Origin of the sequence: uncultured Desulfovibrio sp., from assembly GCF_902477725.1 — a bacterium.
GTDB lineage: Bacteria > Desulfobacterota > Desulfovibrionia > Desulfovibrionales > Desulfovibrionaceae > Desulfovibrio.
Window position 1 is genome coordinate 230,687 of the sequence record NZ_CABSIF010000001.1, and the last position, 57,671, is coordinate 288,357.

51 protein-coding genes (2 of these 51 running past the window's edge) are annotated in these 57,671 nt (G+C 58.9%); 30 read left to right on the plus strand and 21 right to left on the minus strand.

Going from position 1 to position 57,671, the window contains the following annotated elements; translation table 11 throughout:
• The 5 genes from RDK48_RS00935 to RDK48_RS00955 form a co-directional block, all read right to left on the minus strand.
• A protein-coding gene (locus RDK48_RS00935) for a hypothetical protein (protein WP_298996173.1) crosses the window boundary here: on the minus strand, positions 1-88 show its 5' end (the start). 350 nt of this gene lie to the left of the window's left edge; only the first 88 of its 438 coding nucleotides appear in the window; it begins with the start codon at positions 86-88; the stop codon falls past the left edge of the window.
• A gap of 192 nt (positions 89-280) precedes the next feature.
• Positions 281-769, minus strand: a complete 489-nt coding sequence (locus RDK48_RS00940) for a hypothetical protein (RefSeq protein ID WP_192112657.1) — start codon at positions 767-769, stop codon at positions 281-283.
• Between the two features lie 17 nt (positions 770-786).
• Positions 787-1,227 carry a hypothetical protein gene (locus tag RDK48_RS00945; RefSeq protein ID WP_233483385.1) on the minus strand — a complete coding sequence of 147 codons (441 nt, stop codon included), beginning with the start codon at positions 1,225-1,227 and terminating at the stop codon, positions 787-789.
• 140 nt (positions 1,228-1,367) lie between these two features.
• Positions 1,368-3,161 (minus strand): RHS repeat domain-containing protein, encoded by a 1,794-nt coding sequence (locus RDK48_RS00950; RefSeq protein ID WP_298996176.1) that lies wholly within the window; start codon positions 3,159-3,161, stop codon positions 1,368-1,370.
• A gap of 536 nt (positions 3,162-3,697) precedes the next feature.
• A complete protein-coding gene (locus RDK48_RS00955; RefSeq protein ID WP_308587764.1) occupies positions 3,698-5,470 on the minus strand; it encodes a methyl-accepting chemotaxis protein in 1,773 nt (590 codons plus the stop codon).
• Between the two features lie 204 nt (positions 5,471-5,674).
• On the opposite strand from RDK48_RS00955, the gene RDK48_RS00960 reads away from it, so the two are divergent.
• The 4 genes from RDK48_RS00960 to RDK48_RS00975 all read left to right on the plus strand — a co-directional run bounded on the left by RDK48_RS00960 (position 5,675) and on the right by RDK48_RS00975 (position 9,243).
• Positions 5,675-6,076 (plus strand): hypothetical protein, encoded by a 402-nt coding sequence (locus RDK48_RS00960; RefSeq protein ID WP_298996180.1) that lies wholly within the window; start codon positions 5,675-5,677, stop codon positions 6,074-6,076.
• Positions 6,077-6,191: 115 nt separating this feature from the next.
• Positions 6,192-6,575, plus strand: a complete 384-nt coding sequence (locus tag RDK48_RS00965; RefSeq protein WP_298996182.1) for an EF-hand domain-containing protein — start codon at positions 6,192-6,194, stop codon at positions 6,573-6,575.
• Between the two features lie 331 nt (positions 6,576-6,906).
• The gene (locus RDK48_RS00970) at positions 6,907-8,973 is read left to right on the plus strand and encodes a YgiQ family radical SAM protein (RefSeq protein ID WP_298996278.1); all 2,067 of its coding nucleotides are present in this window, start codon (positions 6,907-6,909) and stop codon (positions 8,971-8,973) included.
• Between the two features lie 33 nt (positions 8,974-9,006).
• On the plus strand, positions 9,007-9,243 hold the full coding sequence (locus tag RDK48_RS00975; protein ID WP_022657521.1) for a SlyX family protein: 237 nt from the start codon (positions 9,007-9,009) through the stop codon (positions 9,241-9,243).
• A gap of 191 nt (positions 9,244-9,434) precedes the next feature.
• Here RDK48_RS00975 and RDK48_RS00980 read toward each other — a convergent pair whose 3' ends face one another.
• From RDK48_RS00980 to aprB, 6 genes are all read right to left on the minus strand, one after another.
• Positions 9,435-10,154 (minus strand): hypothetical protein, encoded by a 720-nt coding sequence (locus RDK48_RS00980; protein WP_298996184.1) that lies wholly within the window; start codon positions 10,152-10,154, stop codon positions 9,435-9,437.
• Between the two features lie 103 nt (positions 10,155-10,257).
• The gene (gene qmoC / locus RDK48_RS00985; protein ID WP_298996186.1) at positions 10,258-11,439 is read right to left on the minus strand and encodes a quinone-interacting membrane-bound oxidoreductase complex subunit QmoC; all 1,182 of its coding nucleotides are present in this window, start codon (positions 11,437-11,439) and stop codon (positions 10,258-10,260) included.
• Positions 11,440-11,452: 13 nt separating this feature from the next.
• A complete protein-coding gene (locus RDK48_RS00990) occupies positions 11,453-13,717 on the minus strand; it encodes an FAD-dependent oxidoreductase (RefSeq protein ID WP_298996188.1) in 2,265 nt (754 codons plus the stop codon).
• 5 nt (positions 13,718-13,722) lie between these two features.
• Positions 13,723-14,958: a CoB--CoM heterodisulfide reductase iron-sulfur subunit A family protein gene (locus tag RDK48_RS00995; protein ID WP_298996191.1), complete on the minus strand. Its 1,236-nt coding sequence runs from the start codon at positions 14,956-14,958 to the stop codon at positions 13,723-13,725.
• Between the two features lie 366 nt (positions 14,959-15,324).
• On the minus strand, positions 15,325-17,313 hold the full coding sequence (gene aprA / locus RDK48_RS01000; protein WP_298996193.1) for an adenylyl-sulfate reductase subunit alpha: 1,989 nt from the start codon (positions 17,311-17,313) through the stop codon (positions 15,325-15,327).
• 37 nt (positions 17,314-17,350) lie between these two features.
• Positions 17,351-17,839, minus strand: coding sequence for an adenylyl-sulfate reductase subunit beta (aprB, locus tag RDK48_RS01005; RefSeq protein WP_022658830.1), 489 nt, complete (start codon positions 17,837-17,839; stop codon positions 17,351-17,353).
• Positions 17,840-18,331: 492 nt separating this feature from the next.
• On the opposite strand from aprB, the gene RDK48_RS01010 reads away from it, so the two are divergent.
• Positions 18,332-20,131, plus strand: coding sequence for a 3-phosphoshikimate 1-carboxyvinyltransferase (locus tag RDK48_RS01010; RefSeq protein ID WP_298996195.1), 1,800 nt, complete (start codon positions 18,332-18,334; stop codon positions 20,129-20,131).
• A 302-nt stretch (positions 20,132-20,433) separates the two neighbouring features.
• Here RDK48_RS01010 and RDK48_RS01015 read toward each other — a convergent pair whose 3' ends face one another.
• On the minus strand, positions 20,434-20,871 hold the full coding sequence (locus RDK48_RS01015) for an MbtF (protein WP_298996197.1): 438 nt from the start codon (positions 20,869-20,871) through the stop codon (positions 20,434-20,436).
• A gap of 88 nt (positions 20,872-20,959) precedes the next feature.
• Between RDK48_RS01015 and RDK48_RS01020 the strand changes: the two genes are divergently transcribed.
• From RDK48_RS01020 to RDK48_RS01075, 12 genes are all read left to right on the plus strand, one after another.
• Positions 20,960-22,150, plus strand: coding sequence for a pyridoxal phosphate-dependent aminotransferase (locus RDK48_RS01020; protein ID WP_298996199.1), 1,191 nt, complete (start codon positions 20,960-20,962; stop codon positions 22,148-22,150).
• Positions 22,151-22,200: 50 nt separating this feature from the next.
• Positions 22,201-22,620, plus strand: a complete 420-nt coding sequence (locus RDK48_RS01025; protein ID WP_298996201.1) for a rhodanese-like domain-containing protein — start codon at positions 22,201-22,203, stop codon at positions 22,618-22,620.
• 249 nt (positions 22,621-22,869) lie between these two features.
• Entirely contained in the window at positions 22,870-24,360 is a 1,491-nt protein-coding gene (locus RDK48_RS01030) for a flagellar hook protein FlgE (RefSeq protein WP_298996203.1), read from the plus strand.
• Positions 24,361-24,616: 256 nt separating this feature from the next.
• Positions 24,617-25,498 carry a shikimate dehydrogenase gene (locus RDK48_RS01035; RefSeq protein WP_298996205.1) on the plus strand — a complete coding sequence of 294 codons (882 nt, stop codon included), beginning with the start codon at positions 24,617-24,619 and terminating at the stop codon, positions 25,496-25,498.
• A gap of 24 nt (positions 25,499-25,522) precedes the next feature.
• On the plus strand, positions 25,523-25,975 hold the full coding sequence (gene aroQ, locus RDK48_RS01040) for a type II 3-dehydroquinate dehydratase (RefSeq protein WP_298996207.1): 453 nt from the start codon (positions 25,523-25,525) through the stop codon (positions 25,973-25,975).
• A gap of 119 nt (positions 25,976-26,094) precedes the next feature.
• Positions 26,095-26,676: a 4Fe-4S dicluster domain-containing protein gene (locus tag RDK48_RS01045; protein WP_298996209.1), complete on the plus strand. Its 582-nt coding sequence runs from the start codon at positions 26,095-26,097 to the stop codon at positions 26,674-26,676.
• Positions 26,673-27,605 (plus strand): CoB--CoM heterodisulfide reductase iron-sulfur subunit B family protein, encoded by a 933-nt coding sequence (locus RDK48_RS01050; RefSeq protein ID WP_298996212.1) that lies wholly within the window; start codon positions 26,673-26,675, stop codon positions 27,603-27,605. Before RDK48_RS01045 ends, RDK48_RS01050 begins: the two co-directional genes overlap by 4 nt.
• The gene (locus RDK48_RS01055) at positions 27,605-29,566 is read left to right on the plus strand and encodes a CoB--CoM heterodisulfide reductase iron-sulfur subunit A family protein (RefSeq protein WP_298996214.1); all 1,962 of its coding nucleotides are present in this window, start codon (positions 27,605-27,607) and stop codon (positions 29,564-29,566) included. Before RDK48_RS01050 ends, RDK48_RS01055 begins: the two co-directional genes overlap by 1 nt.
• The gene (locus RDK48_RS01060) at positions 29,554-31,002 is read left to right on the plus strand and encodes a hydrogenase iron-sulfur subunit (protein ID WP_022658841.1); all 1,449 of its coding nucleotides are present in this window, start codon (positions 29,554-29,556) and stop codon (positions 31,000-31,002) included. Before RDK48_RS01055 ends, RDK48_RS01060 begins: the two co-directional genes overlap by 13 nt.
• Complete coding sequence (locus RDK48_RS01065) at positions 30,999-32,084, plus strand: 4Fe-4S dicluster domain-containing protein (RefSeq protein ID WP_298996217.1); 1,086 nt, start codon at positions 30,999-31,001, stop codon at positions 32,082-32,084. Before RDK48_RS01060 ends, RDK48_RS01065 begins: the two co-directional genes overlap by 4 nt.
• Before the next feature lie 179 nt (positions 32,085-32,263).
• Positions 32,264-33,124 (plus strand): FAD/NAD(P)-binding protein, encoded by an 861-nt coding sequence (locus RDK48_RS01070; protein ID WP_192112813.1) that lies wholly within the window; start codon positions 32,264-32,266, stop codon positions 33,122-33,124.
• A 230-nt stretch (positions 33,125-33,354) separates the two neighbouring features.
• Positions 33,355-33,894, plus strand: a complete 540-nt coding sequence (locus RDK48_RS01075) for a hypothetical protein (RefSeq protein WP_298996219.1) — start codon at positions 33,355-33,357, stop codon at positions 33,892-33,894.
• Between the two features lie 132 nt (positions 33,895-34,026).
• Here the strand turns inward: RDK48_RS01075 and RDK48_RS01080 are convergent, their stop codons facing one another.
• Positions 34,027-34,962 carry an AEC family transporter gene (locus RDK48_RS01080; RefSeq protein ID WP_298996221.1) on the minus strand — a complete coding sequence of 312 codons (936 nt, stop codon included), beginning with the start codon at positions 34,960-34,962 and terminating at the stop codon, positions 34,027-34,029.
• A gap of 117 nt (positions 34,963-35,079) precedes the next feature.
• Positions 35,080-36,765, minus strand: coding sequence for a dihydroxy-acid dehydratase (gene ilvD / locus RDK48_RS01085; RefSeq protein WP_298996222.1), 1,686 nt, complete (start codon positions 36,763-36,765; stop codon positions 35,080-35,082).
• A 231-nt stretch (positions 36,766-36,996) separates the two neighbouring features.
• Between ilvD and RDK48_RS01090 the strand changes: the two genes are divergently transcribed.
• Positions 36,997-38,544 (plus strand): lipopolysaccharide biosynthesis protein, encoded by a 1,548-nt coding sequence (locus RDK48_RS01090; RefSeq protein ID WP_298996224.1) that lies wholly within the window; start codon positions 36,997-36,999, stop codon positions 38,542-38,544.
• A 93-nt stretch (positions 38,545-38,637) separates the two neighbouring features.
• Here the strand turns inward: RDK48_RS01090 and proB are convergent, their stop codons facing one another.
• The 4 genes from proB to rplU all read right to left on the minus strand — a co-directional run bounded on the left by proB (position 38,638) and on the right by rplU (position 41,967).
• Positions 38,638-39,882 (minus strand): glutamate 5-kinase, encoded by a 1,245-nt coding sequence (proB, locus tag RDK48_RS01095; protein WP_298996227.1) that lies wholly within the window; start codon positions 39,880-39,882, stop codon positions 38,638-38,640.
• Positions 39,883-39,899: 17 nt separating this feature from the next.
• The gene (obgE, locus tag RDK48_RS01100) at positions 39,900-41,000 is read right to left on the minus strand and encodes a GTPase ObgE (protein WP_298996229.1); all 1,101 of its coding nucleotides are present in this window, start codon (positions 40,998-41,000) and stop codon (positions 39,900-39,902) included.
• Positions 41,001-41,256: 256 nt separating this feature from the next.
• Positions 41,257-41,526 (minus strand): 50S ribosomal protein L27, encoded by a 270-nt coding sequence (gene rpmA, locus RDK48_RS01105; RefSeq protein WP_022658851.1) that lies wholly within the window; start codon positions 41,524-41,526, stop codon positions 41,257-41,259.
• A gap of 132 nt (positions 41,527-41,658) precedes the next feature.
• The gene (gene rplU, locus RDK48_RS01110; protein ID WP_027180826.1) at positions 41,659-41,967 is read right to left on the minus strand and encodes a 50S ribosomal protein L21; all 309 of its coding nucleotides are present in this window, start codon (positions 41,965-41,967) and stop codon (positions 41,659-41,661) included.
• A 235-nt stretch (positions 41,968-42,202) separates the two neighbouring features.
• On the opposite strand from rplU, the gene RDK48_RS01115 reads away from it, so the two are divergent.
• The 8 genes from RDK48_RS01115 (at position 42,203) to RDK48_RS01150 (ending at position 48,879) form a co-directional block, all read left to right on the plus strand.
• Entirely contained in the window at positions 42,203-43,837 is a 1,635-nt protein-coding gene (locus RDK48_RS01115; protein ID WP_298996233.1) for a class I SAM-dependent RNA methyltransferase, read from the plus strand.
• A gap of 168 nt (positions 43,838-44,005) precedes the next feature.
• A complete protein-coding gene (locus RDK48_RS01120) occupies positions 44,006-44,398 on the plus strand; it encodes an AtpZ/AtpI family protein (protein ID WP_298996235.1) in 393 nt (130 codons plus the stop codon).
• Positions 44,364-44,804, plus strand: coding sequence for a hypothetical protein (locus tag RDK48_RS01125; protein ID WP_298996237.1), 441 nt, complete (start codon positions 44,364-44,366; stop codon positions 44,802-44,804). Before RDK48_RS01120 ends, RDK48_RS01125 begins: the two co-directional genes overlap by 35 nt.
• Before the next feature lie 158 nt (positions 44,805-44,962).
• A complete protein-coding gene (gene atpB / locus RDK48_RS01130) occupies positions 44,963-45,667 on the plus strand; it encodes a F0F1 ATP synthase subunit A (RefSeq protein ID WP_298996239.1) in 705 nt (234 codons plus the stop codon).
• A 126-nt stretch (positions 45,668-45,793) separates the two neighbouring features.
• Positions 45,794-46,117 carry an ATP synthase F0 subunit C gene (gene atpE, locus RDK48_RS01135; RefSeq protein WP_022658856.1) on the plus strand — a complete coding sequence of 108 codons (324 nt, stop codon included), beginning with the start codon at positions 45,794-45,796 and terminating at the stop codon, positions 46,115-46,117.
• A gap of 676 nt (positions 46,118-46,793) precedes the next feature.
• Positions 46,794-47,435: a redox-sensing transcriptional repressor Rex gene (locus tag RDK48_RS01140; RefSeq protein WP_022658857.1), complete on the plus strand. Its 642-nt coding sequence runs from the start codon at positions 46,794-46,796 to the stop codon at positions 47,433-47,435.
• Positions 47,436-47,441: 6 nt separating this feature from the next.
• Entirely contained in the window at positions 47,442-48,242 is an 801-nt protein-coding gene (locus RDK48_RS01145; protein WP_298996242.1) for an adenosylcobinamide-GDP ribazoletransferase, read from the plus strand.
• Between the two features lie 58 nt (positions 48,243-48,300).
• Positions 48,301-48,879, plus strand: coding sequence for a nitroreductase family protein (locus RDK48_RS01150; RefSeq protein ID WP_298996244.1), 579 nt, complete (start codon positions 48,301-48,303; stop codon positions 48,877-48,879).
• A gap of 83 nt (positions 48,880-48,962) precedes the next feature.
• Here RDK48_RS01150 and RDK48_RS01155 read toward each other — a convergent pair whose 3' ends face one another.
• From RDK48_RS01155 to RDK48_RS01165, 3 genes are all read right to left on the minus strand, one after another.
• Complete coding sequence (locus RDK48_RS01155) at positions 48,963-50,156, minus strand: glycosyltransferase family 2 protein (protein ID WP_298996246.1); 1,194 nt, start codon at positions 50,154-50,156, stop codon at positions 48,963-48,965.
• Between the two features lie 17 nt (positions 50,157-50,173).
• The gene (locus RDK48_RS01160; RefSeq protein WP_298996248.1) at positions 50,174-51,808 is read right to left on the minus strand and encodes a cobyrinate a,c-diamide synthase; all 1,635 of its coding nucleotides are present in this window, start codon (positions 51,806-51,808) and stop codon (positions 50,174-50,176) included.
• Between the two features lie 263 nt (positions 51,809-52,071).
• Positions 52,072-53,349: an IMP cyclohydrolase gene (locus RDK48_RS01165; RefSeq protein ID WP_298996250.1), complete on the minus strand. Its 1,278-nt coding sequence runs from the start codon at positions 53,347-53,349 to the stop codon at positions 52,072-52,074.
• Positions 53,350-53,794: 445 nt separating this feature from the next.
• Here RDK48_RS01165 and RDK48_RS01170 point away from each other — a divergent pair, with 445 nt between their 5' ends.
• The 4 genes from RDK48_RS01170 to RDK48_RS01185 form a co-directional block, all read left to right on the plus strand.
• Positions 53,795-54,160: a hypothetical protein gene (locus RDK48_RS01170; protein ID WP_298996252.1), complete on the plus strand. Its 366-nt coding sequence runs from the start codon at positions 53,795-53,797 to the stop codon at positions 54,158-54,160.
• A 202-nt stretch (positions 54,161-54,362) separates the two neighbouring features.
• The gene (locus RDK48_RS01175) at positions 54,363-55,640 is read left to right on the plus strand and encodes an adenylosuccinate synthase (protein ID WP_298996281.1); all 1,278 of its coding nucleotides are present in this window, start codon (positions 54,363-54,365) and stop codon (positions 55,638-55,640) included.
• 23 nt (positions 55,641-55,663) lie between these two features.
• Positions 55,664-56,569, plus strand: a complete 906-nt coding sequence (locus tag RDK48_RS01180) for a DNA polymerase III subunit delta' (protein ID WP_298996254.1) — start codon at positions 55,664-55,666, stop codon at positions 56,567-56,569.
• 135 nt (positions 56,570-56,704) lie between these two features.
• Positions 56,705-57,671, plus strand: the beginning of a protein-coding gene (locus tag RDK48_RS01185) for a diguanylate cyclase domain-containing protein (RefSeq protein ID WP_298996256.1). 1,862 nt of this gene lie beyond the right edge of the window; the window shows 967 of its 2,829 coding nt (coding positions 1-967); its start codon is at positions 56,705-56,707; the stop codon falls past the right edge of the window.

Consider the following 57,671-nt stretch of genomic DNA (forward strand, 5'->3'; position numbering starts at 1 on the left):
TTTGTGCTGCGTCTGCTGCATTTGGGCAAAAAACGCCGAGACACAGCATGCTTGTGAGCACGCAAATAAGCATTTTGCGGATGCACATTTTTTTATTCCTACGTTGATTTTGCAAACTGCGCCCGGCGAAACACTGTTCACCGGGCGCATGCATGAATAACTTTTAAATGCGGATTGCGGCCAGCTTTGAACACGCGAGAGAAGGCATGCCCAGCACAATCACGCTGATTTCAGCCTGAGAGCACATGGCGCGACGTGACCCATTAATAAGCGCCGCGAATCAGTACACAGGGGCGCGGAAATTAGGCCCAGGAGAATCTTCTACTTTGCTGATACACATACTGCCATTTGTTTTTTCCACATACACTACAATATATGGGGAGTATTCCTTCCTCATACTAACAGAAACAAGCCTGAGATTATCACTCACATCTATTGACCCACCGATCTTAAAATCTTCTAACTGCTCTTTTACAACGTCTTGCCCCTTTATATAATAATCAGCGCCATTGCCGCCGACCCCTCTATTATAGTCAAACTGAACGCGCTTGGCTGTACATCTGCACACGTATTTAAATATGTCTTGATCAAAAACAGGTAGCTTCTCAAACAACGGCTGAGGTTGTTTAACAAACGACAGTGATTGCTTAAGATACCACTTATAAAAATCACGAACAAATGACTCCACATCTTGCGCGTGCGCAGATTGTAGGCATGGCTGAAGCAGGCTTATGACAAGGGATATGCAGACTAAAAGAAATTTTTTCATATGTATTTTCCTGCAACTTAATATGGGTAAGCGTCTGATACAGACGCAATTTTAAAACCAGAGTCAACTTTTTTTACATATGCAATTACAGCACGCTCAAAGTTTTCCCCCTTAAACGTGACAGGGACAACAAAAACATCATCTGTCATTTTGAGTGTATCTTTCACTACGATACGGCAATCCTTAAATGCCATAGTGCTACTACCGTGTTGTATAAAATAGTATATATCAGAAGACGGCTTGGCTTTAAGATACTCAACAAGAGATTCCTCAACGTATTCCGGCAGTTTTTCCTCTTCAAGAATGTCTTTATTTTCATAATGCTTAATAAGATACCATTCATAAAATTCCTTAACAAATTCCTGCGGTGTTTGTGCTGCATCAGATTCCTTAGGGCAAAAAATCCCAAGACACAGCAGGCCTGCGAGCACACAAATAAATATTTTACGAATGCGCATGTTTTTATACCTCTATTGTTTGTTGCAATACCTGCCTCCGGTGGTGAATACGGGCACCGGAGGCAGGTATTGGGTGTTGTTATCGTTTTCGCATGACTAATGCGGAGCTACAAGCTGCTCACCTATATCACTTAGCTCATTTATGATCGCCGGTAAATAACATACGGCGCGTCAACCTCTTGATAGTCTGTGGCTGCGTATATGCTGTTTTGTCTAAAGTCTGATATCCATCGCTTTCCATCAAACATGGCAGCATGGCCATAGGGGTGTCTTTTAATAGCCTGAAAAATTACGACATCACCTTTTTGTGGCTTTTCACCCAGAGCCACTGTTCTAAAGCCTACGTCGCGCAAAATGGGCCCAAACCCACAAGCACCGTACTTCGGAGAAGAATTTAATGAGGTGTTCATTCTTAGCCCACCCGCCTCAATGGCCTGACGGACATACGTTCCACAATCACCAGTGGAATCTTTATGTGATTGTGTTTGCAAGTGCGCGATGGCCGCGTCGAGATCCCACTTGGGCAATGGTTTGTCATTCGGCAAAATTTCCTCCCTCCGCATCATGCCGTTGCGCGATATGGCAGACCGCTTAAGCTCTTCCCTCTCGCTCATGGCATTGCGACCAACATCGGCCCGATATTTAACCTCTCGGGATACTGGCGCTCTCAATTCCTGCCCAGAGGTAGAATAACCTGCTGCGCCGCCCCCCGCGTTGGTAAACTGACCACCGGCATTGCGTGGATGCTTACTCTCATCCCAGGCCAGCCCGCTGGCATCGTGCCTGTTGACCGGGTCATCCACGCAATAGTCGTACAGGTCGCCATCGCCGCGCGTGTCGTTTGCAGGGTCAAGCGACATAAATCTGCCAATGCGCGGATCATAGTCGCGCCAGTTAAATCGTATGAGGTGGGTGTCCCTGTCTTCCAGCCCGGCGCAAAACCCTATGGGCACATAGAGGCAAGGTAAGGAATCATAAACAATTCTGCCAAAACTGCTGCGCACCACCTCCTTGACCACCTTGCCGTCGGGCCCCACAAACAGGCGTGGCGTGCCCAGATGATCGCAGCAGCACGCCAGCACGAGTGACGACAGCGCCGATGCCGCCCCGGCAGGCGCGCTCCCGGTCATTGCCCCTCCCAGAGCGGACTTTTCCGGCTTGCCAGCATCAGAAGGGTTGCGGAACTGTTGGTATGCCGAGAGGCACTGGCACACTCTTTCTTTACGATTTGCTGCGCCAAACCAGTGCAACCAGCCGTCCGAGCCGTTGCGTTCATTTTCCGGAGCGGCATCAGCAGCCAAAACCGTTTTGCCCAAGGGGCGAATGACTATCCTGCTCAGGGTGCCGTCCGCATCATAGACATAGCCATACTCCAGCCGAAGTTCATGGTCGCGGAAGCCTGCGAGCCTTGCCTGATCGTTCCAGCGGTATTCGCCAGTAATGTCGTTGTGGCGGTACCGCCTGTAAAGCCTTGTGCCCTTGTAGGCGTAGCGCAGCTCGCAACCGTCATTGAGCTCGGCCCTGCCCAGCATGGTACTGCTGCCGTAGGTAAGGCGAAGGCCGCGCTTGCCTGCGATGCTGCTTACCGAACCGTATTTGTCATAGGCATAGCGGTTTTGCCCGTCGCTTTCCAACTGGCCTTTGTCATTATAGCTGTAGCGCGATTTTTCCATTGCGCTTGTTGATGCGGAAGGGCAGCCCTCATACCAGACCTTGCTGCGCACGCGCTGGCCAGAAGCACTGTATTTATATGTTTCCGCAATGGCAGCGTTGTTTTTTACCTCGGTCAGCCGGCCCTCGGCATCGTAGGCATACTCCAGCACATTTGAGGCCCCGTTAAACTGCTCTGTTTTGCGGGCAATGCGTCCATCCACATCATACTGATACTGGATTGCCAGGCCATTTTGTCTTCTCACCACTTGCGCGTCACGCATAAGAACCTCTTTGATTTTTGTTCATTCCAAGAATTTCACGCATGGATTTCCAAATCTGCGGGCTGCTAGATTGGTCACCACACTTCAAGTCGGGGGCCGAACAAAATAAATGCCACAAAAATTTTATTCTGTAAGACTGAAACATTTCAGTAAACTGGAGGTAAATTTTTTGCGCATGCAACACTAATAATATGTGATATTTCAGCTATTTAAATAGCGACACATGAGGGCAAAGAAAGTTGCAAATTTTCACTACATTTATAACTATATGATTTTATTTAATAAAAAAATGATTAAATTTTGCATTTTTTTACTTCATAAAACTTACAACTCTCTAATATAATACAATTTTTTGTAAAATAAAAAGTGATGCCTTTTTTAAGACATCACTTTTTGCCGCGCATGAATCGCTCGTGAATCTGCGCAATTTGGAGACAGAAGCTTCAGCCGCATGGGTAAGCGATAAGGCCCGGTATGAAGCATCTGGTAAAAATGTGCCTTGCCCACCGCCATAGGCGAGGCATTCGGCGTAGTTGCTACGCGCCAGACTTCATCTTTTGCACCAGGCCCTGCAAATCGCGCGTCTGCCCCGCCAACTGCTCCACAGCCTGGGCGGACTTGCTCATAATCGAAGCTGTATCGCGCGAAATACCATTGATTTCTTCAATACTGCGGGTGATTTCTTCCGATGTGGCAGACTGTTCTTCGCTGGCGGTGGCAATGGCGCGCACCTGATCGCTCGCGCCGTCAACCATGGTCACAATCTCCCGCAGCACCTCGCCGCAACGCCCGGCCAGTTCCGTTGTGCGCTCCACAGCGGCAAGGGCACGCTCCATATTTTCTATGTTGGCGCTGGTGCCGCTCTGGATTCCGCTGACAGCCTCGCCCACCTCGCGGGTGGCCCCCATGGTTTTTTCCGCCAGTTTGCGCACCTCGTCCGCCACCACGGCAAAGCCGCGCCCGGCGTCGCCAGCCCTCGCCGCCTCAATGGCAGCGTTCAAGGCCAGCAGGTTGGTCTGATCCGCAATATCTGAAATGACAGACATGATCTGCCCGATATTGCCCACCATGCCGCCCAGCGTATCCATGGAATTTTTCAGCTCGGCGGAGACGCGCCGCACCTCGCCCATGCCGTCCACCACCTGATGCATGACGCCGGAACCTTCATTGGCCCTGTTGTGCGCGACATCCGTGCTTTGCGCGGTACTGGCGGCATTCCGGGCAACCTCAAGCACGGTGGCGTTCATCTGCTCAATGGCTGTGGCGGCCTCGCCCACGCGGGCGGACTGGCGTTCCGCACCAAGGCTGGCCTGGCGCACCTGCGCAGATATATCCCCGGAAACGGACGAAATCCCCTCCACCGCGCGTTCAAGCTGCGCGGCGGCTTCCATCATGCCCTCCGCCCTGGCTCGTTCTGCCGCGGCCTTGGCGGCCTGAGCTTCTTCCGCAGCCTGCCGGGCACGGCGGCCTTCTTCCGCTGCCTCGGCGCTTTTGTGCTCGGTTTCGGCTATCTTGCCCTTGAGCGTGCCCACCATGCCCTCAATGCTGTCGCGCAGCGCGGCCATTTCCGCACTGTAACTGCCGCTGGCCCGGGCCTCGAGGTCTCCGCCAGCCACGGCGCGCGCAAAGCTGATCACCCGCCCCAGAGGCCGGGTTACAGACAGCAGCACCAGCAGGGCAATACCTGCGCCGCACACCACGCTGCCGCAAATGGAAATCAGCAGCAGGCGCTCTGTGCCGCGCGTTTGTTCGGCCAGTTCTCGCTGGCTGGATACCACGCGTTCCATGAACTGGGTTTCCAGCGCTTCCAGATTTTTTTCGGTAGTATGAACGTGATTCTTGTAGGTTGTGTAGTAGGCATTGGCCTGTGCGGCACTCATGCCGCCAGAACCGGAGGTTATATCTGAAGAAGTGCGACGCACCACGGCATCGTAAGCTGCAAATGCCTGTGCTGCCTCCTGCGCCAGGGCCTCGGCCTTGGCTCCGGCCTGAGGATTGCCCCGCAGGGCGGCCTCCAGCTTTCGCAGGGTCTCGCCCAGTTCAGACGCTATTTCACCCAGCTTGCCCAGATATCCTTTGAGCGCTTTGCTGTCGTCCATGTTCAGCAGGATGTCTTTTTCAGCCTTGCGGTAAAGCTGCATGTCCAGAGATGCTTCGTGCAGCAGATTGATGGTGGGTAGTTCATGCCTGCCCAGCATGCCCAGCGTCTCGCGCTGCGCGCGCAAGGCCAACATGGCCAAGCTGCCGGATATGGCAAAAATCAGCAGAATCACGCCAAAACCGCTTGCCAGTTTAACCCGAAGCGACATGCCCATAGTGTCCTCCACTATGTGGATAAATCGTGAGGGGATCTATTTTGATAGTCCTACCTACGCACCGCACCTGTCAATGACAGTTATGGCCCACGCCGCAAAATGCATGCATGGCGTTGCCTTCTTGCCTGAACTGTATCATTTTGAAGATCACGCACGGCTGCACAGCAGGCCGCGCCGAACCCCAGCAAGGAGAATCCCGTGAGCGCCAACATCAGCGAACAGGCCCTGACAAGCCTTATCAAATGGCTGCGCAACCGCCATGGCGAAGTTATGGCGGCGGAGGCGCAGGCCCTTGCCCGCCTTGACGCCGGGGATACCCCCGGCCATAATGAACATATGCGCCTCAAGGCCGAACTGCTTGCAGCCATGGCCGAAGACGCCAAGCCCCTGCTTGAGCCTCTGCCGGGCGAAACGCGCTTCAATTACGCACTCGCTCTAGAAGGCTTTTCGGCAAGTGCCAGAATGTCTTTGCGTCTGAACTCAATTTTTTATATGTCAGCCCTGCTCTACCCCGATGATCACAAGCCGGGACAGCCCGACAACCTCACTCTGTGCATTGACCGCATGGAAAAAATGGCCCTTGATTTCAGAACAGAATAATCCGGGTCTGAAATTTTGACCTTGCCGATAGCTGGCAAGGTTTTATCTTGAAAACAGCAAGGCCGCAGGCAGCACCCAAGCGCTGACGGCTCAATACCCCACAAGGAGATCCCCCATGAAGCTTCTGCACATAGCTCTCGCTGCCGTGCTCTGCCTTTGGGCCGCCTCTGCCCAAGCCAACCCCGCCGCAACCGATGCGCCCAAGGTTGATAAATTTGCCCTTATGGATACCAACAAGGACGGCAAGGTATCCTACGAGGAATTCAAGGCGTACTTCCCCAACATGCGCGAAGAAGCCTTTGCCGTTATTGACAAAAATGGCGATAAAGTTATTAACCGCGCTGAATGGGACGAATTTGTGTCCAACCATTCCTCCGGCCACATGGGCGGCAGCATGGGCAACATGATGGGCGGCCAGGGCGGCATGCCCGGCAACGACATGATGCCCACCCCCGGCAGCGCAGACATGCCCCTGGTGACGCCCCCCAATGGCAAATAAACGCCCCGCGCCATTTCCGCAGCCCTGGCGTCAGCACGGCGACCAGGGCTGCGCTGCCCCTGAGCGGCAGCCCGAAAGATCAAAAACGGCTGCCGTTCCGCTTTCTGCTGACGCGCCCAAGGGTGCGCCGCGCCGACAGGGCGCCAGAGCCTCCGCACACGCAGACAACAAGGCCGCGCCCACGCGCAAGCCGCCCTTTCCCGATCTGCTGCGAGAGAACGCGCAGCAACGCAAGGCTGTTGCCCCAGAATCACTGTGGGCGGACGCGCCGCAGGCAGACTCTGCCGGAGCGCAGCCCCAGGGCCGCTTGCGTCAGCCTCGTTTCGTGCCCATGAGCGCGGAAGAAATGCGCGCCCTTGGCTGGGATCAGCTTGATGTGCTGCTGATCAACGGCGATGCCTACGTTGACCATCCTTCGTTCGGCAACGTGCTGCTGGCCCGCTGGCTGATCCACCACGGTTTCCGTACCGGCATTGTGGCCCAGCCCGGCTGGGAAAATACTGACGATCTGCTCGTCATGGGCCGCCCGCGCCTGTTTGCCGGGGTGAGTGCCGGTGCGCTTGATTCTCTGCTGGCGCACTACACGGCCTTTCGCAAAAAACGCCACGACGATGCCTATACGCCCGGCGGCAAGGCGGGAGCGCGCCCCAACCGCGCGTGTCTGGTCTATGCCAACCTTGCCCGGCGAGCCTTTCCCGGCCTGCCCATCATTCTTGGCGGCATTGAGGCCAGCCTGCGCCGCGTTTCCCACTACGATTTCTGGACAGACTCCCTGCGCAAACCCATTCTTATGGATGCCAAGGCTGACCTGCTCATCTGGGGCATGGGCGAAAAGGCCATTATCGAATGCGCCCAACGCCTGGACAGGGGCGAAGATATTCGCGGCATCCCCGGCACGGCCTGGATGAACAAGCTGGACGCTTCCGGGCAGCCGACCAATCTGCCGCCGGCCCTTGAGGGTGAACCGTGGGTTGCCCTGCCCTCGCATGATGAAATTCTGGCGGACTCTTTCCAGTTGCTCAAACTGACGCAGGAACTGGAACGGCAGGTACACCGCCTTGACGCCTGGGCCTTTGAGCCAGTGGGCGACCGCGCCGTGGTGCTGGCCCGCCCGGCCCAGCCTCTCACCACCGAAGAAATGGACGACCTCTACACTCTGCCTTTCACCCGGCTGGCGCACCCGCGCTACCGGGAGGCTATCCCAGCGGCAGAGATGATGCGTACCAGCATCACAAGCCACAGGGGGTGCGGCGGGGGCTGTTCGTTCTGTTCTCTGGCTTTGCACCAGGGCAGGCGCATCAGTTCGCGCTCCGAGCAGTCCATCCTTGCCGAGGCGCGTCTGCTGGGGCAGCAGAACGTGGCTCGTGGCAAAGGCCCGGTGGCGATTTCAGATGTGGGCGGCCCCACCGCCAACATGTGGCAGGGGCACTGCGCGCTGGACAGCCGCACTGCGCAGAACGATGACTCGGCCAAGCCACGAGTCAAAAGCGCCTGCCGCCGCACCAGTTGCTGCTTTCCCAGTGTGTGCAAATCCTTCATCACGCCGCAGCGCAAACATGTGGAGCTGCTGCGCAAGGTGGCAGCCCTGCCGGAAGTTAAGCAGGCCCGCATAGCCAGCGGCGTGCGCGCCGACCTGGCCCTGCGCGATGCTGATGCCTTGGCGGCCTACACCGGCGAATTCACGGGCGGGCAGCTCAAGGTTGCGCCAGAGCACTGCGCACCCTCGGTGCTTGAGCTCATGCGCAAGCCCTCGCTGGACGTGTTTGAGGCCTTTCTGGAGAGCTTTGTACGCCAAAGCCGCGCCGCAGGGCGGGAACAGTATGTGGTGCCGTATCTCATGAGCGGCTTTCCAGGCTGTACGGATGAAAACATGCGCACCCTGTCGCACTGGCTGCGGCAACGGCACTGGAATCCGCAACAGACTCAATGTTTTATCCCCACGCCCGGCACCATTGCCACGGCCATGTTTTATTGCGAGCGCGATGAGCTGGGTGAGCCGATTTATGTTGCCCGCACAGATGCCCAGCGCATGCGCCAGCACTACATCCTCATGCCTGCCCCTGAGGATGGGGATGCCCCCCGGCGGCCCGGTTCGCGGCCCGGTGTCAGGCCAAGCACCCGACCCGGCTCACATGGTGACGCTCGCAAACCTGAGGGAACCCGGCCCGACAAAGCTGGCAAGCCTCAGGACAGGGCAAGGCCCTCCCGTCGCCCGGAAGGGCTGATGGATGACAGGCCTGCACGGCGCGAGGATAGTGATCGCGGAGCAACACAAGGCAGACCGGGCAGGGGCGAAAGCCCGCAAAGGGGCAAAGACTCACGCTCGGGTTCTGATGATCGAAGCGCTGACCGCAACGGCAAACGAGGCGATGGACGGCGCGGCGGAAGACGCGCGTAACTGTGCCAACAGGTGTTTCGCAAGGAGGCAACCATGTCCCGCCCACTGACTTCAGAAGATGATCGGCTGACCCGTCTGGAAGAACTGACCTTTTTTCAGGAGGAACGCATCAAGGCACTTGATGCGGCGCTTACCGCTCAACAGTTGCAACTGGACAAGCTGGAGCAGGATTTTTCCGATGCCACATCCGTGATCCGCCTGTTGCGCGAGAAACTTGGCGACCAGCCGGAAAATTCGCTGCCGCCCCACTCCATGCCCGAACGCTGGTAGCGGATGCGCCCGACGCGCAGTTTATAGCTGTTATAACTACCGAGGGCAGCAGACGCACACCGCCGCCAGCAAGACTTATATGCTCAGCGTATTAAGAACTGCAGCAAATAAAAAACCCGCCAATGGCGGGTTTTTTATTTGTCTGAGGGTTCGGGGTAAGGCCCCAAACCCTCTCACAGACAGTCTTTGCTTTAAAAGCCGAAGCCGTCGTTGTTGGCGCCGGAAGTACCGAAGCCGAAATCATCCGGCACGGCGTTTTCTTCAGCAGCGGGGGCAGCTTCTTCACCGGCAGCGGCAGCGCCAGCGGCAACGCCGCCCACAACCATGCCTTTCAGGCCGTCCTTGATGGCGTCCTTGATGTTCATCATCAGTTCGTCATGGTTGATGGCGACCTTGCCCTGGAATTCGGCAACCTGCTTGCGCAGCCCGCCCATATCGGTGTTCATGGTCTTGATTTTGGCTTCAAGCTCATCAACCTTCTTGGAAAGAGCGGCAGCGCGGGCTTCAGCGGGCTCCAGAGCGCGCACGCGGTCTTCAAGGGCCACGGCGGCGGCGGTCTGCGCAGCCATGCTGGCGTAGGTTTCGCCAAGGTAGTTCAGCACCTTGTCGCACAGGGCCTTGGTCAGGCCGTCCATGCAGGTGAGGGAAACATTGTCGCCAAGGGCGCTGCGGCCAGTGTTGACAAAGGCGTCCCAGGACTGACCTTCAACCCAGTTCAGGTCGGCAAACTTGGGGTACCAGCGGGCCAGCCATGCGGCGGCAAAGGGGCCAACGGCCTTGGCGCAGGTATCACAGGCAACGGAACGACCGGCAACAAAACCGGCGATTTCCTTGACGTCTACGCCCTCCTTGCCCACAACCAGGGCAAGCACGGACTCCACGGGAAAAACCTTACGAGATGTATCGGACATGGCGGCCTCCTCCTCGGAGATCGTATTTATTTCAGAAAAGCTCACGGGGAACTGTGCGCATCCTCAAGGGCGGCCCCCGGCGCAAGGCCAGGGGCCAACGCCGTTAGCTTCTGCCGTACATGCGGGCGTAAACCAGGGCCGCCGTGCGGTACACGAAGTGGCCAAGCTTAGACCAGGGCAGATACGCGAAAAGCATCCACACAAATACCAGGTGCAGGTAGTACACCAGGAAGGCTGGCACAACGACGTCCGCAAGGCGGAAGCACTGCGACAGCACACCGGTGACGGCCACCAGCCAGATGATGCCCAGCAGATACCAGTCGTGCCAGCTTGAACCCTGGAACTTGGGGTTGAGCATCACGCGGCGGACAGTCAGGATGGCAAGACCGGCCAGCAGCATGAGCGCGCCCAGATTGGCCAGAATCTTCACCGGGAAGAGCAGCGGCATGGGCGTTTCAATGTGGATGAGCGGAATAACCTTGCCGCCCCAGTGACCAACAGCCACAACCGCCGTAACAAAGGCCAGAATGGCGAAGCTGTAAACCAGCAGCATGTGGCCGAACTTACGGTTGGGGGTTTCCGTGCCGGTGGCGGGGCCGTCTTCGCAGTCGTCAAACTTGCGGTGGGTGATGACTTCATCCCACAGCACGTCCCACAAATGCCAAACCCAGCACTTTTTCTTACCAATGACGGCCAGTGAGCCTTCAGGCTTGAACATGCCCCAAAGTTTCATGACGCCCCGCGCGATGATCAAGGCCGCGCCAAAGAAGGTGAGCATGAAGATGGGGTCGATGGTGTAGTCGCCGTAAAAAATCTGACCAAAAACAATGCGGCCATCGGCTGCGCGGGGGAACCACTGACCGCCGTTGAAACCGGCGCGGATCCACCACACAAAGAGCCACAGCACAGCCGGGATGGCGAAGAGCACGGGCAGGCCAGCGGGCTTGCTCATGAGCTTGCCCACCACGGTGGGTTCGGTCAGTTCGCGGTAAATGACGTTGCGCGCTGCGCCCATGAGGTCCGCAGGCTTGGCGCCGCGCGGGCAAAGGTCGGAGCAGTTGCCGCAGTTGTGGCAGAGCCACAGGTCAACGTCGGCGCGCAGCTTGTCTTTAAGGCCCCAAGAAGCCCAGACCATTTCTTTGCGCGGATAAGGCGCATTGGCCGGAGCGAGAGGGCAGGCCACGGAGCAGGTGGCGCACTGGTAGCACTTCTTGAGGGATTCTCCCCCAGATTCTTCCAGCGCCCTGACAAACTCCATATCAGGTTTGATTGTACATTGTGCCATTGCTGCCATCCTCCTACATGCCCTTGAACGGGTTGGGGCCCATGGCCATGATGCGGTCAACAAAGCCGTCGATCAGGTCGGGTACCTTGTCGTATTCGTCAATGGCCACTTCAAGCTGTTCCACGCGTTCGGGCTGCACGCCAAGGCGGTTGAGCGTCTCGGCAATGTTTTCCTTGCGGCGGGAGCAGATTTCAGAGCCCTTCACAAAGTGGCACTGGTAGTCATCGCCATATTTGCAGCCCAGCAGCATAACGCCGTCGTAGCCCTTGCTCATGGCGTCAGACACCCAGATGGCGTTGACCGAGCCAAGGCAGCGCACCGGAATGATGCGGCAGTAGGGGCTCCAGGGCTTGTTGCGGGCACCGGCCATATCGAGCGCCGGGTAGGCGTCGTTTTCGCAGGCCAGAATCAGCACGCGGGGGCCGTCGGCTTTGAAGTCCTTGGGCACCTGCACTTCGCGGATCATGGAGCCGATCTGGTCGATATTGTAGTTGGCGAAGGAGATAACGCGTTCCGGGCAAGCGCCAAAGCAGGTGCCGCAGCGGCGGCAACGTGCCGGATTGGGCTTGGGCGTACCCTTTTCGTCGTCGTCCAGAGCGCCGAAGGGGCATTCTTCCGTGCAGCGCTTGCACTGGGTGCAACGCACAAAATTGAACACAGGGTAGGAAAGGTCGCCCGAACGGGGATGCACGGCAACGCCGTGACTGGCGGCTTCAATGCACTGCATGGCCTTGAGCACCGCGCCCTTGGCGTCTTCTTCGCAGGCGTCCATGGTCAGGGGCTGACGCACGCAACCCGCTGCGTACACGCCGGTGCGGCGCGTTTCGTAGGGGAAGCAGATGTAGTTGGAATCCGCAAAACCATCGAACAGGTTCAGATCCGGGAAGTCCGGGCCCTGGCGATAGTCAAAGCAGACGGTCACGTCCTTGGCCGTGGTGGGCACAAGGCCCGTGGGCAGCACAACCAGATCCACATCCAGATCAAAATCCATACCCAGCAGGGTATTTTTGCAGCTCACAACCATATGGTCGCCAGCTTCGCGGATGTCGGTCACGTCGGCCTTGGTCATCATGACGCCCAGGCGATCCTGCATCTTCTTGTAGAAGCGTTCAAGGATGCCGGGAACGGTCATGTCCTTATAGAGGATAAAGGTCTGACAGGTGTCATTGGTCTTTTCGCAGACCGTATTGGCAAGGCGGAGCATACCCACGCTGTTGACCGCGTTGGAATATGCAACATGGCGGAAGCTTTCGAGGTTGGCTTTTACAAAGCCTTTTTCTTCACCTTCCGCAGGCTTGGCAGCTTCGGCGGCTTCAGGAGCGGCTTCGGCTTCTTCAGCAGCCTTGCGCACGGCCTCTTCAGCCATGGTGGTGTCAAGCACAAAGGCTATGCGGCGGGCGTTCACCTGATCGGCCACCAGCATTTTGCCGAAGGTGGCGGCGTCCACAACCTTGGTACTCTGCCCAAGGCCCATGGAGGCAAGGTATTTCTGATCAAGGGGCACCCAGCCGGTTGCCAGCACCACAGCGCCCACTTCAATAGTCTGCGAACCTGAGGGAGTGGCAAAAGTGGCCTTGAACTCGCCGGGCTGGCCTTCCAACTTTTCCATGCGGGTGTTCAAGTGCACGGTGATCTTGCTGTTGCCAAGCACCTTGCTCGCCTTGTCGGCCACGTTGGTGGGCTGCTTGTCCGTCCACGGGGAGGCCAAGGGCGAACCCATGGGGATGTTGTTGGCAGCGCCGCCGAGCTTTTCGGCCTTTTCAACGAGCACAACTTCATACCCGGTTTCGGCAGCTTCAGCAGCTGCGGTAAGGCCCGTCCAGCCGCCGCCGATCACGAGCACCCTCGGCACGCCGGTAATGGCGGCAGAATCGGGCACTTCGCTCTTTTGCAGTTTGACCACGCCCATGTTCACATAGTCGCGGGCCATGAGCGCCAGCAGTTCGGGCGCGCCGTTGGCCGTGTCCACGGGAGTGTGGTCAGGATTTTTATAGGCCTGCACGCACTGTTCGCGCAGGTTTACGTGTTCCACCTGCACGGGCAGGCGGTAGATGTCCGCATCCACGCGGGGGGAAGCGCCGCACAGCAGCACGCCGTCCAGCCCCTGCGCTTCGATGTCGGCCTTGATTTCGCTCACGGCCAGGGCCAGCACAGGAACGACCTTGACTACGGGAACAAGACTGCCCCACTTCTGGCTCGTCTGTTCGGCCAGAGCGGTCAGATCAAGCCCGCCGCCAATGTTCTGCTGGTCAAAATAGACGCCAATTTTACCCGACATGCCGCCTACCTCCCTTTCACCGTTTGTACCGCCTTCAGGGCGGCGGCTGTGCCGGACTGCGCCGAGCGCATCACATCAAGGGGCATGCGCGCGCAACCAGCGGCGAAAATGCCGGCCTCTTCTCCGCCTGCAATAAAGCCGTCTTCGTCCAGCGGCAGGGGCAGGGGCGCATTTTCGCCAGCCAGCGAGGGCTGCATGCCCGTGGCCAGCACAACAAGATCATAATCAAGGGTCATCTTTTCACCGCGCACGGCGTCTTCAGCCGTAATGCGCACCCTGTTGCCCTCAGCCTGCACGGCGTTGGCAACCTTGCCCTTGACGAACTTCACGTTGGGCAGCGCCTTGACCTTTTCCAGCACCTTCACATAACGGCCCGGGGCGCGCAGGTCGATGTAGTACACCGTGATCTGCGTGTCGGGATTCTGCTCTGCAATGTACAGGCACTGCTTGAGCGTGGCCATACAGCAGATGTAGGAGCAGTAGTTCAGGTGGTTCTGGTCGCGGGAACCAGCGCACTGCACAAAGGCAACCTGGTGGGGAGCACGGCCATCGGAAGGACGGACAATGCGGCCACCGGTGGGGCCAAAGGGCGAAGCAAGGCGTTCAAGCTGCATGTTGGACACGCAGTTTTTCACGTTGCCCGCGCCAAGATTGGTCAGCTGGGTAACATCGTAGGGCTTCCAGCCTGTGGCAACGACCACAGCGCCGACATTAAGATCAAGCTCGCGCTGCGGTTCATTCACATCAAGGAACTTGGCCCCGGCAACCCGTGCGCTGTCAGACTTGGAAAGCGCATCAAGGTCGAGCGTGTAGCGGCTGGGGAAGGCGAAAGGCATATCCTTGTGCAGGGCCTTGCGCGTGGCAAGACCAAGCTCGAATTCGCTTTCCACTTCGCCGGTCAGGCTGGAGGCCAGCAGGCTGAAATCGATGTTGTGCGGGGCGGTGTGACGGGGGCTGATGCGCACCTTCACCTTGTAATCGCCCTTTACACCCATAAACCCGACTACTTCGGCCTGGGTGAAAAATTTTATGCGCGGGTTGTTCCTGATGCGCTGGAACTGAATTTCCAAGCCGCAGGAGGGGGGACAAAGTTTGGGAAAATACTTATTGAGCTGAGCCACGCGCCCACCAAGCCAGGGCGACTTTTCGACGATAAAGACGTCGTGGCCCAGTTCCGCCGCTTCAATGGCGGCTGTGAGGCCTGCAAAGCCGCCGCCCACGACGAGAATGGCATTGGACATCCTGGATATCCTCCTGCGTTGTTGCATAGCGGCTGAAGAAGGAAAAGGACTCCCGCCGCGAAAAAAAAGGAGCGGCCCCGTGGCCGACCTCTGCGAGCGCCAGCGCACAAAACTGCCCGCACCACGCCCGCCGACAAAGGGGGCCTGCTGCCGGTCATCCCCTTGCCGAACATTTGCCTTGTGCTGCGCACCTATGCCCAAACAATCGGCACACCAACAGGCTGGCACGAAAAACCGCTCTTTTTCCGGCAGGGGCTGTCCCGCCGCCGGCACGCGTTTTTCGCCGCTGCGGCCCCTGGCAAAGCCAGAGCTTGCAGCAGAGGGGGCGGCCTTGCGGCCGCCCCCATTTGGCATCAGTGCCGCCGACTAGTCGGGGATGATCTGGTAGTAGGGCTTCTTGAAGATCTTGGTCTCGCCGGTGGCGGGATTGTACTTCGAGTTCACAAAGCACTTCCAAGCGTCGTCGTCCAGGCCCATGAAGTCCGCACGGTAGTAGAAGCCGGGGTAGCGGGATTCTTCACGGAAGGAGATGTGCTGCATGTGCAGACGCACCGTCCACAGACGATGGTAGTTTTCCCAGCAGCGCAGCAGTTCGTGCAGGTCACGAGCGGCCAGCTTGAAGGAGTCTTCTTCCATCATGGCGAGCAGGTTGAAGCCGGTGTCAAGCAGCGCCTTGGAGGTGGTGTAGTACGTGCTCACGCCACCGCCGTATTCGTCGGTGCACTTCACGAGACGCATCATGAAGTTCTTGGGCGTGATGTAGTTCGGGTTCACCACGGGGTCGGTCGAAGCGGCCTTGCCTTCTTCGAAGTTGTAGAAGGGACGGTAAACGGCCTTCTTCAGTTCTTCGGCGGTTTCAGCGAACTCAGGCTTGAAGTCCTTGTGATCAAGGCACCAGCGAACCATCTGCTTGCCAGCCATGCGGCCTTCAGCATGCGAACCGGAGGAGAACTTGTGGCCGGAAGCGCCCACGCCGTCGGCGCAGGTGAAGAGGCCTTCAACGGTGGTCATGCGGTTGTAGACCTTGCCGTTGGCAGCGCGCACTTTGTAGTCTTCGGGCACCCAAGCTTCGTCGGGACCGGAAACCCAGATGCCGCAGCAGCCGGAGTGGGAGCCGAGCAGGTAGGGTTCGGTGGGCATGATTTCGGAACCACGTTCTTCAGGCGCGGTGTTGGTGCAGGCCCAAAGGTTGGCCTGGCCAACGCACATGTCGAGGAAGTCTTCCCAAGCTTCGGATTCAAGATCCTTCTGCTGTTCTTCGTTCAGGGTCGCGAAGGTGTTCTGCAGGGCGGTCTTGGTGTCCATGTAGATGGGGCCGCGGCCTTCGCGCATTTCACGAAGCATCATGTGGTTACGCAGGCAGGTCGGAATGACATGGCCCTTGGCGTAGCCGCGATCTTCGTAAGGCTTCAGCATGGCGCGGTTGGTGGCGCAATAATCTTCACCCTTGGAGTTGGTGGCTTTGGCCTTGAACAGGAGGAACCACGCACCCACGGGGCCGTAACCGTCCTTGAAGCGGGCGGGCACGAAGCGGTTTTCCATCATGGTCATTTCAGCGCCAACCTGAGCGCACATGGTGTAGGTCGAACCGGCGTTCCACACAGGATACCAGGCGCGGCCCATGCCTTCACCGGTGGAGCGGGGACGGTACACGTTAACGGCACCGCCAGCGGCCACCATGATGGTGTTGGCTTTGAAGATGTGCACTTCGTTGGCGCGCAGGTTGAAGCCCACGGCGCCGGCGATGCGGTTGGGGGTGTTCTTATCGAGAAGCAGCTTCACGATGAAGATACGTTCCATGATGCGGTCTTCACCCAGGGCATTCTTGGCAGCTTCGGCCACGATGCACTTGTAGGATTCACCGTTGATCATGATCTGCCAGCGGCCGGAACGCACAGGGGCATCGCCCTTGCGCAGGCTCTTGCCAGCAGCCTTGGCGGCAGCGCCGTTCAGGTTGTGGCCGTCTTCGCCCTTGATCCAGCAGGGAAGGCCCCAATCTTCAAACAGATGCACGGAGTCGTCAACGTGACGGCCTACGTCGAAGATAAGGTCTTCGCGAACCAGGCCCATAAGGTCGGTGCGGACCATGCGGACGTAGTCGTCGGCGTCGTTTTCACCCAGGTAGGTGTTGATGGCGGAAAGACCCTGGGCCACGGCGCCGGAGCGCTCGAGGGTGGCTTTGTCAACCAGCATGATCTTCAGGCCGTGCTTGTCGCCCCAGCGCACTGCTTCAAAAGCGGTGCCGCAGGAGCCCATGCCGCCGCCCACGATCAGCAGGTCAACAGCATGTTCCTTAACTTCAGGCTCGGCAATGGCCACACCCTTCGTCGCTTCCTTGACGGGAATCATTGGCATAATTGTTTCTCCTTATCGCACTAGCGGTTGCAATAGCCTAGCGGCCGTGTTCCATGCAGGTGAAGGTCTTGTTAGCGTCCTTAACATCGAACTTCTTGCCAAGGGCGGTCTTGGGAGCGACCAGGGCAGTTTCGGTGAACAGCAGTTCATCTTCGATGTTGGCGCCTTCGGGATGACCTTCAAAGGGCTTGATGGAACCTTCCGGCGTAGTGCGGATGGGGAACTTGAAGCGTTTCACGTTGCCATTGCGGAACTTGACGGTCCACATGATGGAGTCAGCCGAACGCATGGGGATACAGGTCCCGCCCATGGGGGCAAAGTCTGCATAGGGACGGGCCGTAATGGCGCCCTGGGGGCAGATTTTCACGCAGGAATAGCATTCCCAGCAGGCATCGGGTTCCTGGTTGTATGCCTTCATTTCCTCAGAATCAAGAATCATGAGGTCATTGGGGCAAATGTACATGCAGGCCGTCTTTTCGCCACCCTTGCAGCCGTCGCACTTGGACGGATCGACAAACGTCGGCATACGTATCCTCCAACTCTTTTAAAAGTGTTTCAGAAAAACCCGCCGGGTTCGGCGAGGCGCGCGGCAAATCCGTCACGCCGGGGTTAGCCGAGCGCCTCCACAACGAAGGTTGGGCGTATGGCTTGCGCAATTAGTAACAAGCACTTAGCCTTTGAGTCAACCCCCCTCTGCAAAAATTCGTGGAAACTTCACAGAGCCGTCATACGGATTTACAGCAAATTCAGAACGTTAACTGCCTTGTGAAAAAAAATCTCTTTCGCATTTTCGCCCCTCTTGCGTCACAACCATTTCAAAAGTCAACGGATCATGCCACGCAGGGCTGCCCAATGCGCAACCCTTGCAAGAGAAGTCATTTCAAGCTAACACGCTTGGGCAGATAAGGGAAGCCCCCGCGGCAAAACGAGCCATGAGTCGGCAACCTGTTGTTTTTTCAATGCTGCGCCACGGGCGGACCCCTCCTATCCAAATTTCATTATCAGTACAGGACAAGGCATGACCGACAATTCCAACGATTCCCGCGCTCCCCGCGATGCGCGCGAAGCACGGGGCCAACGCGCCTCACGCGGCCCCCGTAATGGGCACGAAACCGGCGATTCGCGCGCCCGCAAGCCGTTGCGCGAAGTAGTTTGCGAGATCGACCGCGACATTTTGCGGCTGCTGCTTCGCCGCAATAATATTCTTGTCCGCATGCGCGGCGACAAACCCCGGCTCGACTCCACGGAAGAAAAAACCATCCGTGAATCTTGGGAAGCCTCAGTTTCCCACATCAGCCGCGATGCGCGCCTTTCGGGCCACTTTTTTTCGCTCATGCAGGAAGTGGAATTTCAGCCCCGTCCCGCCTCCGCACGCGCTGACGGCGCGGATGAGGGCGGCGAACTCGGCGGTGCAGCAACGCAGGAACCGCCGCGCACAGCCTTTAATCTTGCGCCGCCCGCCAAACACGTGCGCCTGCACATGCCTGCCCCCCTGGCCTGCCGGGCCACGCGCGCGTGGCTGATGCTGGCCGCAGCCACGGGCCAGCCCCTGCATATCGCGCCCTGCCTCATGAATGATCCCATTGTTGACTGCGTCAAAATGCTCATTCAGGCAGGCGCCTCGATGACCCGCGAGGATGAAGGCGTTTCTGCCCGCCCGGCTGCTCCGCTTGGCGCGTCTGACAAGGTAATCCACACGGGCGACAGCGCCTGGAACTTCTTCATGCTGCTGGGGCACTATCTTGGCCGCCCCTCGCGCGCAAAGTTTACTGGCGATGCAAGCCTGAAACTGGCTGACTTTTCTTCTGTGCGGCACTTCCTGCCCACCTTGGGAGCGCGCCTCGTGCATGTGGTGCCCAAGAGCGATGGTCTGCCCGCACGCCTTGAGTGCTCCGGCATTCTGCCTGATTCCGTCAAACTGCCTGCCGATGTGCCCGCCGAACTGGCCGAGGGCATCCTGCTGGCGGCTCCCGGCTACGAAAGGGCAATCACCCTTGATCTTGGCTCGCATCCCGAGCACAGGCTCATTATTGCCCGCATACTGCCCATACTGCGCGCAGCTGGTGCAGACGTGCAGGTGGAAGGCGCCAAAGTACGCGTCAATCCTGGCCCGCTCAGCCTGCCTGCCCAGCCTCAGGCTGGCATGGAGCCGGAACTGGCACTCTTTCTTCTGGCCCTGCCCCTGGCTCTGGGCGGCGAAGCCCTGCTTGGCGGCCAGTGGCCCGCCCTGCCCGCAGCTGAAGCTGGCTGGGATCTTTTGCAGCAGCTCGGCCTTGACCTGCGCTTCGAAGCGGGCAAAAATGGCGGCGAAGTCTGCGCACGCGCCGCCGCGCCCCTGAAACAGTATGCAAAGGGTGATCTGCCTGCCGGATTCCCCGCTGCCTGGGCCCCGCTGCCGGTGGCTCTGGCCGCCTGTGCAGCCCTGCGCGGCGACAAGGCCGTTCTGCCCGCCCTGCCCTCTGGCACAGACCGCACAACGGTAGAAAGTTTTCTTTCTGCTGTCGGTCTGGATTTGGATGAAAACGGCATATTGTGCAAAAAAGAACAATCTGGCCCGCGCACGGGCTGGAATGCCCCTGATCCGGTATGGGCAATGGCCCTTGCACTGGTTGCCTGTGCAAGCCCCCACCAGAAGCTGGGCAACCCCGGCATCATGACCGGGCTGTACCCGCCCTTCTGGGCGCTGTACAATACCCTGCCCGAACCGACAGTGCGCCGTTCGGCCGCGCCGGAAGCTCCGGCTGCCGCTCCCAGACGCCGCATTATCACAGGCGCAGTGGCTGTACCGCCGGAACTGAAAGACGAAGACGACTATTAGAAAAGAATAAACAACAGGCGCTGGCGGCGAGATATCGTCCCCAGCGCCTGTTGGCGTTTACGAGGGTAAGCGCATAAAGGCCTTGGATGGGACAGAAGTCCTGCGGCAAGCCTCTGCCCTGCACCCTTGCAGTGCTATGCGGGTCGCAGGCGGCCAGTGGGCCGGAAATTTTCTGTCCGGCAACGTCTGGTGCAGGATAAAAAAAATCCGCCCCGCGCAGCATATCTGCAACGGGACGGAAATTCCGTTTGAACAGCCATGCCCACGCCGCAATAGCGGACAAAAAAGCGTGGCTGGGAAGATTATTCCTGAGTAAAGCGGAACAGCCTCACGGAAAGGGGCTGCATGTTCTGCCGGTTCATGGCCGAAACAATAAAGGCATAGTTTCGGGACTGTCCGGCGGGCGGGCAGGGGCCACGATAGTGGCGCGTCAGGCCTCCCTCGGGGATAATGCCGCTGCCGTCGTTGTTCCACTCGCCACCGCCAAGGAACAGATCCTGGCCATCGCTGGTAAATTCCACCAGGCGCACATCATAGTAATCGGTGCTGCCGGGGGTCTGTGCCACCTGAATTTCAGGCGATATCCGGGAACAGCGGTGAACTTCGCGCAAGGTAACGGTAACGGCCATGCCGTCCGGAATTTCCTGCGTCTCCTTGGAGGCGCAAGCGGGCAGCAGGGCTGCCGCGCACAGCACCGGGAAGAGCGCACGCCGGGCTTTGCCTAAAATTTCAAAACGCATCAGGGCCTCCAAATGACAATTGCTTTATGCGGCTTTTGGAAGCATAACCAATAGTCAGGTCGAATACAACAACCAGCGGGAGCAGTATATGTCCATTCTTGCAGACAGCGTTACGGGGTATCTGGAACATTCTTCGTGGATCCGCCGCATGTTCGAGGCCGGAGGCCAGCTCAAGGCCCGTTTTGGCGCGGACAACGTTTATGACTTCAGCCTGGGCAACCCCGACCTGCCAGCACCCCCCGCCGTTGTGGACGGCTTGCGTTCTTTCACCGAACACGCTGGCGAACCTTTTGCCTTTGGGTACATGCCCAATGGCGGCTTTGTCTGGGCGCGGGAAAAACTGGCCGCCCACCTCAGCAAGGAACAGGGCGTGGCGCTCACCGCCAATGATGTACTGTTGGGCTGCGGCGCTGCCGGCGTGCTCAACGCCTTTTTGCGCGCGGTGATCAATCCCGGCGAAGAAATGCTGGGCTTTGCCCCCTACTTTGTGGAATACGGCTTTTATGTAGCCAACCACGGCGGCACCTTCCGCGCTGTCATGAGCAAGGCCGACACCTTTGCACCCGATCTTGCCGCGCTTGAAGAAGCCATCAGCCCCAAAACGCGCGTGGTGCTCATCAACTCGCCCAACAATCCCACCGGCGTGATTTACAGTCGCAAAGACCTCAAGGCGCTGACCGAACTGCTGGAAAACAAGAGTCAGGAATACGGCAAGCCCATCTGGCTGGTGGCCGATGAACCGTACCGCTTCCTTGCCTATGACGGTGCGGAAGTGCCTTCGGTGCTGCCGCTCTATCCTTACGCCGTGGTCATCAGCTCTTTCTCCAAAAATCTTTCGCTGCCTGGCGAACGCGTGGGCTTTGCCGCCGTTTCGCCCCTGTTGCACGAAAAGGCCGAGCTCATGGCCGCCCTCACGCTCACCAACCGAATTCTCGGCTTTGTGAACCCGCCCGTGGTGGGCCAACACATCATGGCCGCCGCCCTGGGCAGCCAGGTTGACCTGAACGTCTACGCCGCCCGCCGCAAGGCCATGGCCGAGGTGCTCAAAAACGCCGGATACGAATTCCAGATGCCCGCAGGCGCGTTCTACTTCTTCCCCAAGGCTCCCGGCGGGGATGATGTGGCCTTTGTGAACAGGCTGGTCGAAGAACGCGTGCTGGCGGTTCCCGGCTCCGGCTTTGGCTGCCCCGGTTACTTCCGCCTGGCATTCTGCGTGGGCGAAGAAGTGATCCGCAAGGCTGCCGACGGCTTTGCCAAGGCCCGCGCCTCCGTAAAATAACATCGCAGGCAGGCCCCCAGCCCGATCTCAAACCACTACAGGTAGCAGAAATGACGCACACCCACTCCGCAACGCCATCGCGCGGCAGGCTTTATGGCCTGATGTCGGCGCTCGCATGCTTCCTCTTGCTGGCTGCCGTTCAGGTTTCCGCCAAGGATATCAGCGTGAAGGACGCCGCAACCCTGTTGCAGACCCCACCACAGGGGCTGACCATTGTTGACGTGCGCACCCCGGCGGAATTCCGCGAAGGGCATCTTGCAGGCGCAATCAACATGGACTTTTTCGGCGCATCCTTTGATTCGCAGATACTTGGCCTGCCCAAGGACAAGCCGGTGCTGCTCTACTGCCGCACGGGCAACCGCTCTGCCGGAGCCTACGATGCCATGGAAAAAGAAGGGATAACCAATATCCTCCACATGAATGAAGGCATCACGGGCTGGCAGAAACAAGGCCTGCCGCTGCAAAAATAGCGTGCCGCAGTAGCGCGAGCAGCGTTACGGCTGGCACGGATTCTGCTTCTATTCAGGGCGGAGAGGAAGATTTTTCCTCCCCGCCCTTTTTCTTTGCCTGCCCAGATGTGCGACTAACGCGCCGCAGACAAGGCGCGCCACGCATATGGGCGGCGCAACGGCTGACGCTTTCACAACAGAAACGTCTTGCTGTTTGGGGCATCGTTTCCGGGCAAGGGAAAATTATTCCCTCCCGACAGGAGGCAGAGCATGAACTCGTCATTGTTTATCGGCGCCACAGGCATGAAAACGTTGAGTAGCGGCATGAACGTTATCTCAAACAACATCGCCAATGTGAGCACCATCGGGTACAAGCAGCAAACAGCTCTGTTCTCTGACGTTTTTTACGCACAGCAAGGGAACATCGGCGACGGGTGGGATGCGCAAACCAATTCCAAGGTGGCCCTTGGGCAGGTAGGGCAGGGCGTACAGCTGGACGCAGTGCTCACACGGTACAACCAGGGGGCTCTTGAGTCTTCCAATACCGTTACGGATATGGCCATCAGCGGCAAAGGCTTCTTTCAGGTAACGGACAAAACCGGCGAGCAGTATTACACCCGCGCGGGCGACTTCCGCCCCGACAATCAGGGCGTCTGGCGCACGCCTGCCGGCATGGCCCTCATGGGCTACAAATACGCGGAGGACGGCACCAAGGGAGGCCTGGCGCAGGTCACAGTTGACAGATTCGCCAAGATGCCTGCCAAGGCCACCTCGTCTGTTGATATGCGCTTTAATGTGGGGCAGTCCAAAGACACCACCAGTGACCCCGCAAATCCCTATTTCAGCCTCGTCGGCCAGTATAATGCCGCCAATGATCCGCCCCTGGCCAGTTCCAGCTACGGATACGGGCAAAGCATTACCATGTACGGCGCCGATGGCACGGCCCACTCGGCCACCATCTATTTTGACGGCGCACCATCCACAGGCTCCGGAAGCACTGTGGAGTACCTCATTGCCTCGGATGCCGACGCCAATGGCGGCAAGGCCCAGCCCCTGATGGCGGGCACCCTCAGCTTCAGTGCCAAGGGCGAACTCACCGGCATGTCGGCCTACACCCCCAGCACTGCGGGCAGCACAAACCTTGCGGACTGGAACGCGGCCACACTCTCCAAGGACGGCACACCCCAGATGAATGTCAACGGTGCGCCTGTCACTGTGAATCTGGGCATCACCGCCAAGAGCGGCTGGCAAAACAGCCCTGGCAATGCTGCCAGCGTAGGTACCGATCCCACTGCGCTGGCCAGCATGGGCAACAATTACACCCGCGCAGCGGATGCCACTACCAACTATACCTCTTCCTCTCCTGTGACGCGCACAAGAACCCAGAATGGGTACGCCGAAGGGTCACTGAACAGCATCAGCATCAGCGCCGATGGCACGGTGGTGGGCAAGTTTTCCAACAGCGAAAGCATGAATCTCTGGCAGATTCCTGTATGCCGTTTCACCAGTGAAGACGGGCTGCGCCGCGAGGGCAACAACCTATTTTCCGCCACAGAAGATTCCGGCAGCATGGAAATGGGCGTTGCCGGTACGGAAAACTACGGCAAGATAAACGCGTACAACATTGAACATTCCAACGTGGACATGTCCCAGGAAATGGTCAACATGATTGTCAACCAGCGCGGCTTTCAGTCCAACAGCAAGGTTGTGACCACGGCAGATCAGATGCTGCAAAAGGCCATGGAACTCAAACGTTCATAGCAGCATGGGCTCAGGCTCTTGTTTGATGTCATGATTTTCCGGCCCCGGCATAACCGGGGCCTTTTGTATTTCTGGCAGGATACCGCTGCCAGACTAATGCGCCCATACTATATTCAAACACTTTGGTTATCCGGGCAATCCTTGCCCCGGAGCATTGCCCCGTACCTCCCCATAGGGTACAGTGTTGCCTCCAGATGTGGATCACCCTGTAAAGAAACACTTTTTTGCCGCACTTTCCCGCAGGAGAGCACCCCGCATGAGCGCCGCAGCATCCTCCACCAATGGTACCGCTCTCTATGGCGTCACCGGTTGGCCGCTGGCCCAGACACTTTCACCCCTGCTGCACAATACGGGCTTTCGGACACTGGGCATCAACGCACTGTACCAGAAATGGGAAGTACCACCCGCAAAACTGCCCGCCTTTGTGGAAAGTGTACGCCTGCTTGATATTCGCGGTTGCTCTGTGACCATCCCGCATAAGGTTGGTCTTTTGCCCCTGCTGGACGAAGTCAGCCCCCTTGCACGTCAGGTGGGCGCCGCCAATACCATTTACTGGAATGGCGACCGCCTTTGCGGCGAAAACACCGATGTTGCCGGATTCATGGCTCCGCTTGCAGATATGCCTCTTGGCGGGGCGGACGTGCTGCTGCTGGGTGCGGGCGGTGCTGCCCGTGCCGTTGCCGCAGGCCTTGCATCGCCGGACAATGCAAAGCGCCCTGCCAGAATCTTTGTGGCCACGCCTTCCGATAAATCGCACCTGCCGCTGGCCGAAGAATTCGGCCTTACGCCTCTGCTATGGAGAGACCGGCACGAGCCTTCGGCCCTGCTGGTGGTCAACACCACCCCCCTTGGCATGCGCGGCAAGGCGGAAGATGACACCCCCTATGATTTTTCACTGGTTGCGCCACTTTCCGCAGAGGGCGCTGCCAAGGCAACACACATTGCCTACGATATTGTGTACAACCCCCTCGAAACCCGTTTTCTGCGCGAGGCCCGCGCTGCTGGCCGCCGCTGCATATCGGGGCTTGAAATGTTTTTTGGTCAGGGCGATGCGCAGTTCCGTCTCTGGACGGGGCAGGGCCTGCCGCCCGAATCACGCCGCGCCCTTGAGGCCGCCCTGGGGCAACTGCCCCGATAAACCGACAGGAAAAGCGAGACTTCCATGCGAATTCTGGTGCTGCACGGCGTCAATCTGAACATGTTTGGCAAGCGCGACCCCTCACAGTACGGCACGGCCACCCTGGCGGACATTGACGCGGCGCTGCAATCGCTTGCTCAGGAGCTGGGCGCAACCGTGGAATGCTTTCAGACCAACCACGAGGGCCTAATGGTGGAGCGCATCCACCAGGCGCTTGGCGAGGGCGTTGACGCGGTGGTCATCAATGCGGGCGCATGGACGCACTACAGCTATGCCATTGCTGACGCCCTGGCCATTCTGCCTGTGCCTGTGGTGGAGGTTCACATGTCCAATGTTCACGCGCGCGAGGCATTCCGGCACCATTCTGTGCTGTCGCCAGTGTGTGCGGGCAGCGTGTGCGGATTCGGCGTTGAGAGTTATCTTCTTGGCCTGAGAGCCGCGCAATCGCTGGCGGCTAAAACCGCAAACAAAGCGTAGTAAAGACGCAGTATATAATTTGCTGGGGTGCGAGCCTAGATTTTTGACTTTTTCTGCTGTAGCGTTGTAGATAGTCTTGTCACAGCGGCACCCCATCAGCTTCTAACCAGAGAGTTCCCATGAACGAAGCCATTAACCTGAACCGCCTGCGCGACCCTGCCTTTACGGAGGAAGTGGACGCGCACAGCGGGCAAAAAGTGTCCACCTGCTATCAGTGCGGCAATTGTACTGCCGGCTGTCCCGCAGGGTTCGTTTACGACATGCAGGTCAACCAGATCATGCGGGCGGTACAGTTGGGCTTGAAGGACGCGGTACTTGATTCGCGCTCCATCTGGATGTGCCTGTCCTGTTCCACCTGTAGCCAGCGGTGTCCCAACAACATCGACGTGGCCGGAGTCATGGAGACCCTGCGCCACATGGCTCGCAAGGAAGGCCGCGTGGCCGTTCCCAAGGTGGAAAAATTCTGGTTTTCCTTCCTGGATACGGTGCGCGCCTTTGGCCGCACCCACGAAATCGGCACCATGGCGCTCTACATGATGCGCTCGCTCCGCGTGTTTACCGACGTTGACCTCGCGCCCGAAGCCCTCAAAAAGGGCAAGCTGGGGCTCAAGCCCCACATTCTGCCGGGCGGGGCAGGGCCGGTTACCCGTATCTTTACGCGCTACAAGGAACGCGCCAAGCGCGAGGGGGTGCGCCCATGAATTTTGCCTACTACCCCGGCTGCTCTGCCCGAGGTTCTTCAAAAGATTACGAAATGTCCACCCAGGCTGTGTGCAAAGCCCTGGACATGAGGCTTGTGGATATTCCCGACTGGAACTGCTGCGGTTCTACCCCGGCCCATGCCGTGGATACGGAACTTTCCGCCGCCCTGTGCGTGCGCAATCTTGATATTGCCGCCCAGCAAAAGGCCGAGATTCTGCTTACCCCCTGCCCCAGCTGCCTTTCAAACCTGCGCATGGCCTCAAAACGCATGGAAAACCCCGCCTTTCGCAGCCGGGTTGACGAACTGCTCGACGGCCCCTCGGCCAAGGAATTTCCGCCTGTCACCTCCGTTATGCAGGGCATTGCCGCGCAGATGGACATGGCAGCCATTGCCGCCCGCGTACGCCAGAGCCTCAAGGGGCTCAAGCTTGTGGCCTACTACGGCTGCCTCATGAGCCGCCCGGCCGAAGTGATGAACTTTGGCGACCCGGAAAATCCCACGCTCATGGAAGAAATGATGTCGGCCTGTGGGGCGGAGATGCTTGATTTTCCGCTCAAGACCGCCTGTTGCGGCGCGTCCTTCGGTATTCCCGAACGCCCCATGACGGCCAAGAATTCGGGCCGCATCCTTGAGCTGGCAACCCGCCTTGGCGCAGATGCCATTTTGGTGGCCTGCCCGCTCTGCCAGATGAACCTTGACCTGCGCCAGGATCAGGCCAGCGCGGCCATGGACACCAAGTTCCGCATGCCGGTGCTCTACTTCACCCAGATGATGGGCATTGCCTTTGATCTGCCGGAAGAAGAACTGGGCCTGAACAAGCTGTGCGTCAGCCCCAACGGCCTTATCCGCAAACTGGGCGAGCTGCGCCGCGAGGAAGCGGCCAAACCCACAGAGCAGAAGGCCAAGGCCGCTGAAGGAGGCAGGTAATGAGAATAGGCGTCTTTATCTGCCACTGCGGCAGCAACATCGCCGGAACCGTCGATTGCGCCCAGGTGGCGGCCATTGCCCGCACCTACCCGGACGTGGTCTATGCCGACGACCCCATGTACACCTGCGCCGAACCGGGGCAGGCGGCCATTGAGGCAGCCATCCACGAGCACAAGCTCGACGGCGTGGTTGTGGCCTCCTGCTCGCCGCGCATGCACGAGCCCACCTTCCGCCGCACGGTGGAACGCGCGGGGCTAAACCGCTACATGCTTGAAATGGCCAACATCCGCGAACACGTTTCGTGGATTGGCAAGGACATGGAAGCCAACACCAACAAGGCTGCCGAACTGGTGCAGCTTGCGGTGGAAAAGCTGCGCAACAACAGACCCCTGCTGGCCAAAAGCTTTGACGTCAACAAGCGCGTGCTTGTCATCGGCGGCGGCGTGGCGGGTATTCAGGCCGCGCTTGACTGTGCCGACGGCGGCATTCAGGTGGTGCTGGTGGAACGCGATGCGACCATCGGCGGCAAGATGGCAAAGCTGGACAAGACCTTCCCCACCGTTGACTGCTCGGCCTGCATCCTCGGCCCCAAGATGGTGGACGTGGCCCAGCACTCCAACATCACGCTCTATGCCTATTCCGAAGTGGAAGACGTTTCGGGCTATGTGGGCAACTTTACGGTAAAAATCCGCAAGCGCACCACCTATGTGGACTGGAGCCTGTGCACAGGCTGCGGCGCATGCACAGAGAAATGCCCGGCCAAGAAAACGCCCGACACCTTCAACGAACTGACGGGCAACACCACGGCAATCACCATTGCCTTTCCGCAGGCCATCCCCAAGAAGGCCGTCATCAATCCGCAATTCTGCCGCCAGCTTCTCAAGGGCAAGTGCGGCGTGTGCGCCAAGGTGTGCCCCACAGGGGCCATCAAGTATGACATGGAAGATGAAGTCATTACCGAAGAAGTGGGCAGCATTGTTGCCGCCACCGGTTATGACCTCATGGACTGGACCGTGTACAAGGAATACGGCGGCGGGGCCTACCCCGACGTTATCACTTCCTTGCAATACGAGCGTTTGCTCTCCGCATCCGGCCCCACGGGCGGGCATGTGAAGCGCCCCTCTGACGGCAGGGAACCCAAGAACATCGTCTTTGTGCAGTGCGTCGGCTCGCGCGACAAATCCGTGGGCCGTCCCTACTGCTCCGGCTTCTGCTGCATGTACACGGCCAAGCAGGCCATCCTGACCAAGGATCACATTCCCGATTCCAAGTCCTTTGTCTTCTACATGGACATCCGCGCTCCAGGGAAGATGTACGACGAGTTTACCCGCCGCGCCATGGAAGAATACGGTACGGAATACATCCGTGGCCGCGTGTCGCAGATTTACCCCGACGGCAACGGCCAGATGACGGTCATGGGCGTGGATACCCTGCTGGGCCAGCCAGTGGAAATCAAGGCCGACCTGGTGGTGCTTGCCGTGGGCGTCGAGGCCAGCAAGGGCTCGCCCCAGCTGGCGGAAAAGCTGCGTATCTCCTACGACAGCTACGGCTTCTTCATGGAAAGCCACGTCAAGCTCAAGCCTGTGGAAACCAATACCGCTGGTGTGTATCTGGCGGGCGTATGCCAGGGGGTCAAGGACATTCCCGCCTCCGTGGCCCAGGGTTCCGCCGCTGCGGCCAAGGTGCTGGCGCTCTTCTCCAAGGACAAGCTTGAAAGCGACCCGCAGATCGCCCAGGTGGACATCCGCCGCTGCGTCAACTGCGGCAAGTGCATCCGCTGCTGCCCCTTCGGAGCCATCAAGGAAGTGGAAATCCGGGGCGAGGGCAAGGCTCAGGTCATCGAGACCGTGTGCCAGGGCTGCGGCCTGTGTACGTCCACCTGTCCGCAGGGGGCCATCCAGCTTTCACACGCTACTGACAACCAGATCCTTGCGGAGGTAAACGCCTTATGCCAGTGCTAAACGGCAAAGAACTGAGAATTGTAGGTTTTCTCTGCAACTGGTGTTCATATGGCGGCGCGGATACTGCCGGTGTGGCCCGCGCCACCCAGCCCACAGACCTGCGCGTCATCCGTGTTCCCTGCTCGGGCCGTATTGACCCGCTGTTCATCGTCAAGGCGCTGCTCAACGGCGCGGACGGAGTGCTGGTTTCCGGCTGCCACCCGCGCGACTGCCACTACGCCGCAGGCAACTTTTATGCCCGCCGCCGCCTTGAGGTGCTCAAGCAGTTCCTGCCCGTGCTGGGCATTGACGAACGCCGCTTTGAATACACCTGGGTTTCGGCCTCCGAAGGCCAGCGCTGGCAACAGGTGGTCACGGTCTTCACCGACCGCATCCACAAGCTCGGCCCCGCGCCCAAGCTGGAAGACCCGGAACCGCTGCTCAAAATCGCCGACATGGCGCTGACCTCCCTGCGCTCCCTTGGCACAGGGCAGAACGCCGCCCTTGCCGACCTGAAAGAAGCCATCAAGGCCAAGCTGCCCGAGCTGGACTGCGTGCTCGGCTGGCAGCAGGGCTATGACGCCGCGCACACCGTGCCCCTGTTCATGAAGACCCCCGAGGACGTGGACAAGCTCGTGTGGGGGCCCTTTAACGTCAACAATCCCGCCGTGTACCTGCCCTCGTTCAAGGGCAAGAAGGTGGGCATTGTGGTCAAGGGCTGCGACTCACGCTCTGTTGTTGAGCTGCTTCAGGAAAACCTGATTCGCCGCGAAGATGTGACCATCTTTGCCCTGCCCTGCGAAGGCACGCTGGACATGGCCCGCGTCAATCAGGATCTGGGCCGCTACACCAAGATTGACGGCGTGACCTACGATGAGGCCGGTGTGACCATCACCGCCGACGGCAAGGATCACCGCTTCTGCATGACCGACTACGCCCAGGGCAAGTGCTACGGCTGCACCACGCCTTCGGCAGTGCTGGCCGACACCCTGCTTGGTCAGCCCGTCAAGGTGGACGGCGCGGCGGGCACCCCGCCGGAACTGGCCCTGCTCGATTCCATGACTCTGGACGAGCGGCTCGCCTTCTGGCGCGGCCAGATGGATCGCTGCCTGCGTTGTTACGCCTGCCGCAATGCCTGCCCCATGTGCGTGTGCCGCGACTACTGCGTGTCAGACAGCCGCGATCCGCACTGGATGACGCAGGAAGACAGCGCCAAGGAAAAACTCTTCTTCCAGACCATCCACGCCATGCATCTGGCTGGCCGCTGCACAGGCTGCGGCGAATGCCAGCGCGCCTGCCCCGTGGGCATTCCCATCCTGGCCCTGCGTCAGCAGATTGCCCGCGCTGTGGCCCAGCTTTTTGACGGCTACCAGCCCGGTCTCAATCCGGATGAAGTGCCGCCCCTGCTGGGCTATGAAGTGGTTGAAAAGAACATTCATGAGAGGGACTGGAAATGAGCATGATCCGCTTTGTTACCCCTGACGGCTTGCCCGCGTTTCTTGCCTACCTCTCGCAGAATGGCCGCCGTGTGCTGGTGCCGGTAGAAAAGCCCGCCAACAAGCGCTCGGTCGTCTTTGAGCCGTGGCAGGAAGGCAAGCCCTTTACCATGGAAAAGGCCACTGTGCCCGCCAAGGAGGCCGTGCTGCCCCAGTGCGAAACCCTGGTGCGCTACAAAAAAACCAAGGATCCTGAAAACCTCGAGCGCGTCACCATGAGCCTGGACGACAAGCCCGAGGCTCAGCCCACCGTGGTTTTTGCCTGCCGTCCCTGCGATGCGCGGGGTTATGCGGTGCTTGACCGCCCCTACCTCAAGGGCCCTTACGCCGATCCTTACTACAAGGCGCGGCGCGAGCAGCTCACGGTGGTTACGCTCACCTGCGGCAGCGGCTGCAACACCTGCTTCTGCCACTGGGTTGGCGGCGGCCCAACCTCACCTGAAGGCTCGGACGTGCTCATGACCGAGATCGAGGGCGGCTACGTGCTGCAAGCCATCACGCCCAAGGGCGAGGAACTGCTGGCTGCGTCTTCCCTCTCGGAAGGTGCCGATCTCTTCCCCAAGGCGGAAGCCGCCCGCAAGGAAGCCTGGGCCAGCCTTGTGCCTGCACCCAACATCAAGAACGCGCCCGAAAAAGTGGCTGCCCGCTTTAACGACACGCAGTTCTGGCAGGATCAGACCGACCGCTGCCTTTCCTGCGGGGCCTGCACCTACTTTTGCCCCACCTGCTACTGCTTCACCATCACCGATGAAGGCGAAGGACTGAGCGAAAAAGGTGGCCGCCGTCTGCGCAGCTGGGACAACTGCATGTCCTCGCTGTTCACCCGCGAGGCCAGCGGCCACAATCCGCGTATGCTCAAGGCATTGCGCATGCGCAACCGCGTTTCGCACAAGTACTCCACCTATCCTGAAAACTGGGGTTCGTTCTCGTGCAGCGGCTGTGGTCGCTGCATCAGCAATTGCCCCGTCTGCGTGGACATCCGCTCCATCGTGCTGGCCGCCATTGAAGACGGCAACGATGAAAAGAAGTCCACGGACAAGTAGGAGCAGACATGGCAACCAAGAAAACTACCGGCAAAGCCACTACCCCCAAGACTGCGCCCCAAAATACCGCCGCGCCTGAAAAGGCCGCTGCAAAGGCAGAACCAGCTGTGGATACCAAGCCAACTGCCGCCGCCAAGCCAGCCGCCAAGCCGGGCCTCAAGCCCGCGCCCGACGGCGGCATGCTGCGCGAAATCACGGCCCGTCCCATGATGCAGGGCAACCCCTACCTGCCCATGCCCGCCACCGTGGCCGAAGTCATACAGGAAACAGGCAACATCAAGACCCTGCGCGTGGTGCTGGACGATGATGCGGCCATGAAGTCCTTTCGCTACGAACCCGGCCAGGTGGGCCAGCTCTCCGTGTTCGGCGCTGGCGAATCCACCTTTGTCATCAACTCGCCGCCGTCGCAGAAGAACTACCTCCAGTTCTCCGTCATGCAGGCGGGCGAAGTGACATCGGCCATCCACAGGCTCTCGCCCGGCGACAAGGTGGGCGTACGCGCCCCTCTGGGTAATTACTTTCCTTATGCCGATTGGAAGGGCAAGGACATCTTCTTTGTGGGCGGCGGCATCGGCATGGCGCCTATTCGCACCATTATGCTGCACGTGCTGGAACACCGCGCCGACTTCGGCAAGGTGAGCCTGCTCTATGGCGCGCGTTCCCCGCGCGACATGGCCTTCAGCTATGAAACGGAAGACTGGCTGCGCCGCGATGATCTGGACTGCACCCTGTGCATCGACGCCCCCTTTGACGGCTGGCCGCACAAGGTGGGCCTGATACCCAACGTGCTGCTCGAACTGAACCCCGATCCCAAAAACTGCGTGGCCGTGCTCTGCGGCCCGCCCATCATGATCAAGTTCACGGTGCAGGCCCTGCAAAAACTCAACTTTGCGCCTGAAAACATCGTGACCACACTTGAAAAACGCATGAAGTGCGGCGTCGGCATCTGCGGGCGCTGCAACATCGGCGGCCGCTACGTCTGCGTGGACGGCCCCGTGTTCACCTGGCAGGAACTGCAGGATCTGCCGCCGGAATTGTAAAGTTCCACGGTAGTTATCATAAGCCTGTTTATGGGGGGCCTCCCTTATGATTGCCCTTGGGCAACCGTAAGGGAGCCTCCCCTTTTTTTGCGCCCATGTGGAGTCCTGCCTGCACACTCGCTCAGATCACTTCCCAAGCTGCTTTTGTCGCTGCTCATTCATTCGGCGACAGTTGACAGGACGGGCGCAGTGGGTCAAGGAAGTACAACGCTTTCTTCAAGGGAGTATTCATGAAAAAGATGCTGATTCTCTGTTGCCTGATGCTTGGACTGCCCGTGGCTGTTCAGGCCGGTAACGACAAGATTGATCCTTCCACGTATATCTGCGCCGAACTCGTCACCCAGCCCATGGCCGAAGGCGGTCAGCCACCCATATTTGAAGGCCTGCAAATTGACGGCTATGTGAGCGCCAAGATGGGCAACCCCATTGCAGACCCGGAAACCCTCGCCCCCATGCTGGGCCAGGTTTACGGCGCCTGCCAGGTTGACCCCACCAAAAAGGTTGCCACCGTTTGGCAGGAAGCCCGCAAGACCTTTCCTGTCGATACAGAGAGCACATGGCGCGCGGACAAGACCCTGTGCAAGGATTACACCGCCAACCCCGATGACGGCAGCGGCTTTGTGATCTGGCTTGACGGCTACAACCGGGGCAAAAGCGGCAAACCTGCCTCAGTGCTTAACAGCGATGACACCCTCAAGACCTACCTTGACGCTTGCAGCCAAAAGCCTGATTCCCTTATGCTGGACGTGCTGGCTGAAAGCGCCAAGTAGCTCGCCCCGCCACAAAAATTTGAAGGCCGCAGATTGCAAAATCTGCGGCCTTTGTTTTTGAGAAAAGGCAAAAAAAGGCATGCTGATTGAAATGCTACCTCCGCATGAAGGCGGCGCAATGCCTGGACTGCTCTAAAAAATAACCATGTAGAGCGGAATGGTGATCATGGAAAGCAATGTGGTCAGGCTGACGGCCTGCGCGCCAAATTCCGGGTCTGTGTGGTAGTGGGCGCTCAAAATAGCCGCCTGGGCCATCACCGGCAGGGATGCCTGGATAATAAAAACCTTGCCCATGAGCGCAGACACCGGAAAGAAATACAGCAGGCCAGTCATCACCAGCGGGCCAAGCATCATGCGCCCCATCGCCAGCAGAACCATATCCTTGCCGATCCTGATACTGCGCAATCCCATGTCGTAGATGGAAATACCAATAAAAATCATGGCCAGCGGCGTAGTGAGATTGCCCAGCGAGCGGGCGACGTTCTGCAAAAATTCGGGCAGTTCAACGCCCAGCATTGTCAGAATCAAGCCCGTAATAAAGCCCATGAAAGGCGGGGAAAACACCTGCCTGACCCGGGTATGCAAAGGGATTTTCCCTCTGTTTTCAGTAATATCGCATGTAATTGAGTAGACCCCCACAGTCCAGAAAAAAACCGTGCTGGCGGCATAGTACAGCAGCACATAGGGGATGGAACTTTCGCCGAACAGCGCCAGATTAACGGGAATACCAATAAAAATGGTATTCGAATTGGCTACACTGGCGCAGAAAAGGCCAAAATGCTGCCTTTTGATGCGTGCCAGCTTGGCAAGCACAATGGCCAGCGCAAAGGTGAGGGTCACCGAGCCCAACGGCAGCAGCGCCCCCTTTGCCAGCATGATCAGATCGTCCCGATGGAACGAGTGCATGATGGTGTACATGAGAAAGGGCGGCAGGGCGATCTGGGTGATCAGACGCGGCAGAACAATTCGGGTTTCCGCGCCAAACCAGTTGCGCGCCGCCAGCATGAACCCAACAAAACCTAACAGCATCAGCCCGAATACACCGCCCAGCGCATGCAAAAACGCCATATGCTTTTATCCTTTCAAAAAGCCCTTCCGCAAGGTTGCGCTCAGGGGCCAGAAAACCCCCACAGGCCAGAAAACAACTCCGGCTCGTGGGGGCTTTGAATCATTTCGGCCAGTTACTTAGATTTCCTTGTAACGCCCGCCATTGGCAGCCGAGCTGACCAGATAGGCATAACGCCGCAGCACTGGGTAGGGGCAATCCTTCTTGGGCACCACAAGGGCGGCGCGCCGCTTGGCAAGCTCGGCCTCGTCCACAAGCAGATCCAGCTTGCGGTTGGGAATGTCGATATGGATGGTATCGCCTTCGTGCACCAGAGCGATAACGCCGCCGTCCGCCGCTTCGGGCGAAATGTGCCCTATGGCCGCGCCATTGGTGCCGCCTGAGAAACGGCCGTCCGTCAGCAGGGCAACATCCTTGCCAAGACCCATGCCTGTGATGGCCGCCGTGGGCGAGAGCATTTCGCGCATGCCCGGGCCGCCGCGCGGGCCTTCGTAACGGATCACAACGCCGTCTCCGGCCTTGATCTTGCCGTCAAGAATGGCCTTCATGGCGTCTTCTTCGGACTCAAACACGCGGGCCGTGACGTCGCGGCACATCATTTCGGGGGCAACAGCGGACTGCTTGACCACAGCGCCCTCGGGCGCCAGGCTGCCGCGCAGAATGGCAATGCCGCCCTGTTTGGAATAGGGATTTTCAACACTGCGGATCACTTCAGGGTTCATGACGCGGGCGTTCATGTCCTTGAGGTTTTCGCCCACGGTCTTGCCTGTGGCGGTCATGCAGTCCTTGTTGATGAGGCCCAGCTTGTCCAGCTCGGTCATGACGGCAGGGATGCCGCCCGCGTTGTCCAGATCAACCATGTAATGCTTGCCCGCCGGGGAAAGCTTGCACAGATTGGGGCTCTTTTTGCTGACTTCGTCAAAAATTTCCAGGCCAAGCTTCAATCCGGCCTCGCCGAACACGGCGGGCAGGTGCAGCACGGTGTTGGTGGAACAGCCAAGGGCCATATCCACGGCCACGGCGTTAGCAATGGACTTGGGCGTTACGATATCCAGCGGGCGGATGTTCTTGTGCAGCAGATCCATAACCCGCATGCCAGCCTTTTTGGCAAGGCGGATGCGCGCGCCGCTCACAGCGGGGATGGTGCCGTTGCCGGGCAGGGCCACGCCAATGGTCTCAGACAGGCAGTTCATGGAATTGGCCGTGAACATGCCCGCGCAGGCGCCGCAGCCGGGACAGGCGCGTTCGGCCATGTATTCCAGCTCTTCTTCTGTCATGGCGCCGCTGCGCACCTTGCCCACGGCTTCAAACACGGTGATGAGATCGCCGCGCTTGCCGGGGCCGATGTCGCCGGGCAGCATGGGGCCGCCGGAAACCAGCACCGAAGGGATGTTCAGGCGCATCATGGCCATGAGCATACCGGGAACGCACTTGTCGCAGTTGGGAATGAACACCAGGGCGTCAAAGGCGTGACCGCGCGCCATAATTTCAATGGAATCCGCGATGAATTCACGCGAGGGCAGGGAAAAACGCATACCCTCATGGTTCATGGCCAGGCCGTCGCACACGGCAATAGCCGGGAACTGCAGCGGCGTACCGCCTGACATACGTACACCGGCCTTGACCGCGTCGGCCAGGCTGTTCAGGTGCATATGCCCGGGAACGACCTCGCTGGCGGCGTTCACAATGCCTACCAGGGGGCGCTCCATTTCTTCTCTGGTGAGGCCCAGAGCATAGAGCAGGGAGCGGTGGGGGGCTTTTTCCAGCCCGGACTTCATTTTTTTGCTGCGTGCTTCATCATCCATGACGGTATCCTTATGGTATGAACAACAAACATTCCTTTTGCGCCCGCAATCGGAATGTGAATCGTACGGTAATTTTTTACGCCCGTAAACACGCCATAGCCGCCCCTGCCGCCCGGCCGAGCTGAATGCGCCGCAACCGGGCGTGTGGGAATCCCCTCGGCTGGGCAGGTATTTTTTCCGCGCGGGCCTCAGCCACTTGAGCGCGCCGTCGAAGTGAGCTAATTTCCTGGCATGCAAAGCTCTACCCCAACTTTGGCACGCCGCTACATATTCAAGCTCGTGGCCAATATCGCTTCCGTCCCGGTCTACCTTGTCATGGAGGCCATTCTGCCCCGCGCTCTCGGGCCGCAGATGTACGGCAATTACAGCTTTGCGACCAACCTCTTCCAGCAGCTTTCCGGCTTTCTGGATATGGGAACCTCCACCTGCTTTTACAATTCCCTTTCGCGCCGTCAGGCAGAGACCGGCCTCATCGGCTTTTACATGCGCGCCACAGCGGCGGTATTCGCCATTATTTTACTGGCCGCAGGCCTGCTGCAAATTCCTGCGGCTGGCGAGCTGCTCATGCCCGATGTGCCCCTGTGGCTTGCGCCGCTGGCAGCCCTGTGGGCTTTTCTGACATGGTGGGGCCGTGTGCTGCGCTCCATGAACGATGCCGTGGGCGCGACTGTTTCTTCCGAAATGGTGCGCACCGTTGTGTCGCTGTTTACGGTGGGCTTGCTGGGGCTCATGTTCTGGGCCGACTGGCTGAACATTCACACGCTTTTTGCCCAGCAATACCTCATGCTCGGGGCAACTGCCCTTGGCTACTGGCTGGTTACGCGCACCTACTGGCGGCAGGCTGGCATTCCCCTGCACTTTCGGCTCACGCCTGAGCAGACGCGCGCCTATGGGCGGGAGTTTTTCAATTACAGCCACCCGCTGTTTGTGCAGGCCCTGCTCTCCTTTTTGCTCCTCACTGCCGAACGCTGGCTGCTGCAATGGTTTGACGGCAGCGTGGAACAAGGCTTTTTTGCCCTTTCCCAAAAAGTCAGCATGGCCTGTTTTCTTTTTGTTTCAGCCATGACGCCTCTGGTCATGCGCGAGCTTTCCATCGCCTGGGGCAACAATGACCGCGAGGCCATGGGCCGCCTGCTCACGCGGTTTGCCCCGCTGCTCTACGTGGTGGCTGCCTATTTTTCGTGCTTTACGCTGGCCGAAGGTTCCGCCCTGGTGAACTTTTTCGGCGGCGCGCAGTTTGCCGCAGCGACCCTGCCTGTGCAGATCATGGCGCTCTACCCCCTGCATCAGGCCTATGGGCAGCTTGCCGGATCAGTCTTTCACGCCACCGGCCGCACCAAGGTGCTGCGCAATATGGCGGCGCTGGAATGCATTTACGGTTTCAGCACGGCGTGGTTTCTGCTTGCGCCGCCGGAATATTTCGGCCTTGGCCTCGGTGCCGTAGGCCTGGCGATCAAAACCGTGTGCGTGCAGATCATCACGGTCAATGTGTATCTTTGGCTGGCCTCACGCTTTATTCCGCTCAAGTTCTGGCGCAATATTGCCCACCAGATATGGAGCCTCGCAATTTTGCTGCTGCTGGCCTTTGGCTGCCGCCAGCTTACGCTCTATCTTGGCATTGGTGATGTGGATTCCTTTCCTCGTTTTCTTGTTTCCGGCGTCATATACACCGCGGCCATCGGGCTGCTCTGCCTGGGCATGCCTGCTGTCATGGGCTTTTCTCGGCAGGAACTGCGCGAAGTATTTATCCGGTTCAGCAAATCCAGGTCACATGGCTAAAACTCAGCTGCACAAAATAGAAAGGCCGGTGACCCCGGCCATCTGATATGCATGATACAGACAAAAAAGGGCCGGAAATCTGGCCCTTTTTATTTACACTGCCGCATCAAGCAGCAAATTGTCCCTATGGATCACCTCAGGGTAGTGCGCATCGCCCAGAATGGCTGCGACCTCATGCCTTTTCAGGCCCATGATTTTTTTCAGATCTGAAGTGCTATAGTTGGTGAGGCCCACGCCGAGGCTTTGCCCTTCGTGCAGCACTCGCACCAGCGCGCCCTGCTGAAAGCTGCCTTCAACACGAAACACGCCGCCGGGCAAAAGGCTGCCGCCCTTGTGCAGGAGGGCCTTGGCCGCTCCAGCGTCCACATGCACGCTGCCCGCTGGATCAGACTGATAGGCCAGCCAGAATTTACGGCGGGGTATGGCATGCCGTGCAGGGCAAACCCATGTGCCGCCCGTAAAGGATTCATGCCCCTGCGGAGCGGGACAAATACCGCTGGCGGCAAAGGCCCGCGTGATGATCTCCGGCTCGCGCCCCGGCAAAATCAGCGTAGGTACGCCAATCTGCGCCGCGCGACGGGCCGCCAGCAGCTTGGAATACATACCGCCGGTGCCTACGGAAGTCTTGCCGCCGCAAAGCTGACCCAGATCAAGGGCCGCCACGTCATCAATGTGATCCATGATGGGAGCGTTGGGGTCTTTTTGCGGATCGGCAGCCAGAACGCCCGAGGCGGACGTGAGATTGATGAAGAGATCCGCCCCGGTCAGATTGACCAGAAGGCTTGCAAGGCAGTCGTTATCGCCGAACTTCAGTTCGCTGATGGACACTGTGTCGTTTTCGTTGACAATGGGCAGCACGCCCCATTCCAGCAGTTCGGCAAACGTATTGCGAGCATTGAGAAAACGCTGACGGGCGCGCAGGTCATCGCGGGTCAGCAGGACCTGAGCAGTGGGCATACGGTGCGCAAAAAACACCTTGTCCCAGCTCTGCATGAGTTGCCCCTGCCCCACTGCTGCCGCAGCCTGACGCGCAGCAAGGCCCGTGGTTTCAACCACATGCCCGCGCGTGGCAAGCGCGGCCCGCCCAGCGGCCACAGCACCGGAAGAAACAAGCACCAGACGGCGCGGCTCCGCGCCCCCCGCGTTGCTGGATGCAGCATCACCCGCAGGCAGCAGGTTGCGCAGATGCGCCAACTGCCCGGCCAGATTCTCCAGCACGGGCATGCTCAGGCCCTGGGCATCGGTGAGTACGGCGCTGCCTACTTTGACGACCACCACCCGGGCCTGGGCAAGCACCCGTGCGCGTTCCTGCCGCCAGTCTTCCGTCGGCGCTGTCATATATGCTCCACAGACCGCTACTCGCGGGTATAGATCACTTCAATTTCGGGGAAGTCCTCTTCCTCATCACCGTCTGTATCGGCAAAATGCAGGATAGGCGCGTGGCTGGCGGTTTCATCGCGCATACGCCACAACTCTTCCACCAGAGGCTCAAGGTCGATGTTGTCCCGCGCGGAAATAAAGAAGATATTCCGGCCATCGGCTTTGGCCCTGTTTTTCAGCTCTTCCAGACGCTCGGGGCTGATGAGGTCGATCTTGTTGACCACCTCGATCTGCTGCCTCTCGCCCAGTTCTTCGTCAAAGCGGCACAGTTCCTCGTTGATGAGGTTAAAGCCCGCCCATGGAGCATCTTCGCCCACATCTTCCACGCTGAGAATATGCACAAGAAAACGTGTGCGCTCCACATGCTTGAGAAAACGCAGCCCAAGGCCCTGGCCTTCGTGCGCGCCCTCAATGAGGCCGGGGATGTCGGCAATGACCATGCGCCTGTCGGGATCCACTTCGTCAATCATAACGCCGAGATTGGGCGTGAGCGTGGTGAAGGGATAGGCCGCGATCTTGGGGCGCGCCGCCGACACCTGCGAAATAAAGGTGGATTTACCCGCATTGGGCAAGCCCAGCAGACCGGCATCTGCCAGAATCTTCAGCTCAAGGCGCAGATTTTTTTCTTCACCCGGTTCACCGGGCTGACAAAACCGCGGTGCGCGCATGGTGGAAGACTTGAAATGTTCGTTGCCCTTGCCGCCGCGTCCGCCGCACGCAACAATAACTTCTGTTTCAGGATCGCTGAGGTCTGCCAGCAGTTCTTCCCCGTCCGGGCCTTCAACAAAAACAAGCGTACCCACCGGCAGGTGCAGCACCATGTCTTCGCCCTTCTTGCCATCGCACTGGCTGCCTTCGCCGGGGCGACCATTGCGAGCCTCGTAAAGGCGCTTGAGGCGAAAGTCGTACAAAGACAGCAAACGGCCATCGGCTTTCAGCAGCACAGAACCGCCGTCACCACCGTTGCCGCCGTCCGGGCCGCCGCGCGGCACAAATTTTTCGCGCCGAAAAGACAAACAACCGTGCCCGCCCTTACCGGCGCGCACCTGAATTCGAGCTTCATCTACAAATCGCATGGGATATCCTTGCGGTCAGTCCGCGCGGCTACGCCTGCAATGCTGGCGCTTGCCGTAATGTATATGGGGCTGCCGTTCCGAAAAACCGCGCAAATATTGCAGCAATGCCGGCCAGCGCCGCACGACAAACACCTGTTTGCCCCACGCTGCCTGCGTTTTCGGTCTGTGGCCTTGCGCCACACGTACCCCAGCACAAACACCGAGAGGGAAGAAGCCTCGCGGCCCCTTCCCTCATCGGCAAATTCCACGCGGCCGCTTAGTCGGCGGCCGCCTCCACATGCACTCGCGTGTGGACGCGACGCTTGCGGAGATACTTCTCAAAGCGCACAACGCCGGCCACTTTGGCGAACAGGGTAAAGTCCCTGCCCATGCCCACGTTCACACCGGGGTAAACGGTAGTGCCGAGCTGACGCACCAGAATATTGCCAGCCAGAACCTTCTGACCGCCAAAACGCTTTACGCCGCGGCGTTGGCCTTCACTGTCGCGACCGTTGCGCGAAGAGCCGCCTGCTTTCTTATGTGCCATGGTAGCCTCCCTGGGGCGCCGACCCTGTGGACCGGCGGGGCAAAGTAAATATCTTTCAACGCGCCCTGAACGAATGCAGAGCTATTGGCAGACCATGCCCGCGGCCTGCCGAACCTCGGCTAAAGCCGGGTTCTAGGCGTTGATGCTCTTAACGCGAATGGTGGTGTAATCCTGGCGATGACCGCGCATCTTGCGCGAGTCATTACGACGCCAGCGCTTGAACACCTTGATCTTTGGGCCGCGCCCGTGATCCACCACTTCCGCCATAACGGCGGCCCCGGCAAGATAGGGAGCGCCGACTTTGCATTCAGCACCGCCGACCATCAGTACCTTGTCCAAGGAAATTTCGCTTCCGGCCTGAACCGCAAGCTTTTCCACAACTACTTTAGAACCTTCTTCGACGCGGTACTGTTTTCCGCCGGTCTCGATAATCGCGTACATATCAACCTCCAAAAAGAGAAAGGCATATTTGCCCCACAGGCCGACAAATGTCAAGCGCGTTTTGCAGAAATTTTTGCAAAACTCGCTACAACAGTCCGCGACTTGCGCGAGTGGCGAGAATACACAACTTCATAGCAGGGAGCAATGTCTTTTTGCACCTGACAACGCGTCGCCCTCCACTTACCTCTTTGAGCGGACTTGCGCAGCCGCAAGCCTGCTGCTAACTGTGGGGCGCATGAACACCGCCCCCACCCAACTCACGCTCGACATCACCGCCCTTTCACACGATGGGCGGGGTATTGCGCGCCTCGCCCCCGAAAATGACCAAATCAGCAGAGGCACAGTCGTCTTTGTGGCAAACGCCCTGCCGGGTCAGCGTGTGTTTGCACATGTGTTGCGGCGCAAGTCTGCTTTTATAGAAGCGGAAGCCGAGACTCTGCTCAGCCAGTCGCCGGACGCAGTCGATCCCATCTGCCCCCACCATGCCGAATGCGGCGGCTGCCCGCTGCAAACCATGCCCTATGCGCAGCAGCTTTACTGGAAGCGCACTCTGGCGGTGGACGCCCTCACGCGCATTGGCAAATTTGACCGCGACCAGATTGAATCGCTTTTGCCGCCCGTCACAGGTTCACCTGCGCTGACGCGGTTTCGCAATAAAATGGAATTTGCCTTCGGGCACGACATGGACAACAAGACCGATTTGAAACTTGGCCTGCGCCGCCGCAATGGCCGCGATGTGGTGGCCGTGCCACACTGCGCCCTCATGCCGCCCGAGGCGCTGCAAATAGTAAGCATGGTGGGCAAACTGGCGGCGGAAAGCGGCTTTGCCGCCTACGCAGCGCCCGATTCCAGGCAAAGCCAGCCTCTTCACCCCACGCACGGCCAGCAAAAGCAGGGACGCCGTGGCGGCATTGCCCGGCGCGCTCCGCGAGATCACGCCATCCCGGTTCACGATGTCGCGGCCAATGGGTTCTGGCGTTTTTTTGTGCTGCGGCGCGGCCTTGCCGCAGACATGCGCACACCGCGCTGGTGGGCCCTGTGCATCACAAGTCCCGGCGATGCCCCGCAGCGCGCTGCCGTGAGGATGCTCGGCAGGGAAGTTCTGGCGGCATTCCCCCAGTTGGCAGCATTTATCCATGAAGAACGCGCCACCGCCGATGCCTTTGCTTTTGGCGAAAAACGCGTGCAGACCCTGGACGAAACTGGCCGGGAAAATCCTGCAGCCACACGGTTGTTTCTGCCTCTCGCCGGCATGAACTTTACCCTCGATGCGTCTTCCTTCTTTCAGGTGAATACCGGCGGCGCGCAGGCACTTGCGCAGGCGGCACAGCGCATGCTTATGCCCGACAGCCCGGCGGAGAACCAACAGAATGCCCGACCCCGGGGACTGCTTGATCTTTATTGTGGCGTTGGCGCACCGGGCCTGTTGCTGGCGCGCCACTATTCCGCCCTGCTGGGCCTGGAGCAGGACAGACGGGCTGTGAAGCTCGCTGCCATAAATGCCAAGTCCAATGACATCAATTACTGCCAGTATGAGGCAGGGGATGCGGTGCACCACCTTGAGCGCCTTGCATCTCTAGATCTTGCCAGCCGCTGGCAAGCAGCAGACTTTGGCGCATCAGCCAACGCCCCGCTGGCAGCGGATGCTCTGGCAGACCCGCCCAGGGCCGGGCTTTCACCCCGCGCGCTGGATGCGCTCATGCAGATCGCGCCAGACAGAGTCCTTTATATATCGTGCAACCCGGCGACGCTCGCGCGCGACGCCGCACAGCTGCGCAACAAGTATTCCCTGGAGCGGCTTGAAGCCGTTGACCTTTTTCCCCACACACCGCACCTTGAGTGTCTGAGCCTCTGGCGCAGGCTCGACTGAGCAATAGGTAGACATTTTTTTGCAAATTCACGAGGCTCGATTTTTGGTATCAACAGCCAGTTTTCCGCGTCTGTGGCCCCTAAGGAATGCAGCGTAATCACAAGTTTCCGCCCAAAGTCATTGACGCGTCGGGTCGCCTGTGATAATTTGAACAGCGTTAAGGGGACCATGACGCTTACAGGTTCCAGCCACGTGCGCGGAGGCCTTATGTCGTTCAAGGATTTTCTTAAGCAGCAGCAAACCGGCATGGAAGCCATGGCCAGCACAGGGGTCATTGGCCTGCATCTGGTGAGCGGCCCCGCAGTGGGTTTTGCCATAGGCTACGGCATTGACCACTGGTTTGGCACCAGCCCTTGGGGCAAGCTGGTTTTTCTGTTCATCGGCATTGCGGCGGGTTTTTTGAACGTGTACCGCGACACTCAGGCCCTGCTACGCAAAATGGCGGCGCAGGACGCCCGCCGGAAAGGCCTTGTGCCGGAACAGCAAAGCGAAACGCCCCCAGCGGGGCAAGGCAAAACAAACAGCCGTGCGCAGACTGAAACAGATGATACACAGCCTTGACGCCTGGCTTTGGAGGCGCGGCATAGATCACCCGGCTATCCGTGTTTTGCTGCGTAACGAAATTTTGCTCGCCGCGTGCAGTCTTTTGATCGGCGGGCTGGCCTTTACGGCCACACCCTGGTTTTTCTGGTTTGGAGTGGGCCTGACCATCATGGCCTGGACTTTTTGGGGATTGGCGCGCTTTTTTTTGCGCAAGGGCCTGGGGGATTACAGCACGGCCTTTTTGCGCATAGTACTGGTGCGCTGGATGGGTCGGCTGGTTATAATCGGCGCGCTCCTTTATGTTTCGCTGATTGTGTATCAGGCTCCTGTTTTCGCCATAGTAGGCGGCATGGCCGCATCTGGAGCTTGCGCTCTGGCAAGTTATGCTCTGGCAGCGCGTGGACCGCGAAGCCGGGCAAATTAGCCGGAAAGCCCAACCGGGAAGGCATGATCGCCAGACCGGGGCAAAACAGCCGCACCACGGCAGGGCAAAAGCCCAAGGCCGCAAATTTTGGGGAATGGCCCGCACGGGTCTAACATTAACGCCGCGCTTTGGCGCGTACTCACCAGGAGGCATGGCTCATGGCAGGTGGTTTGCCGCATCCGGTATTGCTCTCCACATTTATGGGCATGGACGAGATCGCCATCGGTGGAACGATGGTGGAATTCAAACATGTGTTCTACTCCTGGGTCTGTATGGCCATTCTGTTCACCGTAGCGTTGATCATGCGCCGTCGGCTGACTATGGTTCCCGGAGGTTTGCAAAACTTTTTCGAAGCCTTGGTGGATACCATCGAGAACTTCATCCTGGCCACCATGGGTGACCATGGACGCAAGTTCGTGGGCCTCCTGGCTGGCATGTTCATTTACATTTTTGGCATGAACCTCATGGGCCTTGTGCCTGGCTTTGACGCGCCTACAGCCAACCTCAACACCACCGTGTGCATGGCGGTGTTTGTGCTTGTGTTCTACAACGCCGTGGGGTTGATCCGCTGGAAGGCGCACTACATCCACCACTTCACCGGCCCCTCCAAGGTGCTCATTCCGCTCATGTTTCCGCTTGAAGTGGTTTCGCACCTTTCGCGCCCGGTTTCGCTTTCTCTCCGTCTTTTCGGCAACATCCGCGGTGAAGAAATCGTTATGGTGCTGTTCTTTGTAATGGCTCCCATACTCGGTACCCTGCCCATCTACGCCCTCTTCCTTTTGGGCAAGACCATGCAGGCTTTCGTGTTCTTCATGCTGACCATGTTCTACATCAAGGGCGCGCTTGAAGCACCCGAGCATTAGGCCGATGGCCACGGGCTGCCTGCGGCCCGCCGAATAAACATCGGCAAATTGCGGGACGTTACACACGACACATAATGGGGAATGGTCGATAACGACCCAACAATACAACAGTGCAAGGAGTGTCTCATGCGTAAGTTTCTGATGATCGCCCTGAACACCGTGGCCCTTCTCGGCATGGCCACCATGGCTTTTGCTGCCAACCAGCTCGACGCCTCGGCTCTGGGCTACACCTGCCTGGCCGCCGCTCTTGGCATCGGCATTGCCGCTTTCGGTTGCGGCATCGGCATGGGTCTTGGTCTGAAGGGCGCCTGCGAAGGCGTTGCCCGCAACCCTGACGTGAGCGGCAAGATCACCGGTACCATGATTCTGGCCTTCGCTTTCATCGAATCGCTGGCCATTTACGCCCTGGTTATCAGCTTCATCCTGCTGTACGCCAACCCCTACGCGTAAGTCCGGATCACATTGATTTGTAAAAAAGGCGGCCCTTGGGTCGCCTTTTTTATTTACAACAGATCATATCTGCTACGTCTGTAACTATCGATTCGAATCCGATACTGCTTCCAACCAGCAATTTTTTGTAATCCAAGCTGCCTGCAACAGTAAAAACCATGAAGACAAAACTTTGCCTCAGTCAGAACACCTGACAAGAAAAGTCGAACAGTGTTGAGTACGCACTTCCACACGAATAGACTTGAGACATAGAGAAAGACCGTTACCTGCCATGCACCAAATACCTTTCCTTGAGTCAGCATTCCGTGAGCTTCGTAAGATGCTTAACCTTTGTTAACTTTTATGGTATAGATTATGTTCTACATCGCTTTTAGAGCCTAACATACTGAAATAACAGATGGCGAACGTGCGCCGCTGTGTTAGCCGCAACTTGCTAAGTGGTGAAATAAATTTTATCAAAAAAGTCAGCAGGAAAAAGCCAAGGTACGGTTCCACCGCCCTTGATACCAGTTGAACATTGCAGGCATAACGTCCTTCTTTTCCTGCTATTTAGCGAAGTTGCCTGCCATGTGCGCCATGTATTCACAAAGCTTGCGCCTGTGTGTATTTCTGCTATAAAATCAAATTCACAAAGTTTGTAACAACAAGACACGCTTGGCATCTCAGAAGGTACAACATGGTCAACCCACCCAAAAGCAAACACATCCCCCGCGCGACTATCCAGCGCCTTGCCACATATGTTCAGGTGCTGGAAAATTTCGCACGTGACAGTGTCGAAGTCATTTCATCCAATCCCCTTGCAGAAGCCTGCGGCGTCAACGGCTCGCAGGTGCGCAAAGACCTTGCTTACTTCGGCGAATTCGGCATCCGTGGCGTTGGCTATCATGTCAAATCGCTCATTGCCGCCATCACCTCATCCTTGGGTGTTGACCGCGAATGGCGAATGGCGCTGATCGGCGTTGGCAACCTCGGCAAGGCTATCCTGAACCACGGCGAGTTTCGCTCCCGCGGATTCAACATTGTGGGCATTTTCGACTGCGATCCCTTCAAAATCGGCGAAATTGTCCACGGTCTTGAAGTGCACTGCACACGCGACCTCAAGGATATGGTGACTGATCTGAACATCGAGATCGGCATCATCACCACCCCGCCGGAGCGGGCGCAGAGGGCCGCACAGCACTTGATGGACGCAGGCATTACCTCCATTCTGAACTTTGCTCCCTCGCGCATCAAGGTGCCGGACAGAATCAACGTGGAGTACGTGGACTTTTTCCACCATCTCTATGCGCTGGCGTTCAACCATCCCCAGACACGGTAATCAAACGTGGCACTCACTTCTGTGACATCCTGGCCAGGGCGCTTTCATGACGCCCTGGCTTTTTTGACCCGGCTTGTACCACCCCGCCCCTGCTGCACCGCTGATTCGCTCAGCGCAGCCATGCCTTTTTTTGCCCCGGTGGGTCTGGTGCTCGGCGCATTTTGTACGGCAGCCGCCTTTCTTTGCTTTTGGTTATTTGAAGCGCCAGACGCTGGCTTTGCAGGCCGCTGCATTGTTGCCGCCCTGGCCGCCTGGGCCTGGATGCTTTGCGAAATATGGGCAACGCGTGGCCTGCACTGGGACGGATTATCAGACCTTGGCGATGCGGTGAGCAGCGGCGCCAGCGGTGAACGCTTCTGGGCTGTACTGCGCGACAGCCGCCTTGGCGCATTTGGTGCCCTGCATCTGCTTGTTGCCTTCAGCGGATTGTGGCTGGCCCTTACATGGCACTTTTCCACCGGCCAGTGGATTGCCCCCCTGCTCGCGCCAGCCTGGGGCCGGGCAGCCTGCATCTGGCTGGCAGCATATACTGTGCCGCATGATGAACGCTCTCTCGGCGGTCTGGCCTGCGCTGGCTCAAGCCCGCAACTGGCCCGCGGGCAAGTTGTGCTGGCAACGGGCATGCTTGTGCTGGTTTTGCTGCTGGGCAATTGCCCTTTCTGGCGCTTGCCCCTGCTGGCCTTTGGCCAATTTTTGCTGATCCACAGCATGATTGACACTACGCGGGAACACGGCGGAGTTTCCGGCGATTTTCTTGGCGCGTGCATTCAGTGGAGCCAGTTGTGGTTCCTGTTGGTAACAGTGTAAACTGAGTCTGCCTGACGCAAACGACCGGGTTTGCCCCGGAATAACCAAGGAGCCAGCTATGGATTTTAAAGCGCTCGCGGAAGCGGCCCGCACCTGCCGCCGCTTTTATGAAGACCAGCCGCTTGGCATGGCCGACCTGGAATGGCTTGTGGACTGCGCACGCCTCGCCCCCTCCGCCAAAAACGGACAGGAACTGCGCTTCATGCTTGTGAGCAACGGCGAAACCTGCCAGAAGCTGTTCGCTCTCACCCGCTGGGCGGGCGCGCTGAAAGACTGGGGCGGCCCTCACTCCGGTGATCGCCCCACAGCTTTTGTGGCCATTCTTATGCCCAAGACCGGCAAGGAACTGACCTGCATGGATGTGGGCATCGCGGCCCAGACCATCCAGCTTGCCGCCACCAGCCGAAACTGGGGCTGCTGCATGATCCAGTCTTTTGACCATCAGGCCGCTCCCTCCCTGCTGAACGTGCCGGAAGACATGAAAATCGCTCTGGTGCTGGGCCTTGGCGTTGCCAAGGAAAAGCGCGTAGTGGCCCCCATGCCCGAGGGCGGCGCAACTGCCTACTGGCGCGATGCCGAAGGCGTCCATTATGTGCCGAAGCGGAGTCTTGAAGACCTGATCGTTGCACGATTCTAGGCATTATTGCCTGAGTTGAAGACAAAAATCGCGGCTGAGCTTGCCTCTGCCGCGATTTTTTTAATTTTCGGAGCGTTCCCTGTTCAGCCAGCGTGCTCCACAAGCCACTGGCCGAGCAACTGGGCAAGAGCTGTATCGCCGTTGGCATAAGCCGCACGGCGCGCCTGCTGCACACGGGCCTTTGCCGCTGCCGGGTCGCACATGCCGCCCTCGAATACGGCCTGGGGATCAAGCTGCGACAACGCTTTGCACACCCTTGGGTCGGGCATGAGCCGCAGACATTCCATAAGCGTGCCTGTTGCGGCAACAAGGTCGCCCGCCTGCTCTTGATGCCGTGCAAGCAAGAGCCAGCCCTCAAGCCAAAGAGGTTCGACACGCAACAAAGCCTTGCAGGCTTCGCTGTTAAAGGGCTTGCCGCAGAACTCCGCGCTGATGCGCTGCTGCTGTTCCTCGGGCAACACCATCCAGGTATCGAGATTTTCACCAATACGCAGGTCGTATCCGTCCAGTTTTGCCAGCACGTGTTCATCAGGGCGCACTGCCCCGCCTTTACGCTGCATGAGCAGGGTGCAATTTTCCCTGTCATGGGCAAAGCGGCCCGGCGTCCGGCTTGTATGATGGTAAATGATGCTGCGGCTCTCCACACGCAGTTTTAGTCCCTGCGCGCGCAGGGCAAAACACAGGTCAATGTCCTCAAATCCGTTGCGAAACCCTTCATGGAAGCCGCCGCAGGATTCAAACTGCGTTTTGCGCAGCATTATGGCCGCGCCGGTGATGGCCTGCAGGGGATGGGGTTTGCGGGCTGCGGCAAAGCTGCCGGGCAGGTGCTCGTAGAGGTGCCCCACCGCATTGAAGGGATTCACGTAGATGCCGCAGTGCTGCACGGTGCCGTCAGGATACAGCAACAACGGCCCAGCCGCGCCAATCCGGGGATCAGCCATGACCGCTCGCAAAGGCGACAGCCAGTCAGGGGTAAGCGTGGTGTCGTTGTTGAGAAAAAACAGCAGATCACCGCCCGCCGCCTGAGCCCCGGCATTGCAGCCTCTGGCGAAACCCACATTTTCAGCCATGCGCACGGTCTTGAATGCCGTGCCGAACAGAGCCTCGCCCAAGGGTTCAAGTTCAGAAGCCGTGGCGTCTGTGGAGTGGTTGTCCACAACCACCACTTCCATGTTCTCTCCAGCGGAATGCTCGGCCAGCGAACGCAGGCAAGGCTCTGTCATATCCCAGAGGTTCCAGACAGGAATGACCACAGAAACACGACTTGCTTCCGACATTTCAGCACCTCCGGGCATCAGCGCCCCTGAGCAAAACGGGCGGCAGCCGCCACGAAATTGGGGGCCCAACAGGGGACTGCCGGGGCAAAAATATGCGTGTACGAAGCCCAGACATTCTGCCGCAACAGCCCGTCCAAAGCGGGCGCGCTGGTCAGCTTGGCAGTTTCGCCTTTTTTCTGCCCGTCCGGCTCTGCCTCACGTCCCATGCCTTGCCCTTTGCGCAGGCGCAGGCCGTGCCGGGGCGCAGCGCCCTGCCAGCAGCAGCGCGAATAATGAAATTCGTGCCCCAGAATTTCCAGCCCTTTGGGGAAAAATGGATTTTCCTCCACCACTGTTCCGTGCACGTAGCCGAGGCCCTGTGGTTTGCCGCAAAACTGGGCAACAACGGGGAAGATATTGCTCATGGGCCAAAGCACGCCCTCGCGTTCTATGCCTTGCGCCAGCAACATAAAACCACCACATTCTGCATAGATGGGCAGGCCAGCCCCAGCCCATGCGGCCAGGGTACGCAGGTGGGGCGAAGCGCTGAGGTCCGCAGCGCAGTCTTCGGGGAAGCCCCCGCCCAGGTAGAGGCCGTCTATTGCTCCAGCCTCGTCATGCTGCAGTTTTTCGCCGCGCAGTACGGGCCAGACGCCGGAATGCGGCCCCACAATCTCAAGCCGCACCAGTTCCGCACCAGCGCGCTCCAGGGCTTCAAGATTTTCTTCATAATAAAACCACAGGGCGCTGTCGCGCACATAGGCTATGCGAGGACGGCGGACTGGCATGGAGGCCTGTACATCGGGCAACCTGCCGCCCGAATTTTCAGCCGAAGCTGGGGTGTCCGGTAGCGGCGCTTCCACAGAACTGAAACATTCCGCCGCCGCACCCTCTACCGCTTCTGTCGTTCCATTGGCAGTCCAAAACGGCTCTGCGTGCTCAGGCCAGGGATCGGCAATGGCGGCCGCACGAGCCGCAGCCATCACGGCGTCAAGATTGAGGTGTTCGGCCACAAAGCTGCCAAGCTTGTCGAGCACGGCTCGGGCCTCGGGTGAAAGTTCATCGCCGCAGGAGGCAATGCCCATGTGGCGCTCGGGCAGCGGGTTATCTTTCAGACGCGGCAAGGCCCCAAGCACTGCCACATCCGTATATTCCTCAATAACCTTGCGCAGCAGGGCCTCGTGCCGCGCCGTGCCCACCTGATTGAGCACCACGCCCGCAAACTGCAGCCCCGGCTCAAAGGTTGTCATGCCATGCACCAGTGCCGCTGCCGTGCGCGTCATCTTTGTGCAGTTGATGCTAAGGATGATGGGGCAGCCAAGCATACGCGCCAGCTCCGCTGTGGAGCATGAGCCAGCCACGTCCATGCCGTCAAAAAGCCCCCGGTTGCCTTCAATCATGCCAAGCACTTCTGTTGCGCCGCTTTGCGCCTGTGTTTTGCGCATGGCGTGCGCAAACAGAGCCTTGAGGCGTTCCGGCTGGAGCATGTAGGGATCAAGATTGGTGGCGGGCCTTCCGGCGGCCATGGTCAGCCACGCGGCGTCAATGTAGTCCGGCCCTTTTTTGAAGGGCTTGACCGTATGCCCCTGCGCGGCAAGCGCGCGCGTGAGCCCCAGAGAGAGCAATGTTTTGCCGCCGCCGCCAGAAAGAGCCGATACGCACAGCCGGGGCATGGATGCCGCCGCTAAACCGCAGGTGGCTTGAGAGAGGTCGGATTGTGGCAAGGAGTCCTGCATGCGGGGCCCTGTGGAGCAGTGCTCTCAAGGTATTGCGTCCATCAGTTTGCACAGATATGGCGCAGTTTTTGGTATCAAAGGCTTGCGGCCCGGCCGGAACGCGAAAATCCACGCTGACCAGGCCGGGCCGCACACCTGACAGCGCCAGGCACAAAAGCCATTTATCACAGTGCAGTTTCGAGCACTGACTGCGCGCTGCCCTAGTGTTTGAAGGAACGCTGCCCCGTAAACACCATGGCAACCTGCGGCTTGGCCTCGTTGCAGGCCATGATCACTTCGGCATCGCGCATGGAGCCGCCGGGCTGGGCAATGGCCGCAACGCCCTGGGCCACCGCCACGTCCACCCCGTCACGGAAGGGGAAGAACCCGTCCGAAACAAGCGCAGACCCGGCCAACCCGCCGTGGGAGGCTTCGGTGCGGCTTTCAATATCCGCAAGCTTGGCGGCCATAGCCGCATCGGTGGTGGCTTTTTCCTTGAGTTCATAGAGCGACAGGCCGAGTTCGCGGAAGGCAAGCGTGTCTGCATACTTGGTATGCGCCTTGTGGATGGCGAGTTCCACGCAGCCCACGCGATCCTGTTCGCCCGTGCCGATGGCAAGTGTGGCACCATCGCGCACAAAAATGACGGAATTGGACGTAACCCCGGCTTCCACTGCCCAGGCAAAGCGCAGGTCGTCCAGTTCCTGCTTGCTGGGAGCGCGGGCGGCCACAGAAACGCCTTCCTTGGTGGTGGCGGTGGCGGGCAAAAAGTCCTTGGCTTCAAGAATGCGGTTCACAAAGGACTTCTGCACAATGATGCCGCCGTCAGCCAGGCTCTTGATATCCAGAAACGCCGAGCCGGTCAGTTCTTCAAGCCGCCCAAGGCCGGGCAGTTCCATGATGCGCAGATTCTTGCGTCCCTTGAGTATCTCCACGACGCCTTCTTCAAAGGCGGGAGCGGCAACCACTTCAAAATAGTTGGCGGCGACAATTTCCGCAGCTTCACGGGTAAAGGGACGGTTAACAACCACGGCCCCGCCAAAGGCGGCGATGCGGTCGCACCAGAAGGCCTTTTCAAGGGCCGCAGCAATGCCGTCATTGCTCCAGGCCGCGCCGCTGGGATTGTTGTGCTTCAGAATCACCGCCGCGGGGCGTTCGGTGAGGTACTGCAAAATATTGGCCCCGTTGTCCACGTCCGTGAGGTTGGTCTTGCCGGGGTGCTTGCCTGCCTGAATCATCTGGCTTTCGGTAAGCGCGGAAACAATGCCATTGCCGGGGCCGCGCCAGTTCAGACCGCCACACGTAATGGTGCCTTCCTTAAGAGCGTAGAGGGCTGCGGGCTGGTCGGGATTTTCGCCGTAGCGCAGGCCCTTCTCCTCGTTGTCCAGCGTCCAGGTGCGCTTTTGGTAGACGAGTTTTTCATCGCCCAGAATGATGGTCATGGTGTCAGGGAAAGCGTCCTTGTGGACGGTGCTGTACATGGACTTGAGATCCGACATGCTTGCCTCCAGATGTTCGCCGATCAAGTGAGGCATTCGCATACCATAAAACATGCCGGACAACCAGCCCCGATTCGCTGCTGGCGGCGGTTGGGGCGGCCTGGAGGTTGCTACTTGCAAAGCCCAATGGTTAGACGCCACGCCAGATAAAAATTGCGCACCACCGAGAATACGCCCTTATGACACTCGACCCGCAGCAGCCGCAGCCTGACGCCGCCTGACCAGCAGCTTGGCGGCAAACCTGCCCGGATTACAATGACTGGGCCGGAGCACGTTTGTTGTCAGGCAAGGAAGGCGCACGGATGGTAAGGGGAGTGTACTCTTATGGTACTCGACCCGCAGCAGTCGCAGCCTGACGCCGCCTGACGGCAAACCTGCCCGGCCTTCGCCCGCGTTGACGAAATTCCATGTGCACACTACAGTACCTCGTTACATGGGAGGTAATATGGAAAAGCTGCTTGTCAGGCTGGCCCAGCAATTGGACGCCATTGACGAAGCCTCGCTTATGTCGTTGTGGAGCAAGTATGCCACGACGGCCAGCCGCTTTGAACCCACCAAGCGGTGGGAGGAAGCTACGCTCGTATTTTCGCTGATTCAGGCCAAACGCTGGAAAAACCAGCTTTTTAACTATCATTGGGCCAGGCAGGCGCAGCCGCTTGGCAAGGTGCCTGAAGGCGCGGTCAATCCCATGCCGGAATTTGAGCTTGAGGGCCCGGAGGCCGCCCCGGCGGCCAGCAAGTGCAGGGTGCTTGAATTTAAGCCCTCCAGATCGAGCGAAAAGGAACAGACTGACCCCAAGCCCGAAAGTTGACGCGCATGCAGGTTGGATGGCTCTGGATGGTCATTTGACTTGCAGTTGCATACGGGATACGTATCATCAAAGGCTTTGCGTCCCGCTTTAGCGGCAGTGGGGCCGTAGGGTAGATTCCCTTCGGTCGATCTGTTGCGTCCGGCGTATGAACGCGCCTTACATCACCCGCCGTTGCGCGGCGGCATTGCAGGCAGGTAACACCATGGCGAATACGGTCATCATCGGCGCTCAGTGGGGCGACGAGGGCAAGGGCAAGATTGTTGATATGCTGAGCGCCCAGAGCCGCGTTATCGTCCGCTTTCAGGGCGGCAACAACGCAGGGCACACCATCAAGGTGCAGGGCGAAGAAACCATTCTTCACCTTATCCCTTCCGGCATACTGCACGAAAACAAAATTTGCCTCATCGGCAACGGCGTTGTGCTCGACCCGCATGTGTTCCTGGAAGAAGTGGATCACCTTGCCGCCAGGGGCATTGACGTTTCACCCGCGCGTCTTGGCATCAGCAAAAAGACCCATCTGATCATGCCGTACCACAAAAGCCTGGATCAGGCCCGTGAAGCCAAGCGCGCCGGACACAAGATCGGCACCACTGGCCGCGGCATCGGTCCCTGCTACGAAGACAAGGCCGCCCGGGTGGGCCTGCGCGCAGGCGACCTGACCGACCCTGATCTTGTTCGCGCCAAGGTGGCCCACGCCCTGCAGGAAAAAAACGTTCTGCTGCGCGACCTCTACAAATTTGAACCTCTCGATGCAAATACCGTGAGTGAAGAGCTGCTGGCTCTTGCGCCCCGCCTTGTTCCCTACCTCACCGAGGTGGAAGAACGCATGCAGGAAGTGCAGGCCGAAGGCGGCGATATCCTTTTTGAAGGTGCTCAGGGCATCCACCTTGATATCGACCACGGCACATACCCCTTTGTGACCTCGTCCAATACGGTGGCGGGCAATGCATCGGCTGGCTGCGGCATTGCGCCCTCGGCCCTGAACCGCATTGTGGGCATCGTCAAAGCCTACACCACGCGCGTGGGTTCCGGTCCCTTCCCCACTGAACTGCTGGACGACACCGGCAGCTACCTGCGCACGCAGGGTCATGAATTCGGCGCCACCACGGGCCGTCCCCGCCGTTGCGGCTGGCTGGATGCCGTGGTGCTGCGCGAAAGCGTTCGCCTGAACGGGCTTACGGACATTGCCCTGACCAAGCTTGACGTGTTGCAGAACCTGCCGGTGCTGAAAATCTGCGTTGCCTACGAGTACAAGGGCAAACGCCTGAGCTACCTGCCGCAGGAAGAATGCTCCCTTGGCGGCGTAACGCCCATCTACGAAGAAATGCCCGGCTTTGAAGAAGACATCACCCAGTGCGCCAGCTATGAAGAGCTGCCCGCCACTGTGCGCGCCTATATCGCCCGCATTGAAGAGCTGACGGGCGTCAAGGTTTCGCTGGTTTCGGTGGGCGCTGACCGCCGCCAGACCATCGTGCGCTAGGAGGCGGAGCGGCCTTACAGGTCATGAATACCCTGCTGCCCGCCATAGCTGATGCCGCCTTTGACCGGCTGAAGAGCGTACTCGACAATCTGGGTGCGACTCCGCCGCAGGTATTGCTGCTTGAGGGCGGCAGCGAGGCCCAGCGCCTTGATACGGCACGTTACTGGGCCGCCCGCGTCAACTGCCCGCAGGCGGAAACATCGGGCGCTCCCTGCCTGACCTGCCCCGTGTGCATGCAGATTGCCGCTGGCGAGCATCTGGATCTGGCAGCGTATGATGGTCGCATAAGCAACCGTGAAGATGAAGAAACCCCTGGCCCTGTCCGTGCGTTCAACATGGAACGCGTGCGCGAACTCAAGGTTCGCCTGCGGGATGCTCCGCACGGACAGGGGCGCAGGGTTGTTATACTCATGGGGCTCAGCCTCACCCGCGACGAAGCTTCCAACGCCCTACTCAAGGCCCTGGAAGAACCCTCGAGCACCACTGTCTTCATTCTGCTTGCACCCCAGCGCGAACAGCTCTTGCCTACCCTGGTTTCCCGCTCATTCTGTCTCACTTTGCCGTGGCCTGACAGCCGCGCAGATGATGAAGACATGCGCCCCTGGGAAGACGCCCTTGCGCAATTTCTTGTTCAGGGGCAAGGTTTTTTTGACCGTGTTGCTGCCAAGGGAGCCATCGACGCAGCAGGCGCAACCCGTTTACTGCTGTGCTGCCAAAAGGCCATGAGCAGGATACTTTCAGACAGGCAAGACCCGGCGCGCCCGCTGGACGCGGCCTTGGAGGGACTGCGCGGCAAGGCCCGCGCGGTAGCCTGCCAATGGTTTGCCGAAGCCCAGGATGCCCTGAACTACGGAGTTACTCCGGCCAGGATCCTTGAGGCGCTGGCGGCACGACTTTTTGCCTTGCGGCGTATGGCGGGTCAATCGTAACAGGCGTTTTGCGTCACTGGGTTTACGCATATGGGCAACAGGCATTTTTTCCTTCTTACGCTCCTGTTCTGCTTTGCCTTATTGTGCCCGCTGCAGATCACTGTCCATCCAGCTTTAGCTGATCAGCAGCGCACCGTGCGTGTGGCGCTCCCCCCCATTTCGCAGTTCAACCGCGTAGAAGATGGGCAGGTTGTGGGGTACATTCCCGACTATCTGACCCAGCTCACCCGCTATACGGGATGGAACATAGTTTACGTTGTTGAAAAAGACTGGGCCGCCTGCCTAGCCGCGCTGGATAAAGGCGAGGTCGACATCTGCGCGCCCGCCCGGTATTCGGCTGAACGCGCCCGCCAGTATCTCTACTGCGCATACCCCGGCGGCACTTCCTATACGGCCATTCTGGCCCCCAATGATTCACCGGTTATTTACGATGATCTGGAAAGCCTCGCGCAATTACGCGTGGGGAGCATGGGCAACCCCATCTGGCTTAAGGATTTTGCTGACTTCATCAGGCAGCGCGGTGGCACAATGCCCACCATTGTGGAGTACCCCGGCAGGGAAGAGCTGCGGGAAGCCATGCATTCCGGTCAGGTGGACGCCATTCTGGAAACCGTACTCTCGTTACGAAATGACGAAAAAATTCTGGCAAAGTGCAAGCTCACGCCTTTTTTTTACATAGGTTCACTTAAAAACCCAAAACTTATGCAGGAACTTGAGCAGGCCGTGGTGCAGCTCAAGATGGAGCAACCCGATCTGGAGTATCGCCTGGGGCGCATGTATCTTCCGCGCATGTTTCAGACGCCGCTTTCACGGGCGGAACTGACTTACATTGCCCAGCAGCCGCCCCTGCGCGTGGGCTATGATCCTGACCGCAAGCCCCATTCGTGGCAGGACCCTGTGACCGGGAACGCACGTGGCATCCTCCCGGACATCCTCCGGGATGCAGCAGCGCGCAGCGGTTTGCAGGTTACTTTTGAGCCCTATACTGCACACCCCGCAAATTTTACAGAGGCCTATACCCAGAACAAGCTGGATATGGCCTTTGGTTCGTTTCCCTCTTCAGCTCTTCAATCCCACAAGAATTTTCGCCTGACCGCGCCGC

Bases quoted from the DNA above. Each gene is read 5' to 3' on its own strand.
- RDK48_RS00965 (WP_298996182.1), top strand. From the start codon at position 6,192: ATGAAGCTTCTGCACATAGCTCTCGCTGCCGTGCTCTGCCTTTGGGCC.
- qmoC (WP_298996186.1), bottom strand. From the start codon at position 11,439: ATGGCACAATGTACAATCAAACCTGATATGGAGTTTGTCAGGGCGCTG.
- RDK48_RS01035 (WP_298996205.1), top strand. From the start codon at position 24,617: ATGAGCGCCGCAGCATCCTCCACCAATGGTACCGCTCTCTATGGCGTC.
- RDK48_RS01020 (WP_298996199.1), top strand. From the start codon at position 20,960: ATGTCCATTCTTGCAGACAGCGTTACGGGGTATCTGGAACATTCTTCG.
- RDK48_RS01070 (WP_192112813.1), top strand. From the start codon at position 32,264: ATGCTGCGCGAAATCACGGCCCGTCCCATGATGCAGGGCAACCCCTAC.
- RDK48_RS01175 (WP_298996281.1), top strand. From the start codon at position 54,363: ATGGCGAATACGGTCATCATCGGCGCTCAGTGGGGCGACGAGGGCAAG.
- ilvD (WP_298996222.1), bottom strand. From the start codon at position 36,765: ATGGATGATGAAGCACGCAGCAAAAAAATGAAGTCCGGGCTGGAAAAA.
- RDK48_RS00970 (WP_298996278.1), top strand. From the start codon at position 6,907: ATGAGCGCGGAAGAAATGCGCGCCCTTGGCTGGGATCAGCTTGATGTG.
- RDK48_RS01180 (WP_298996254.1), top strand. From the start codon at position 55,664: ATGAATACCCTGCTGCCCGCCATAGCTGATGCCGCCTTTGACCGGCTG.
- RDK48_RS01025 (WP_298996201.1), top strand. From the start codon at position 22,201: ATGACGCACACCCACTCCGCAACGCCATCGCGCGGCAGGCTTTATGGC.
- RDK48_RS00950 (WP_298996176.1), bottom strand. From the start codon at position 3,161: ATGCGTGACGCGCAAGTGGTGAGAAGACAAAATGGCCTGGCAATCCAG.
- RDK48_RS01120 (WP_298996235.1), top strand. From the start codon at position 44,006: ATGACGCTTACAGGTTCCAGCCACGTGCGCGGAGGCCTTATGTCGTTC.
- atpE (WP_022658856.1), top strand. From the start codon at position 45,794: ATGCGTAAGTTTCTGATGATCGCCCTGAACACCGTGGCCCTTCTCGGC.
- aprA (WP_298996193.1), bottom strand. From the start codon at position 17,313: ATGCCAATGATTCCCGTCAAGGAAGCGACGAAGGGTGTGGCCATTGCC.
- RDK48_RS01090 (WP_298996224.1), top strand. From the start codon at position 36,997: ATGCAAAGCTCTACCCCAACTTTGGCACGCCGCTACATATTCAAGCTC.
- RDK48_RS01150 (WP_298996244.1), top strand. From the start codon at position 48,301: ATGGATTTTAAAGCGCTCGCGGAAGCGGCCCGCACCTGCCGCCGCTTT.
- obgE (WP_298996229.1), bottom strand. From the start codon at position 41,000: ATGCGATTTGTAGATGAAGCTCGAATTCAGGTGCGCGCCGGTAAGGGC.
- RDK48_RS01115 (WP_298996233.1), top strand. From the start codon at position 42,203: ATGAACACCGCCCCCACCCAACTCACGCTCGACATCACCGCCCTTTCA.
- RDK48_RS01165 (WP_298996250.1), bottom strand. From the start codon at position 53,349: ATGTCGGATCTCAAGTCCATGTACAGCACCGTCCACAAGGACGCTTTC.
- RDK48_RS00955 (WP_308587764.1), bottom strand. From the start codon at position 5,470: ATGTCGCTTCGGGTTAAACTGGCAAGCGGTTTTGGCGTGATTCTGCTG.
- aroQ (WP_298996207.1), top strand. From the start codon at position 25,523: ATGCGAATTCTGGTGCTGCACGGCGTCAATCTGAACATGTTTGGCAAG.
- RDK48_RS01060 (WP_022658841.1), top strand. From the start codon at position 29,554: ATGCCAGTGCTAAACGGCAAAGAACTGAGAATTGTAGGTTTTCTCTGC.
- proB (WP_298996227.1), bottom strand. From the start codon at position 39,882: ATGACAGCGCCGACGGAAGACTGGCGGCAGGAACGCGCACGGGTGCTT.
- RDK48_RS00990 (WP_298996188.1), bottom strand. From the start codon at position 13,717: ATGTCGGGTAAAATTGGCGTCTATTTTGACCAGCAGAACATTGGCGGC.
- RDK48_RS00945 (WP_233483385.1), bottom strand. From the start codon at position 1,227: ATGCGCATTCGTAAAATATTTATTTGTGTGCTCGCAGGCCTGCTGTGT.
- RDK48_RS00940 (WP_192112657.1), bottom strand. From the start codon at position 769: ATGAAAAAATTTCTTTTAGTCTGCATATCCCTTGTCATAAGCCTGCTT.
- RDK48_RS01080 (WP_298996221.1), bottom strand. From the start codon at position 34,962: ATGGCGTTTTTGCATGCGCTGGGCGGTGTATTCGGGCTGATGCTGTTA.
- RDK48_RS01055 (WP_298996214.1), top strand. From the start codon at position 27,605: ATGAGAATAGGCGTCTTTATCTGCCACTGCGGCAGCAACATCGCCGGA.
- RDK48_RS01155 (WP_298996246.1), bottom strand. From the start codon at position 50,156: ATGTCGGAAGCAAGTCGTGTTTCTGTGGTCATTCCTGTCTGGAACCTC.
- RDK48_RS01075 (WP_298996219.1), top strand. From the start codon at position 33,355: ATGAAAAAGATGCTGATTCTCTGTTGCCTGATGCTTGGACTGCCCGTG.
- RDK48_RS01140 (WP_022658857.1), top strand. From the start codon at position 46,794: ATGGTCAACCCACCCAAAAGCAAACACATCCCCCGCGCGACTATCCAG.
- RDK48_RS01050 (WP_298996212.1), top strand. From the start codon at position 26,673: ATGAATTTTGCCTACTACCCCGGCTGCTCTGCCCGAGGTTCTTCAAAA.
- aprB (WP_022658830.1), bottom strand. From the start codon at position 17,839: ATGCCGACGTTTGTCGATCCGTCCAAGTGCGACGGCTGCAAGGGTGGC.
- RDK48_RS01160 (WP_298996248.1), bottom strand. From the start codon at position 51,808: ATGCCCCGGCTGTGCGTATCGGCTCTTTCTGGCGGCGGCGGCAAAACA.
- atpB (WP_298996239.1), top strand. From the start codon at position 44,963: ATGGCAGGTGGTTTGCCGCATCCGGTATTGCTCTCCACATTTATGGGC.
- RDK48_RS00980 (WP_298996184.1), bottom strand. From the start codon at position 10,154: ATGTCCGATACATCTCGTAAGGTTTTTCCCGTGGAGTCCGTGCTTGCC.
- RDK48_RS01030 (WP_298996203.1), top strand. From the start codon at position 22,870: ATGAACTCGTCATTGTTTATCGGCGCCACAGGCATGAAAACGTTGAGT.
- RDK48_RS00995 (WP_298996191.1), bottom strand. From the start codon at position 14,958: ATGTCCAATGCCATTCTCGTCGTGGGCGGCGGCTTTGCAGGCCTCACA.
- RDK48_RS01170 (WP_298996252.1), top strand. From the start codon at position 53,795: ATGGAAAAGCTGCTTGTCAGGCTGGCCCAGCAATTGGACGCCATTGAC.
- rpmA (WP_022658851.1), bottom strand. From the start codon at position 41,526: ATGGCACATAAGAAAGCAGGCGGCTCTTCGCGCAACGGTCGCGACAGT.
- RDK48_RS01015 (WP_298996197.1), bottom strand. From the start codon at position 20,871: ATGCGTTTTGAAATTTTAGGCAAAGCCCGGCGTGCGCTCTTCCCGGTG.
- RDK48_RS01065 (WP_298996217.1), top strand. From the start codon at position 30,999: ATGAGCATGATCCGCTTTGTTACCCCTGACGGCTTGCCCGCGTTTCTT.
- rplU (WP_027180826.1), bottom strand. From the start codon at position 41,967: ATGTACGCGATTATCGAGACCGGCGGAAAACAGTACCGCGTCGAAGAA.
- RDK48_RS00975 (WP_022657521.1), top strand. From the start codon at position 9,007: ATGTCCCGCCCACTGACTTCAGAAGATGATCGGCTGACCCGTCTGGAA.
- RDK48_RS01045 (WP_298996209.1), top strand. From the start codon at position 26,095: ATGAACGAAGCCATTAACCTGAACCGCCTGCGCGACCCTGCCTTTACG.
- RDK48_RS01010 (WP_298996195.1), top strand. From the start codon at position 18,332: ATGACCGACAATTCCAACGATTCCCGCGCTCCCCGCGATGCGCGCGAA.